Origin of the sequence: Vibrio sp. 1180_3 (assembly GCF_029478545.1) — a bacterium.
Taxonomy (GTDB): Bacteria; Pseudomonadota; Gammaproteobacteria; order Enterobacterales; family Vibrionaceae; genus Vibrio; species Vibrio aestuarianus.
This window is the reverse complement of sequence record NZ_SJFM01000009.1, coordinates 57,672-115,342: the sequence shown is the minus strand read 5'-3', so window position 1 is coordinate 115,342 and position 57,671 is coordinate 57,672. Positions and strand designations below refer to the sequence as shown.

At 42.9% G+C, this 57,671-nt stretch carries 52 protein-coding genes and 1 riboswitch (2 of these 53 cut by a window edge); of the genes, 24 read left to right on the top strand and 28 right to left on the bottom strand.

All coding sequences use genetic code 11. The features are described 5' to 3' along the window. The 6 genes from EYW48_RS08020 to pspA all read right to left on the bottom strand — a co-directional run. Window positions 1–1,139, bottom strand: partial view of an efflux RND transporter permease subunit gene (locus tag EYW48_RS08020; protein ID WP_053309937.1) — the start only. Its footprint begins 1,960 nt before the window's first position; only the first 1,139 of its 3,099 coding nucleotides appear in the window; it begins with the start codon at window positions 1,137–1,139; its stop codon lies off the left edge, out of view. Continuing rightward, complete coding sequence (locus tag EYW48_RS08015) at window positions 1,132–2,217, bottom strand: efflux RND transporter periplasmic adaptor subunit (protein WP_277432216.1); 1,086 nt, start codon at window positions 2,215–2,217, stop codon at window positions 1,132–1,134. Before EYW48_RS08015 ends, EYW48_RS08020 begins: the two co-directional genes overlap by 8 nt. Window position 2,218: 1 nt before the next feature. Further along, entirely contained in the window at window positions 2,219–3,253 is a 1,035-nt protein-coding gene (locus EYW48_RS08010; RefSeq protein WP_277432215.1) for an efflux RND transporter periplasmic adaptor subunit, read from the bottom strand. Between the two features lie 144 nt (window positions 3,254–3,397). Then, window positions 3,398–3,784, bottom strand: a complete 387-nt coding sequence (pspC, locus tag EYW48_RS08005; RefSeq protein ID WP_261917823.1) for an envelope stress response membrane protein PspC — start codon at window positions 3,782–3,784, stop codon at window positions 3,398–3,400. Beyond that, window positions 3,777–4,010 (bottom strand): envelope stress response membrane protein PspB, encoded by a 234-nt coding sequence (gene pspB / locus EYW48_RS08000; RefSeq protein WP_261917824.1) that lies wholly within the window; start codon window positions 4,008–4,010, stop codon window positions 3,777–3,779. Before pspB ends, pspC begins: the two co-directional genes overlap by 8 nt. Window positions 4,011–4,023: 13 nt before the next feature. After that, window positions 4,024–4,692 carry a phage shock protein PspA gene (pspA, locus tag EYW48_RS07995; protein ID WP_274673941.1) on the bottom strand — a complete coding sequence of 223 codons (669 nt, stop codon included), beginning with the start codon at window positions 4,690–4,692 and terminating at the stop codon, window positions 4,024–4,026. A gap of 206 nt (window positions 4,693–4,898) precedes the next feature. Here pspA and pspF point away from each other — a divergent pair, with 206 nt between their 5' ends. The 7 genes from pspF to EYW48_RS07960 all read left to right on the top strand — a co-directional run bounded on the left by pspF (window position 4,899) and on the right by EYW48_RS07960 (window position 12,029). Then, window positions 4,899–5,900: a phage shock protein operon transcriptional activator gene (pspF, locus tag EYW48_RS07990; protein ID WP_053309943.1), complete on the top strand. Its 1,002-nt coding sequence runs from the start codon at window positions 4,899–4,901 to the stop codon at window positions 5,898–5,900. Between the two features lie 96 nt (window positions 5,901–5,996). Next, complete coding sequence (sapA, locus tag EYW48_RS07985) at window positions 5,997–7,616, top strand: ABC transporter substrate-binding protein SapA (RefSeq protein ID WP_053310440.1); 1,620 nt, start codon at window positions 5,997–5,999, stop codon at window positions 7,614–7,616. Continuing rightward, window positions 7,616–8,578, top strand: a complete 963-nt coding sequence (locus tag EYW48_RS07980; RefSeq protein ID WP_261917826.1) for an ABC transporter permease subunit — start codon at window positions 7,616–7,618, stop codon at window positions 8,576–8,578. Before sapA ends, EYW48_RS07980 begins: the two co-directional genes overlap by 1 nt. Next, a complete protein-coding gene (locus EYW48_RS07975) occupies window positions 8,565–9,452 on the top strand; it encodes an ABC transporter permease subunit (RefSeq protein ID WP_053309945.1) in 888 nt (295 codons plus the stop codon). Before EYW48_RS07980 ends, EYW48_RS07975 begins: the two co-directional genes overlap by 14 nt. Beyond that, a complete protein-coding gene (locus EYW48_RS07970) occupies window positions 9,452–10,447 on the top strand; it encodes an oligopeptide/dipeptide ABC transporter ATP-binding protein (RefSeq protein WP_053309946.1) in 996 nt (331 codons plus the stop codon). Before EYW48_RS07975 ends, EYW48_RS07970 begins: the two co-directional genes overlap by 1 nt. A gap of 2 nt (window positions 10,448–10,449) precedes the next feature. Then, entirely contained in the window at window positions 10,450–11,238 is a 789-nt protein-coding gene (locus tag EYW48_RS07965) for an ABC transporter ATP-binding protein (protein ID WP_053310441.1), read from the top strand. Between the two features lie 8 nt (window positions 11,239–11,246). Continuing rightward, on the top strand, window positions 11,247–12,029 hold the full coding sequence (locus EYW48_RS07960) for a DUF2927 domain-containing protein (RefSeq protein ID WP_053309947.1): 783 nt from the start codon (window positions 11,247–11,249) through the stop codon (window positions 12,027–12,029). Between the two features lie 69 nt (window positions 12,030–12,098). Here the strand turns inward: EYW48_RS07960 and EYW48_RS07955 are convergent, their stop codons facing one another. Together EYW48_RS07955 and EYW48_RS07950 are read right to left on the bottom strand one after the other, a co-directional pair. Continuing rightward, window positions 12,099–12,491: a DUF2750 domain-containing protein gene (locus EYW48_RS07955; RefSeq protein WP_053310442.1), complete on the bottom strand. Its 393-nt coding sequence runs from the start codon at window positions 12,489–12,491 to the stop codon at window positions 12,099–12,101. Window positions 12,492–12,577: 86 nt separating this feature from the next. Continuing rightward, window positions 12,578–13,483, bottom strand: coding sequence for a manganese-dependent inorganic pyrophosphatase (locus EYW48_RS07950; protein WP_053309948.1), 906 nt, complete (start codon window positions 13,481–13,483; stop codon window positions 12,578–12,580). Between the two features lie 227 nt (window positions 13,484–13,710). Here EYW48_RS07950 and EYW48_RS07945 point away from each other — a divergent pair, with 227 nt between their 5' ends. Continuing rightward, a complete protein-coding gene (locus EYW48_RS07945; protein ID WP_176245641.1) occupies window positions 13,711–14,904 on the top strand; it encodes a putative manganese transporter in 1,194 nt (397 codons plus the stop codon). 100 nt (window positions 14,905–15,004) lie between these two features. Here EYW48_RS07945 and EYW48_RS07940 read toward each other — a convergent pair whose 3' ends face one another. From EYW48_RS07940 to focA, 5 genes are all read right to left on the bottom strand, one after another. Next, window positions 15,005–16,741 carry an alpha-galactosidase gene (locus EYW48_RS07940; protein WP_277432214.1) on the bottom strand — a complete coding sequence of 579 codons (1,737 nt, stop codon included), beginning with the start codon at window positions 16,739–16,741 and terminating at the stop codon, window positions 15,005–15,007. Between the two features lie 185 nt (window positions 16,742–16,926). Then, window positions 16,927–19,389 carry a trimethylamine-N-oxide reductase TorA gene (torA, locus tag EYW48_RS07935; protein WP_053309951.1) on the bottom strand — a complete coding sequence of 821 codons (2,463 nt, stop codon included), beginning with the start codon at window positions 19,387–19,389 and terminating at the stop codon, window positions 16,927–16,929. Between the two features lie 24 nt (window positions 19,390–19,413). Further along, window positions 19,414–20,598, bottom strand: coding sequence for a pentaheme c-type cytochrome TorC (gene torC / locus EYW48_RS07930; protein ID WP_053309952.1), 1,185 nt, complete (start codon window positions 20,596–20,598; stop codon window positions 19,414–19,416). 51 nt (window positions 20,599–20,649) lie between these two features. Next, a complete protein-coding gene (gene torE, locus EYW48_RS07925; RefSeq protein ID WP_053309953.1) occupies window positions 20,650–20,826 on the bottom strand; it encodes a trimethylamine N-oxide reductase system protein TorE in 177 nt (58 codons plus the stop codon). 839 nt (window positions 20,827–21,665) lie between these two features. Continuing rightward, a complete protein-coding gene (focA, locus tag EYW48_RS07920) occupies window positions 21,666–22,517 on the bottom strand; it encodes a formate transporter FocA (RefSeq protein ID WP_053309954.1) in 852 nt (283 codons plus the stop codon). A 406-nt stretch (window positions 22,518–22,923) separates the two neighbouring features. Here focA and EYW48_RS07915 point away from each other — a divergent pair, with 406 nt between their 5' ends. Then, complete coding sequence (locus EYW48_RS07915; protein ID WP_168522400.1) at window positions 22,924–23,157, top strand: TIGR02647 family protein; 234 nt, start codon at window positions 22,924–22,926, stop codon at window positions 23,155–23,157. A 10-nt stretch (window positions 23,158–23,167) separates the two neighbouring features. Here EYW48_RS07915 and EYW48_RS07910 read toward each other — a convergent pair whose 3' ends face one another. Both EYW48_RS07910 and EYW48_RS07905 read right to left on the bottom strand, forming a co-directional pair. Further along, window positions 23,168–23,896: a transporter substrate-binding domain-containing protein gene (locus tag EYW48_RS07910; protein WP_277432213.1), complete on the bottom strand. Its 729-nt coding sequence runs from the start codon at window positions 23,894–23,896 to the stop codon at window positions 23,168–23,170. A gap of 33 nt (window positions 23,897–23,929) precedes the next feature. Beyond that, a complete protein-coding gene (locus EYW48_RS07905; RefSeq protein WP_277432212.1) occupies window positions 23,930–24,376 on the bottom strand; it encodes a PACE efflux transporter in 447 nt (148 codons plus the stop codon). Between the two features lie 96 nt (window positions 24,377–24,472). On the opposite strand from EYW48_RS07905, the gene EYW48_RS07900 reads away from it, so the two are divergent. The 3 genes from EYW48_RS07900 (at window position 24,473) to EYW48_RS07890 (ending at window position 26,893) form a co-directional block, all read left to right on the top strand. Beyond that, a complete protein-coding gene (locus EYW48_RS07900; RefSeq protein WP_053309958.1) occupies window positions 24,473–25,363 on the top strand; it encodes a LysR family transcriptional regulator in 891 nt (296 codons plus the stop codon). 71 nt (window positions 25,364–25,434) lie between these two features. After that, entirely contained in the window at window positions 25,435–26,268 is an 834-nt protein-coding gene (locus EYW48_RS07895; RefSeq protein WP_053309959.1) for an NAD(P)H-binding protein, read from the top strand. Further along, window positions 26,261–26,893: a YdcF family protein gene (locus EYW48_RS07890; protein ID WP_277432211.1), complete on the top strand. Its 633-nt coding sequence runs from the start codon at window positions 26,261–26,263 to the stop codon at window positions 26,891–26,893. Before EYW48_RS07895 ends, EYW48_RS07890 begins: the two co-directional genes overlap by 8 nt. A gap of 86 nt (window positions 26,894–26,979) precedes the next feature. Here EYW48_RS07890 and EYW48_RS07885 read toward each other — a convergent pair whose 3' ends face one another. Both EYW48_RS07885 and aspS read right to left on the bottom strand, forming a co-directional pair. Next, window positions 26,980–27,558 carry a thymidine kinase gene (locus EYW48_RS07885; RefSeq protein WP_053310443.1) on the bottom strand — a complete coding sequence of 193 codons (579 nt, stop codon included), beginning with the start codon at window positions 27,556–27,558 and terminating at the stop codon, window positions 26,980–26,982. Between the two features lie 119 nt (window positions 27,559–27,677). Beyond that, the gene (gene aspS, locus EYW48_RS07880) at window positions 27,678–29,453 is read right to left on the bottom strand and encodes an aspartate--tRNA ligase (RefSeq protein ID WP_053309961.1); all 1,776 of its coding nucleotides are present in this window, start codon (window positions 29,451–29,453) and stop codon (window positions 27,678–27,680) included. A 275-nt stretch (window positions 29,454–29,728) separates the two neighbouring features. On the opposite strand from aspS, the gene EYW48_RS07875 reads away from it, so the two are divergent. From EYW48_RS07875 to EYW48_RS07850, 6 genes are all read left to right on the top strand, one after another. Next, entirely contained in the window at window positions 29,729–30,595 is an 867-nt protein-coding gene (locus EYW48_RS07875; RefSeq protein ID WP_274699481.1) for a DUF72 domain-containing protein, read from the top strand. 111 nt (window positions 30,596–30,706) lie between these two features. Then, the gene (gene cmoA, locus EYW48_RS07870; RefSeq protein WP_274671478.1) at window positions 30,707–31,435 is read left to right on the top strand and encodes a carboxy-S-adenosyl-L-methionine synthase CmoA; all 729 of its coding nucleotides are present in this window, start codon (window positions 30,707–30,709) and stop codon (window positions 31,433–31,435) included. Window positions 31,436–31,527: 92 nt separating this feature from the next. Further along, complete coding sequence (gene cmoB, locus EYW48_RS07865) at window positions 31,528–32,499, top strand: tRNA 5-methoxyuridine(34)/uridine 5-oxyacetic acid(34) synthase CmoB (RefSeq protein WP_261917839.1); 972 nt, start codon at window positions 31,528–31,530, stop codon at window positions 32,497–32,499. Window positions 32,500–32,627: 128 nt separating this feature from the next. Continuing rightward, a complete protein-coding gene (locus tag EYW48_RS07860; RefSeq protein ID WP_277432210.1) occupies window positions 32,628–33,377 on the top strand; it encodes an ATP-dependent zinc protease in 750 nt (249 codons plus the stop codon). A gap of 14 nt (window positions 33,378–33,391) precedes the next feature. Then, on the top strand, window positions 33,392–34,900 hold the full coding sequence (locus tag EYW48_RS07855) for an inactive transglutaminase family protein (protein ID WP_277432209.1): 1,509 nt from the start codon (window positions 33,392–33,394) through the stop codon (window positions 34,898–34,900). A 3-nt stretch (window positions 34,901–34,903) separates the two neighbouring features. Next, entirely contained in the window at window positions 34,904–35,881 is a 978-nt protein-coding gene (locus EYW48_RS07850; RefSeq protein WP_053309967.1) for an alpha-L-glutamate ligase-like protein, read from the top strand. Between the two features lie 136 nt (window positions 35,882–36,017). On the opposite strand, the gene EYW48_RS07845 is transcribed toward EYW48_RS07850, so the two are convergent. From EYW48_RS07845 to cmoM, 5 genes are all read right to left on the bottom strand, one after another. Then, a complete protein-coding gene (locus EYW48_RS07845) occupies window positions 36,018–37,424 on the bottom strand; it encodes an amidohydrolase (protein WP_277432208.1) in 1,407 nt (468 codons plus the stop codon). 225 nt (window positions 37,425–37,649) lie between these two features. Next, complete coding sequence (gene mukB / locus EYW48_RS07840) at window positions 37,650–42,107, bottom strand: chromosome partition protein MukB (RefSeq protein WP_277432207.1); 4,458 nt, start codon at window positions 42,105–42,107, stop codon at window positions 37,650–37,652. Continuing rightward, entirely contained in the window at window positions 42,104–42,835 is a 732-nt protein-coding gene (gene mukE, locus EYW48_RS07835) for a chromosome partition protein MukE (protein WP_171980030.1), read from the bottom strand. The genes mukB and mukE overlap by 4 nt, the downstream gene beginning before the upstream one ends. Continuing rightward, window positions 42,816–44,153 (bottom strand): chromosome partition protein MukF, encoded by a 1,338-nt coding sequence (mukF, locus tag EYW48_RS07830; RefSeq protein WP_053309971.1) that lies wholly within the window; start codon window positions 44,151–44,153, stop codon window positions 42,816–42,818. Before mukF ends, mukE begins: the two co-directional genes overlap by 20 nt. 2 nt (window positions 44,154–44,155) lie before the next feature. Then, on the bottom strand, window positions 44,156–44,947 hold the full coding sequence (gene cmoM / locus EYW48_RS07825) for a tRNA uridine 5-oxyacetic acid(34) methyltransferase CmoM (RefSeq protein WP_171980029.1): 792 nt from the start codon (window positions 44,945–44,947) through the stop codon (window positions 44,156–44,158). 115 nt (window positions 44,948–45,062) lie between these two features. On the opposite strand from cmoM, the gene elyC reads away from it, so the two are divergent. Continuing rightward, window positions 45,063–45,875: an envelope biogenesis factor ElyC gene (elyC, locus tag EYW48_RS07820; RefSeq protein WP_053310444.1), complete on the top strand. Its 813-nt coding sequence runs from the start codon at window positions 45,063–45,065 to the stop codon at window positions 45,873–45,875. 93 nt (window positions 45,876–45,968) lie between these two features. Here elyC and torR read toward each other — a convergent pair whose 3' ends face one another. Continuing rightward, window positions 45,969–46,679 (bottom strand): two-component system response regulator TorR, encoded by a 711-nt coding sequence (gene torR, locus EYW48_RS07815; protein ID WP_168522432.1) that lies wholly within the window; start codon window positions 46,677–46,679, stop codon window positions 45,969–45,971. 257 nt (window positions 46,680–46,936) lie between these two features. Here torR and torD point away from each other — a divergent pair, with 257 nt between their 5' ends. The 5 genes from torD to EYW48_RS07790 all read left to right on the top strand — a co-directional run bounded on the left by torD (window position 46,937) and on the right by EYW48_RS07790 (window position 50,944). Then, on the top strand, window positions 46,937–47,584 hold the full coding sequence (gene torD, locus EYW48_RS07810) for a molecular chaperone TorD (protein WP_053309974.1): 648 nt from the start codon (window positions 46,937–46,939) through the stop codon (window positions 47,582–47,584). A 268-nt stretch (window positions 47,585–47,852) separates the two neighbouring features. Further along, window positions 47,853–48,860: an HTH-type transcriptional repressor PurR gene (purR, locus tag EYW48_RS07805; protein WP_053309975.1), complete on the top strand. Its 1,008-nt coding sequence runs from the start codon at window positions 47,853–47,855 to the stop codon at window positions 48,858–48,860. 164 nt (window positions 48,861–49,024) lie between these two features. Continuing rightward, window positions 49,025–49,110: riboswitch (cyclic di-GMP riboswitch) on the top strand. Between the two features lie 114 nt (window positions 49,111–49,224). Then, a complete protein-coding gene (locus tag EYW48_RS07800) occupies window positions 49,225–49,812 on the top strand; it encodes a TfoX/Sxy family DNA transformation protein (RefSeq protein WP_053309976.1) in 588 nt (195 codons plus the stop codon). Between the two features lie 119 nt (window positions 49,813–49,931). Further along, on the top strand, window positions 49,932–50,624 hold the full coding sequence (locus tag EYW48_RS07795; protein ID WP_241772853.1) for a TVP38/TMEM64 family protein: 693 nt from the start codon (window positions 49,932–49,934) through the stop codon (window positions 50,622–50,624). An 11-nt stretch (window positions 50,625–50,635) separates the two neighbouring features. Then, window positions 50,636–50,944, top strand: coding sequence for a DUF2007 domain-containing protein (locus EYW48_RS07790; protein WP_274682979.1), 309 nt, complete (start codon window positions 50,636–50,638; stop codon window positions 50,942–50,944). Window positions 50,945–50,973: 29 nt separating this feature from the next. On the opposite strand, the gene EYW48_RS07785 is transcribed toward EYW48_RS07790, so the two are convergent. From EYW48_RS07785 to topA, 5 genes are all read right to left on the bottom strand, one after another. Then, window positions 50,974–51,774 carry an alpha/beta hydrolase gene (locus EYW48_RS07785; RefSeq protein WP_053309979.1) on the bottom strand — a complete coding sequence of 267 codons (801 nt, stop codon included), beginning with the start codon at window positions 51,772–51,774 and terminating at the stop codon, window positions 50,974–50,976. A 141-nt stretch (window positions 51,775–51,915) separates the two neighbouring features. Beyond that, window positions 51,916–53,382: a glycogen synthase GlgA gene (glgA, locus tag EYW48_RS07780; RefSeq protein WP_241772854.1), complete on the bottom strand. Its 1,467-nt coding sequence runs from the start codon at window positions 53,380–53,382 to the stop codon at window positions 51,916–51,918. Further along, the gene (gene glgC, locus EYW48_RS07775; RefSeq protein WP_080996319.1) at window positions 53,372–54,631 is read right to left on the bottom strand and encodes a glucose-1-phosphate adenylyltransferase; all 1,260 of its coding nucleotides are present in this window, start codon (window positions 54,629–54,631) and stop codon (window positions 53,372–53,374) included. Before glgC ends, glgA begins: the two co-directional genes overlap by 11 nt. 413 nt (window positions 54,632–55,044) lie before the next feature. Then, window positions 55,045–56,742, bottom strand: a complete 1,698-nt coding sequence (locus EYW48_RS07770; RefSeq protein WP_171980022.1) for a GGDEF domain-containing protein — start codon at window positions 56,740–56,742, stop codon at window positions 55,045–55,047. A 178-nt stretch (window positions 56,743–56,920) separates the two neighbouring features. Further along, window positions 56,921–57,671: the final stretch of a type I DNA topoisomerase gene (topA, locus tag EYW48_RS07765; protein WP_171980021.1), read on the bottom strand. It continues 1,877 nt past the right edge of the window; the window shows 751 of its 2,628 coding nt (coding positions 1,878–2,628); its start codon lies off the right edge, out of view — the gene reads right to left on this strand; the stop codon is at window positions 56,921–56,923.

Genomic DNA, 57,671 nt, shown 5'->3' with positions numbered 1-57,671 from the left:
ATCAAACCGATTAATAGGCCTGAGCGCAGCCCCATGAAAAACAGTAGAACAATAATCACAATAGCAACGGCTTGGCCTAAACTCACCACAAAACCGCTAACGGATTTATCTACTTCTTTGGGTTGACTATAAATTTCCGAAATATCGATGCCAACTGGCTGCTGGTATTTTAGTTCCGCAAGTCGACGGTCGAATCGCTTGCCAACTTCAACCACGTTGACACCTTGAGAAAATGAAACGCCAACATTCAAGGCTAATTGACCATTAAAATTGATGATGTTACTTGGAACTTCAACATAACCACGTTTCACTTCAGCCACATCGCGTAAGTAAATCAGCCCTTTTGTACCGCTTTCGGTAAGTATTAAGTCTCCTAATTTATCAACATCATTAAACTCACCCGTCGGTTGGATACGAATGTACTCCTCACCAATGCGAATAGCACCAGCATCAGAGACCGCATTCTGTGTCGAAAGCAGGTTGAACACCGTTTGTGGAGAAAGCCCTAGCGAACTGATGCGCTTCATCGATATTTCAATAAACACTTTTTCTTGCTGCTGACCAGACACAGAAACCTTACTGATACCATCAACCAGTTCCAGTTCACGTCGCAAGTAATCCACATAATCGAGCAATTCTTTGTAGCTATATCCGTCACCAGTAATGGCGAGCAAGATACCGTATACATCACCGAAATCATCAATCACTTGCGGGTCATTAACACCAGGAGGTAATTGACCTTTAAGATCATTCACTTTACGGCGCAACTCATCCCATATTTGTGGAAGATCATCAGGACCATAGTTATTTTTCATGGTGACCGTGATTTGTGACAATCCACGACTTGAAATCGAGTTAACTTCGTCAACATAAGTTAATTGTTGAATCGCTTTCTCTATCGGATACGTTACTTCTTCTTCCACTTGTTGCGGCGTTGCACCAGGATAAGCTGTCACCACCATGGCATCTTTGATAGTGAAAGCAGGGTCTTCTAAGCGCCCTAATCCAAAGAATGCAGATACACCGCCAATCAGGAATATAAGCGACAGCATCCAACTGATGACACGGTTTCTGATAAAGTATGCTGCGACACCTTTTACATCGTCATCACTTTGAGGCGTATGTTGTTGATTACTCATTACCTGCCTCCTGCTTAACCACTTCCACTACCGTTCCTTCACGCAGTCTAGATAGACCAGCCGTCACGACCGTATCTGAAGCACTAAGTCCATCAAGTACTTGTACACTCGCCATTGAAGCCTTCCCCAGCATCACATGCTTTTTACTCACAGTATTATCATCATTTAATATCCAAACGAATTTGTTATCTCGTTCTAAACCATCACCATCGGCATTAAATACCGCTTCAATTGGCACACTTACGCCTGCATTTAGCTGTAATCCAGCCTGACCACCTTGAGTGGTGACTTCCACTGCCATACCGTCCAAAATATATTCTTGATCAGGCATCGGTAAGGAAAGCGTCACAGAGAAGGTACCAGTAGCGGGGTTAGGTTCTGTCGTAAATTCCTTGACCATAGCAGTATAAGTATTCCCGCTAGGGACTCGTACAAGCGCCTCCATTCTTTCTAGTCCAACGGATTTAGGTTGGCTGATATAAAGACGATCAGGCAACTGAATTAACACTTCAACGGAATCAATGCTGTGAATATTGACTATCTGTTGCCCTACTTGCACATTCTCAAATTGATCCGCATTGACTCGCGAAATAATACCGTCAACGGGAGCCTTAAGCTGGGTGAAAGACAAGCGTAACTTTGCAAGGTCTAACTCGGCTTTAGCAATTTGGCGTTGAGCGGCGATTTCGTCAAACTGTGACTTAGCAAGCAAGCCTTTTTCGACCAAAGGACTTGAACGTGTATATTGACTATCAATAACCGTAAAGCGTGCCTTAGCGTTATCAACATCCAATTGGTAATCGGTTGGATCTAATGTAGCAAGCACATCTCCTTGCTTAACTCTATCCCCTTCTTTTATCGTCAGTTGGTTTATTTCTCCCGCCACACGAAAGCTCAGATGAGAGCGATCGGCAGCATTAGCAACCGCAGGGAAATACAGGCTATCACTGAGTTTTTCACTACCCAACTCAACAACTTTCACCCGTGTCACCATGTCTCGCTCTGAGGTATCTGCCTTTTCACATCCAGTGACTAACACTGAAGATGAAAGCACACACAACATTATCCATTGCTTCATCTTACAGTCCTCGCTCTTTAATCCATTCACGCACTTTAATGCCTTGCGAAATACCACTGACGCCAGAAATAACAATTCGGTCACCATCATTTAGGCCTGAGAGCACTTGGTTTTCAGCGTTCAATTCAACCAACGCTTTTTCAACGACACCTTCTTCGGTGACTCGCCAAACGCATTGTTGTCCATTCTCATCAAAAAGTGCTGAAGTTGGAATACGTGTTGCACTGGCTTTCGCTGCAACTATTCGAACAGTACCGACCATCCCGGGCAATATGCCTATGTCTGTCGGACGTTCCATCACCATCGTGACTTTATAAGAACCTGTTTTTGAATCAGCCTCAGTATCCACTTCTTGAAACTGCAATTGGAATTCTCGTTCAGGGAAAGAATCAAACCTCACTGTTGCTACGGAATCGGCCCCATTAGCAAAACGGTTTAGCAAGTGGTCTGGTAGTTGGAAAATCACTTTTAAGATTTGATTGGTTTGAATGTTCATTACACCTTGCTTAGCCGCAAGGAATTCATGATTTTCAGCAGGGATAAGCGAGATAGTGCCAGCATAAGGCGCAACTAACTGGGTATAACGCAAGTTGGCTTTAGCCTGCTCCCACATCGCTTTTGCCGAATTATGGTTTGCCTGCGCTTGGTCAAAATCTTGCTCTGAAACAACTTTATCTTTTCTAAGTTTTTTATATCGCTCGTACTGCACATCCGCTAACTTAAAATTAGCTTGAGCTTGTTGCTCTAACAGTGAATATTCATCTGGGTTTAACTTGGCAAGGACATCACCTTGCGCTACTTGTTGACCGGCGGTCACATCAATTGATTCAAGTAATCCAGGAACGCGAAATGCTAAAACAGCCTTATCTCCGGCTTCTGTTGTAGCTGGAAAAGTTCTTTCAAATTGGGTATTGCCAACAGAGACAGAGAAGAATTTGGCTGGGCGTGAATCTGGCTCAGGCACGGGGGGTAATTCCTTACCACACCCTGACAGTATTGCCAGAGTCGCCAGCAATAAAACAGGAGGTTTGTACATGCTATATCATCCATTTTTACAGTTTATCTAAAAATAGATGAATCCTATCGAGATAGCGAGAAAGATTCCGTTAATTTCTATAAAAATTAACCATTTGAGAACTAAAATAGGTCTAGTTCTCAAACGGGAAGTTAACACCGTAATCTAAAGCTTACTAAACTCTCGGTTTACTTTGAATGCTTCAGAGGTAACGTACGCCTCCATTTGGCGAACTGTCCCCTCTACTTGACGTAAGTCTTGATCTAACGTGTCCAATAATGCTTCTGCGGTTTGTCCTTGTTCCCAAGGCTTGTTCTTTAATTTGTGTTCACGTTGACTTTTGAGTGTTTCTAAATATTGAACGGGCTGTTTCTCTAGCATTAACGTTAATGCTAGGTAAGCTAATGCCACTAAGAAAAAACCACCCAATAGCGAAGCAGAAATCACCAAAATACGAACCAGCCAAACTTCAAGCCCGAGGTAGTTTGCAAGCCCTGCGCAAACACCAGTAATTTTTCCATTCACGGTATCACGGTACAGTTCTCTAGCCATTATTTCGTCTCCAATTCGGGGACTCAGCGTCCAGTATACGCTCTAAGGTTTCAACACGACTCTGTAAGCCTTCTGCTTTTTGCGACAGCACTTTCAAGCGTTCAAAATCTTCCTGAGAAAGTGCATTACCTGAATTTTTCTTACTGCGATAATGAAGAAATAACCACAATGGCGCGACAAAGATGAGGAAAACAATCAATGGCCCTGCGATGAAAAATGATGACATATGTCACTCCTCGTTATTTATTTTGATCCATTTGCTGTTTAAGTTTTGCTAGCTCGTGTTCAATTTCGTCTTGTGCTTGCAGTTCAGCAAATTCTTGATCCAAAGTCTTTGCATTACCCGATTTTGCGTATAAATCCGCTTCCGCTTCCAGTTCATCCACTTTGCGTGAATATTGTTCAAACTTCGCCATCGCTTCGTCAGTGCGGCTAGTATGTAGATGACGTTGAACATCACGACGGTTATGAGCGGTTTGGCTACGAATGGCCAATGCTTGTTGCTTGGCTCTGGTTTCGGAGATTTTCGTTTCTAATTTACCGATTTCACCGGTTAGTTTGTCAATCGTTTCTTCCACCAGCGTCTGTTCAGTATGCAAGCCTTTGATTATTTCTTGCAATTTTTTCTTTTCAATCAACGCCGCTCGCGCTAATTCTTCACGCTGCTTACTAAGCGCTAGCGTCGCTTTTTGTTGCCAATCTACTATTTGCGCATCCATCGCATCAACTTTACGCGCCAATTCTTTTTTATCCGCAATGGCTTTGGCTGAATTGGTTCGCACTTCCACCAATGTATCTTCCATTTCTTGAATGATAAGGCGGATCATTTTTTCTGGATCTTCCGCTTTATCTAATAATGCGCTGATGTTTGAATTTACGATATCTGCAAAACGAGAAAAAATACCCATGATGAATCTCCTTACTGGTAATACACTTTGAACACATCAAAGCTTTATGATGTAAATGTATAAACAACATTCATGCCAGCATTTAATTCATTATTAATCAAATGGTTAAGTAATTTATTAATGATAATCACATTGTGCTATGATAAAAAAAACCAACTATTGGTAAATTTAACCTGACCATTTTCAAATGTTTGGAGAGATAAAGTATGCAACAAAACTTAATTGGAGAATCCCCAAGCTTTCTCTCGGTATTGGATAAGGTCTCAAAGCTGGCTCGTATTGATCGACCCGTTTTAATCGTTGGTGAACGCGGTACAGGTAAAGAGTTGATCGCTCAACGGCTGCACTATTTGTCTAAGCGCTGGGACCAACCACTTATTTCACTCAACTGCTCAACACTCAGTGAAGGGTTAATCGACTCCGAATTGTTTGGTCATGAATCAGGCGCTTTCACTGGCTCAAAAGGACGCCACCAAGGGCGCTTTGAACGCGCAGAAGGAGGAACTTTGTTTCTCGATGAACTCGCCACAGCCCCATTTTCAGTGCAAGAAAAATTGCTCAGAGTAATTGAATATGGGCAATACGAACGCGTCGGGGGTAGTCACTTATTGAATGCCAATGTACGCGTCGTTTGTGCCACTAACGCTGATCTTCCTCAATTAGCGAAACAAGGTAAGTTTCGTGCAGATTTACTCGACAGGTTAGCGTTCGATGTGATCCAACTGCCACCACTGAGGGAAAGAAAAGAAGACATCACTCTACTCGCCGAGTACTACGCCATAAAAATGTGCCGAGAACTCAATCTAAGTTTATTCGTTGGGTTTGGCTTTGATGCAATACAGCAACTTCAGCACTATGCTTGGCCCGGTAACGTGCGAGAACTAAAAAACGTTGTAGAACGCGCTGTCTATCAACACGGTGATACTGAACAACCTATTGATAACTTGATATTTGACCCATTCACCAGTCAATGGCATCTACAAGATGATGGCAATAATAACGCAATCAACCATACTAGTGATAGCCACTTTGATTTTCCTATGGATTACAAAAAATGGCAGGAAGAGCAGGACAAAATACTGCTGACCCAAGCTCTCGAAAAGAGCAAATTTAACCAAAGACAAGCGGCAGAATTGTTGGGGTTGAGCTACCACCAATTACGAGGCATGGTAAGAAAATACCAACTCGTAGGAATGAATAGTGATTAACCCTGTGTTTAGTACAACAAAAAATGGTAGATTATCAGGATTTTGAGGCATAATGATTAGCTTTGTTTGCCTTACTTCTCACAGTTATTTTTCATTATGAAAACATTATTACGATTCACGCTAGCAATATGCAGCTTTAGCCTACTCGCAGGCTGTGGCGATCAAATTGACCATAGTAAAATTCGCCAAAGCGGATTCGTATATTGTGGTCACGGCAGCCCTACAACGTTTAACCCTCAGCTAGTTGATAATGGCATCACATCAGAAGCGCTGAGCCCACAACTGTATGACACTCTATTGCAGCTAGACGCTGATACCTTGCAACCGCTACCCAATTTAGCAACCAGTTGGAGCGTGAATAAAGCCGGCACTGAATATACATTTAATCTTAGATCTGGTGTTTACTTTCAAACCACCGCTTGGTTTAGCCCTACGCGTGAGCTGAACGCCGATGACGTGACATTCAGCTTTCGTCGCATCATCGATTCAACCAATCCCTTCCATTACGTAAATGGTGGCACTTATCCATGGTTTGCTGGTATTGATTTCAAAAATCTGTTGATTGATGTTCAAGCCATTGACGATCTAACGGTCAAATTTATCCTTAGTCGCCCTGACAACTCATTTTTATCCAACATATCAACAAGCCATGCGGTCATTCTATCTTACGAATATGCAAACCAATTGATTATTGATGATGAAAAAGCCTTGATAGATAGCTTGCCTGTCGGCACGGGGCCGTTTTATCTTGATGAATTTAAAGTCAATGATCTCATTCGTCTACGTCGCAATGGTCGTTACTGGAATGGCCCTGCAAAAATGGAACAGGTGGTATTTGATATTTCAAATAGAGGTACTGGTACATTGGCAAAATTACTGCGACACGAATGTGATGTGCTAAGTTCTCCAATCTCAAGTCAGATACCTATTGTTGAGCAACAACCTGAGCTCACACTTCAAGCGAAGCCAGCAATGAATGTTGCATTTATTGCGGTTAATACCTCACACCCTGCACTGCATAATGCCAGTGTGCGTAAAGCGCTGAATTTCGCTATCAACCGCCAAAATATCTTAGACTCGGTCTACTACGGCACTGGCAGTATTGCTTATAATCTTCTGCCGCCATCATCTTGGGCCTATCAAAAAGATAGTATTCAAATTCGTTATGACCGCAACTATGCTATCGCGTTGCTTAAAGAAGCAGGATATTACGGCAACTTGGAGCTCACCATGTCTGTACCAACGGAGCCAAGAGCGTACAATCCAAGCCCACGCAAAACAGCAGAGTTAATTCAAGCAAACTTCGCCGACATAGGAATAAAACTAAACTTGCTGACTGAAGACCGCCTAAATCGGTCTGATATGGTACAAAACGAAAATGTTGACCTATTTTTGACGGGCTGGATTGGCGATACCGGAGATCCTGATAACTTTTTAAGACCACTGCTCTCTTGTAACTCAAACCGTGCAGGTCTTAATGTCGCCATGTGGTGCAATAACGATTTTGATTTCCTATTAGATTTAGCCTTAGAAGTCGATAAAACACGCTACCGACTGAATTTATACAAACAGGCACAGAATATTTTGAACGAAGAATTCCCCGTGATCCCTCTGGCACACGGAATGCAATTCAAAGCCTATAACAGTAACTTAACTGGCTTTAAGTTGAGTCCATTCAATGTTCAACCATTCAACCGTGTTGAGAGGGTGAAATAGTGTTTTTATATACCGTTCGTAGGCTCAATTTATTTATCATCACGTTGCTGATTTTAACACTGGTCGGGTTTCATCTACTACGATTAGACCCTACATCACCGTGGGCAATACAAGGTTTTTGGTCCGGCTGGTCGACTTACTTAAGTGAGCTTATGCAGCTAAATTTTGGGGTCAACCACAATGGTGTTGCCATTGTCGATGAGCTGGCCGTCGTCTTTCCTGCTACATTAGAACTGTGTTTAATCGCATTCACACTGTCGCTATTAATTGGTATTCCACTCGGTACATTGGCCGGCATGAAACAGGGCAAATGGATCGATACCGTCATTTCATTTACGTCCATGTCAGGGTATTCCGCGCCGCTTTTTTGGGTTGCCCTACTGATGATTATGGTGTTCTCACTACACTATGAAATGTTCCCCGTTGCTGGACGATATGATCTTCTCTACCAAGTCGAACATGTCACCGGTTTTGCTTTGATTGATGCTTTTTTTGCTGAAGGAGTTTACCGCGCCCATGCATTGCAAAGCGTTATTGAACATATGGCTTTACCTTGCTTCGTTCTCGCTTTAGCTCCCACGACGCAAGTCGTGCGTTTAATGAGAGCCTCCGTTGCGGATGTGATGTCGCAAAATTATATTCGTGCAGCAAGGATTAAAGGTCTAAGCAATCATGAAATTGTTACCCAACATGTGCTTAGAAATGCGATCCCTCCGATTATTCCTAAATTTGGCGTGCAATTATCGGGCATGCTTACTCTGGCTATTATTACCGAGTCTATTTTCAACTGGCCTGGAATTGGGCGTTGGCTGCTAGATGCCCTATCAAATCAAGATTACGCATCGATTCAAGCCGGCGTGATTGTGGTAGGCGTATTAGTACTGGCTGCTAACACCCTATCTGATTTGATTGGCGCCATGATCAACCCGCTAGTAAGGAAGGAATGGTATGCTAACAAATAACGTATATCAGGAAGAGCATATCCCAACGCAGTTTGAGCGTTTTTGGCGCAGCTATCGTGCCAACAGTTTGGCGATGTTTGGGCTATGGTGCTTAGTACTTATTGTTTTAATTACGGTAACGTCACCTTGGATAACGCCTCATGATCCGCAACTCCAAAGCGGAGAGTTACTCATTCCTCCTTCGTGGGATCCAGCCGGAACTGTTGAATATTTCCTTGGTACTGATGATTTAGGGCGAGATATTATCTCTCGCTTAATTGATGGCTCTCAGTTCACCTTTGGTGCTGCCGTTATCATTACATTAATTGCTGCATTGATAGGCTGCTTTATCGGTATCATGGCAGGTATGACCAAGGGGCTTCTATCAAGTACATTGAATCACTTACTTGATACGGTGATGTCTATCCCCTCTCTGCTTTTAGCCATTATCTTCGTTGCTTTACTCGGATTTGGTGAGTTCAATATATTACTCGCCATTGGTTTAGCTCTCATTCCACGTTTTATACGCTCAGTCTATATTGCGGTCCATAACGAAGTTGAGAAAGATTATATCCTCGCCGCACGATTAGATGGTGCCAATGATTTTTATTTATTGTGGAACTCCATTTTACCCAACGTGCTTGCTGTCATTGCAAGCGAAATGACACTTGCTCTGTCGGTTGCTATTTTAGATATTTCAGCGCTTGGGTTTCTTGGGCTTGGCGCGCAGGCACCAAGTACTGAATGGGGAGCAATATTGGGTGATTCCGTAGAGCTGATTTACTTAGCACCTTGGACCGTTACCCTACCCGGGCTGGCCATTATGTTTACGGTTATCACCATTAACCTAGTCGGTGAAGGCGTACGCCAAGCTTTAAATGCAGGGGTTGAATAATGCCGTTATTAGATATTCGCCACCTCACCATTGAAATCGATACACCGCAAGGCTTAGTTAAAGCGGTTGACCGCATGAGTTTGACCATGAATGAAGGTGAAATTCGCGGCCTAGTGGGTGAGTCAGGTTCAGGAAAAAGTCTCGTAGCAAAAGCTATTGTTGGTATCTGCAAAGATAACTGGACGGTCACCGCAGACCGAATGCGTCTGGGCAATATTGATTTGTTGCAACTGACTGCACGAGAACGCAGACGCGTCATTGCCCGCGATATTGCTATGATCTTTCAAGAACCATCAACCTGTTTGGACCCATCAGAAGAAGTCGGCAAGCAGTTGATAGAGTCCATTCCATCTCGTACCTTTGAAGGCAAGTGGTGGCAACGTTTCAAATGGCGTAAAAAACAAGCCAAGGCTTTACTACATAAGGTCGGCATTAAAGATCATACTCGCGTCATGAACAGCTACCCTTATGAACTGACCGATGGGGAATGCCAAAAAGTCATGATTGCAATGGCGATTGCAACCAAACCAAAATTGTTGATCGCCGATGAACCGACCAACGATTTAGACCCGATCACTCAATCGCAAATTTTGCGTTTGTTGAGCCGCATGAATCAAGTCAATAACACCACTATTTTGCTAATTGGCCACGACTTAACGACCATCACACAATGGGCGACCCGCATTACGGTCATGTATTGCGGGCAATCTGTTGAATCAGCCGATACCCCAAAAATTTTGAGTGAGCCCAAGCACCCCTATACTGTCGCATTGCTTAAAGCGATGCCTGACTTTAGTGACTGGATTCCCCATAAAGAAAAACTACAGTCTTTGCCCGGTTCTATTCCACCACTACAACATTTACCAATTGGTTGTCGCTTGGGGCCTCGTTGCCCATATGCTCAACGTCAATGCGTTGAAATACCTTATCCGCAACGGATAAAAAACCATAAGTTTTCTTGTCACTTTCCGTTAAATATGGAGCAATCATCATGAGCATGACCACTTCACTGCTAGAAGTTAACGGATTATCCAAAGATTTCGTCACTCGATCTGGACTGTTTCGCAAGAAAATACAGCACGCGGTGAAACCGGTCAGCTTTACCCTCGATGCAGGACAAACGATCGGCTTTATTGGTCAAAATGGTTCAGGTAAATCGACGCTAGCACGGATGATCTCCGGTATGGTTGAACCTACTTCTGGAGAAATCCGAGTAAATGGTGAGCTTCTTGAGCACAAAGATTACTCAACGCGTTGTAAACTCATTCGCATGATTTTCCAAGACCCGAATACATCATTAAACCCGCGTATTCAGATCGGACGCATTCTTGAAGGGCCACTCAAACGAAATACTAATATGCCCGTCGAGGCTCGCATGAAGCGCGTAAAAGAGACGCTTTTACGGGTTGGTTTATTGCCAGAACATGCTTATTTCTATCCGCAGATGTTAGCGACAGGACAAAAGCAACGTGTCTGCTTAGCTCGCGCCCTTATTCTGCAACCGTCGATCATCGTCGCGGATGAAGCACTCAATGGCTTAGATATGGCAATGCGTTCACAGATCATCAATCTGTTTCTAGAGCTACAAGAAGAAATGGGCGTTTCATTTGTCTATGTTTCTCAACACATTGGTATTGTGAAGCACATTACCGACAAAATTATGGTGATGCATGAGGGCGAAGTCGTCGAATCTGGCGATACTCAAACGGTATTAGCCAATCCAGAACACCCGATCACTCAGCGTATGATTGAAAGCCATTTCAATAAAGCGCCTTACTTCAAATAGGAAAAACTTTGCTAGGGAAAGTGAGATTAGCGGCCTGTTTATTGCTCGTTTTTAGCGCTTCCGCTTGGGCCTATAGCGAAACATGGAAGGACAAAAGCTTTATCAGTAAGGCGTTCGTCCAAGTTGCATTGCGTAACGAATATAACGCAGGCAAATACCCCTTAGTCAAATGGGCACAACCGGTAAAAATATGGGTACAGCATGATGTGCCCGATAAAGCCTTGCACGACGAGCTAGTTGACTTACATATTCAACACTTGGCATTGGTGACACATCACCCTATTTATCGAGTCTCTAACCGTGATGAAGCCAACGTAACGTGGATTTTTACCAAAGAAGCCAAATGGGAAAATGAAGTAGCAACACATATTGGCAAAAGCAGCTTGGGGGTTTTAAATAATTCAATCTGTATCGCCAACTACACAACCGATATTGACACTCATGAGATCATAAAAGCGGTAATCATTATTCCTGTCGATAAAGCCCATGAGCGCGGTAAACTGCTCGCTTGTATTGTTGAAGAAATAACGCAAGTACTTGGCCTACCTAATGATTCACAACAAGCCTACCCTTCAATATTTAATGATGAAACACCGGAAGAACTATTGTCTCCACTTGACGTTATCTTATTGAGTATGCTTTATGACAAACGACTAAAAACGGGGATGCAAGAAAAGGAAGTTAAAAGCGTTATTCAGTCGATACTTAAAGAGTATGAACAACAGGGTGTACTGAATAATGCTGTCACCCTGTCAAAATCCGCACCTCTTTATCAGCTCATAGGCTATTGAGCCACCGATAAAAATCAACCACCAAACTCATCGACTGCTAATAAATTGAGCGCTCTGATAGGTTGTGGATTAACGCTGCTTTGCTTGCTGCTTCTTCAATTCAAAATCGAACTCATCAGGAAACAGTACCACGCCTTCTTCACGTTCGTTAGGAAATACAACCACAGAAAGTTCATCATCTTCTAGGCCTGTGGTCCAGCGACTGTGCCACTTATTGAGAGAGATTGATTCAGGTTGGCATGCTTCCCATTCACCGGTAGCCCACGCTGCTGCGAACTCTTGATTTGGCCATACTGGCACACAATCATCATCTTCCGTGTTCAGCATCACACAACCGTGTTCGTCTTTTAGAATCCAAACTTCACGATTCACTACTATTTCTTTAACACAATATTTAAAGCGATCTTCTTCATTGTAGCGATTGATGGTTTCGATCTGTTCTGCGCTAAGTGCTTTCGCCATAATCATTCTCCGGTTGTCTCATAGAAAACGCCCACAGTGTAACACTGCGGGCGTTTTATTTATCGTAAATTTAAGGGATGAGCTTACTATACTAATTCAGCTTGAAGCCAAGGCCAGCCTTGCTTCTTACGGCTTAGCGTATTTTCCATCATCAACATGCCATCTTTCTGGTGCTTGGCTAGTTTCTCAGCCCACTCACCAGTGTAAAGCAAACGGGTTTGCGCAGTAGTGATGTCGGTTAGCATCACAGCGGCAAAAGCAAGATTGTCTTCTTCACAGCGACGAACAAGATCCGCTTCAATTGCTTCAATCATGCCATCAACCTGCTCAAGCGTTGCTAGTTCCACTTGGCCTACCACAACATCACGGCCGTTAAATGGATAGCCTTTTAGATCTTTTTCTACCAATTCAGCAGCAGACAAGCCTTCAATATCTGTTTTCGCAATAAGAAGATCTTTAATGAATGCGTCAACGTCTTGTACATCAGCAATTTCAGCCAGTTCTGCAACTGCATCTTTGTCTTTTTGCGTACACGTTGGTGAAGCAAAACCGACCGTGTCAGACAAAATTGCAGACATCATTAGTTTAGCAACCTGTTGAGAAATCGTGTGACCTTCAATCTTGAACATGTTGAACAGAACAGTGTTAGTACAACCAACAGGCCAGATCCAAGCTTCCATTGGGTTTACTGTCATCACGTCACCTAGACGGTGGTGATCAACAATACCTAAGATTTCAGCTTCAGCGACATCGTCAGGTGCTTGTGCTAGATCTGAGTAATCTACTAACCAAATTTTTTCACCAGCAACAGAAGTGCGTAATTCTGGAGACTCTGCGCCAGCGACTTCTAGGATGTGCTGAGTTTCGCGATTGATTTCACCTTGACGGATCGGCATAGCCTCTTGACCACGAGCTTTTAGCAGCTCAGTTGCCACAAGTGCACTACAAATACTATCGCTATCTGGGTTCTTATGACCGACAACTAGAATCATCTTTCTTCCTATTTATTGCTATTTGATTTGATGGCCTATCTATGTTGATAGGCGAAATTGCTCATAAAGGCCGTTACTTTACCTTATTTTCAGAATTTGTCATGAGTTGCTACTAAGAAATTCTTTTCAAAAATTAACAACTCTCAATTGCGAATAATTCTCAATAGCATATAATGATAACGATTCTCATTTCACCAACATGAGCAATGAATTTTATAAGGTGTGCTATGAACTCAATCAAATGGTCTAACTCAGCTTTTGCTCCCTCACAATTTAACTGTGGTTACCAACGGTTAGCTCTGCCATTGTTATTGATCATATTGCTGTTTAATGAGCATACTCGCTCGCTCTCATTAGGCGCTCTTTCTGATGCATTCTGGGCCGTATCAACTTATGTCGCGTTGACCTTGACCTGCTATCACTACTTATCTCGTTATATGAGCTCTGCTCACTGGCTGGTTTTGGCGTACCAACAATCAAGGCACATCCAAGTTATTATTGCTTCTTTACTGGGTGCGCTGCCCGGATGTGGTGGAGCCATTGTCGTTACAACGCAATTTGTTAGCGGACGCGTTGGTTTTGGGGCATTGGTTGCGGTATTAACCTCTACCATGGGGGACGCAGCATTTTTACTATTGGCAAGTAAACCACTCACCGGATTGGGCGTTATTAGTATCGGAATTATTACTGGTTGTCTGACTGGATTTGTGATCAATTATTTTCATGATGACGCCTTCTTACGCCCACAGAAAAGTCCGCTTCAGCTATCACCACCAACAAACTCTCCATCACAGCATGTACAATCAACAGCGCTGAATTTGCAAGGGCTGTTTTGGAAACTATTGTTGATCCCCACTTCTTTTGTTGCGATCGCTGGATCGTTCCAAATTGATCTTAATGTATTTTTCAATTTAAAGGCTCAAACCATGCAATGGATAGGAGCAATACTTGCCATTATTAGCATGCTACTTTGGTCTCTCACCACAGAACTCGACAGTTATCAATCCACCGTCTCTGAAGATAAAAAAGCGCAAAGTGCCCACCCTATTCAAAAAGCTGCACAAGATACTCACTTTGTCAGTGCGTGGGTCATCATTGCTTTTCTATCATTTGAATTGATTCGTCATTTTTCTGGCTGGGAGCCGATTAAAGATTTAGCTGAATGGGCTGAATGGATGCCTTTACTAGGCGTCGTTGTGGGTTTATTACCAGGTTGTGGGCCTCAAATATTAATCACTAGCTTATACCTTTCTGGTGTAGTGCCATTCTCAACCCAAATTTCAAATGCGATCTCTAACGATGGTGACGCGCTTTTTCCAGCCATTGCATTAGCACCCAAAGCAGCGATACTCGCCACAGTGTACACCTCAATACCAGCTTTAATCGTAGGATATGGATGCTACTGGTGGTTTGAAATGTAATACCAAACACAGATTGCCGTTTGGTTACATTTCTATTAAACACTGTACCTAAATGACTTGAAGTAGGAGAGGTATACAAAGTGTAAAGCACTACCAAATCCTAACCTGAAGTAATAACAGCACGACTGGTTAAACCGCTCGCCAGTGGCACTTCCAGCACCTGAACCGGCTCTACTGATAATTTTTCTCCAGACCAATAATCATACCAATCCACCGCATAATTGGCCGTTAAGGTGTAATCTTGAGCTTTACCACCATAGTTAAACAAACAGTGCAAATCATTACGATCGGTGAGTTTCAAGAAAGCATGATTAAGCGCCAACGACGTTAATTTTGCCGATTCCTGATTATGTTTGTGCCTAATCATTAGTTTAATTAAGCTCTGTTTCGCAAAACTGGTTAGATCCGGAAGTGGGTCACCTGAAAGCAGTAAGCCGCCACAGGCGAGCAGTACATTACGGTGGAATTCGTAGTTTGCGCGCTCGGTCGATTGATTCGGTAAAGAAGTGAACGTGGCACAATCAGGATCAATTTGCCATAACTTACGATGCTGCCAACTTCGGTAGAAAGCCTCTTTCGCTATTTGCTCAAAACGATGTGCGCAGCGCTCGACATCATCCGATACCCGCATCGCATCCACCAAACCTAATGATGGCCACATCGGCGCATTACAGCCCAATAACCAGGCATCTCCCGCCCCCTCGGCAATGGCTTGCATTCCAAGTCGATACGCTTCAACCCCCGTAACTCCTGTTTGGTAGCGACGGCCTTTGAGTGCCCCCCAATAATTAGCGTCTAGTTTGAATAACTCGACGCCCCACTCTTCTCGCATGGTTTTAACAACATAAGTTAAGTGCTCCTGCACTTCGGGATTGGAAGTATCTAAAATATACCAAGGTGTACAACGCCAGCCTCCATAGGTAACTTCGTCTGCTTTCATTGGCTGGCGATTTGCACCTTGTACGAACCAATCGGGGTGTTCTTTAAATACCTGAGATTCTGCTTGAGCGATAAATGGAGCCAGCCAGATCGCCGGTTTTTTCCCCGCTTGCTTGATATCTTCAATGACGGATTTTACACCACGAGTAAATTTATCCGACGGGGTTAGCCAATCTCCCATAAATGCTTGATAACCGTCATCAAGTAATACCCATTCGAGCTCCGCCAGCTCCCCTTGCATACAAGCTACATTTGATATGACGTGCTGCTCTGTTACGTCTGCATAATAAGCATACCAAGAACACCAGCCGATAGGTGCTTGCTGGGTAACCCCTGAACGAGGCTGATGATGCACCATAATATGTTGAGCATACTCGTGATAAAGCGTAGATAACGACTCCCCTCTTAAGATAACCACCGATTCTAATTGATTTTCGGCCCAATCTTGTGGATGCGTATTTTCCCCATCAATAGCAGCAACGAGGTAAGAATGTCCTCTCTCTTCAATCATCTCAAAGTATCCGGCAAAACGATGACATGAAGTAAAACCGAACAGTTGATAGCCTGTAGATTCTTCAACCACCAAATAGTTGTAGTACCGTTTTGTATCTTGGGGGGAATAGATACGATAGCTTAAGCTGTTATCTGGACAGCGACCTACATCTTGCGGGTAATGTGGCTGGCCTGCCGTTTGCGCTAACATTTGGAAACCATCGCCGATCACTTTCGCGTCAGATTCTACGTCGAATAAGAGACGAAATAATGCATAGCGATCAGAAATCGGGGAATTGTGAATTCCCGCATAGGAAAAATGAAGTTCACAACCTTGCAGCTCAGCATTCAAATCCGATTGGAGTAGTTCCACTTCTCGATGGCACGGTAGCAGTATTGTTGTCATGGTAACCTCAGCAAAAATGACTGTTATTAACAGTGTCTAATGAATTAATAACTCAGTTAGTTAATTGGGTCACGTTTTATCTTGGTTAACTACTTATCAACCGATTTGTTCAATAATAAGAAAGAATAATGCCAGCTCAAAGGCTGGCATTGCAATATCACTTAAGATGTAAGTCTCTGCTAGGGTTAGACGACTTCTAGTGGTCCACCGAACGACGTTACTGGCGGCACTTTACCGGTAAACTTCTCGAAGTCGACAATACACGTATTGGCTGAAGTCGCCTGCGCTAGCTCAGATGACCCCACATCTAACGTTAAGGTATTTGGATCACCATAAGTACAGATAGCACCATCTTTCTCGCTGAGCGGCCCATACCATGCGCCTTCTTCGATACGAATGATACCACGAGGGTAGCTATCTGATAGCACAGCCCCAGCAAGTAACTGACCACGATCGTTATATACTCGAACCAAATCGCCGTCTTTAATGCCTTTTTCCTTAGCATCAATCGGGTTGATATAGACAGGTTCACGACCTTGCACCGCGTAAGTTGCACGATACTCTTCAGATTCACACATTTGTGAATGCAGGCGTTTATCAGGGTGACAAGACTGTAACCAGTACGGGTGTTTTTCCGAACCTGGACCGCCATGAGAACGTTCGGTTTTCTCAAACCACATTGGGTGATCTTGGCAATGTTCATAACCATAACGCCCGATTTTACGTGACGTAATTTCAATGAAACCTGATGGCGTACCTAGCGCGTTGATCTCTGGATCTTTACGGAAATCCGCATGACGAACCCAAGGTTTACCTTCGCCAAAATCAAGCACGCTTTGCTCCCAGAATGCATCAAATTCAGGTAGTTCAAATTTACCAGCATTGGCTTTCTTACAATCTTCATACAGTGAGCGTACCCACTCCATTTCATCCATTCCACGAGTAAATTCCTCATGGCGGCCAAAACGGCGAGTCAGTTCAGTGAAAATCTCAAAGTCAGTACGAGATTGGAACAACGGATCAACCAAACGATGCATTGCAATCAAACCCTTACCTGAGTACGAGCCGTAAACGTCGATATCATTGCGCTCGAACTGTGTACAAGCTGGCAGTACGATATCAGAGAAACGACATGTTGCAGTCCAAGCAAAATCAACTGTCACTACGGTTTGAAGCTTGCGGAATGCTTTCTTCATGCGGTTACGGTCTTGATGATGGTGCCACGGATTATTACCCGAGATAACCATCATCTTATAATCCGGCAATTTTACTTTTGAACCGTTATAACGGATCTCTTTACCGGGTTCTAACAAACAGTCAACCCAACGCGCAACAGGGATGGTTTTACTGTAGCCGTTGTAATTCTCGTTATCCCATTTCGGTTTAGAACCGGTATCCAAGTTACGAGGAAAACCACCTGGCGCAGCAAAACCGGTTGATGACACACCAATACCTGAATAATGGTGTCCATAAGAAATACCACCACCAGGTAGGCCAATTTGACCAACCATAGCCGCAATAACCGCGCCCGCCCAGTATGGCTGTTCACCATGCTCTTGACGTTGGATACACCAACCAAACAGCAACTGCGTGCGGCCATTAACTAACATGCGAGCGAATTCGCGGATTTTCTCAGCGTTTACACCACAGATCTCAGCCGCCCACTCTGGGGTTTTAACGACTTTATCTTTCGTTTCACCTTGCACATACTGAATGAAGGTATCAAAACCTAGACAGTATGTTTTAATGAACTCTTTGTCGTAAAGATCTTCGTTATAAAGCACATGCGCCACCGCTAACATAAACGCCACATCAGTCTGTGGGTTAATGTATAAGTGGTCGTTTTCTAGGAAACGTTGTGTTTTGTTCTTGACTGGATCGACCGACAGTACGTTTATCTCCCCTTTTGCTACCTTTTCTTTTAACTGCTCAAGGTAAGGGAAGGATTGGTGAGTTTCACAGTTCCAACCAACTTGGAGGTTTTTGACAGGGTCGGTTGCCCACAGCACAATATTGTCTGAATTTTCTAAGATTTCAGACCACGATGTACCTTGAGCATACACTTCGGTTGAACCCAATACGTAAGGCAAAATCGTTTGACCTGCCCCTGTCGAGTAGTCACCGACTTTGCTGATGAAGTTACCGTGCATACCTACGCCACGTTGCATCATCGCCGTACAGTTGTGGAAAGAACCAGTCTGGTTCCAACCCGTTTGACCTGCGTGTAATGCCCATGGGCCATAATCTTTCTGAACACGTTCTAGTTCACGATAAAATAGGTCCAACGCTTCATCCCAAGTCACTCGGATGAAACGATTATTACCACGCGTTTCTGCGCTGTACTTATGCTTCTTCAACCAGTCAAGGCGAACCATTGGGTAACGCACACGCGAAGGGCTATAAATAATGCCCTTAATGCCGTTAAGCATATCGGTTGGGTGAGTATCAGACTCTAACGGTTTGATCTCTTGAACTTTACCCGCGTAGATATGGGCGCGAAATGCGCCCCAGTGAGAACCGGATACTTTCCACGTTCCTGTTGTTTCTGCGGCATTAGCTGCTGTCGAGGCCAGTAAACTAGGGCCAATAACCGACGCCGCGCTGGTGGTTGCTACACCTTTAAGAAAACTTCTTCGTGTAATAGCCATTTTAAAAACTCCGTGTGACGTTGATTAATGGTGACCTTCAGCAAAATCTGAAGAGTGTTTTTGCAAATACTTCAATACTAAGGCTTCACTGTCAGTATCAAAGTTAACGAACGCCATCATACCGTTGAACATACCTGGCCAAGTATTCGCATCAAAGTGCGCTTCATCTGGTTGAGTGTGACAAACAGAGCAGTTGGTTTTGTAAGCTTCACTGGCTTTTTCCCAGATAGGGGCAACATCGCTTAGCATCGCTTCTTTCTTCATCCAGACTTTCGCACTGACTTTCTCCCATGGAAGGCCTGTCAGATCATCCACTTTTTTCTCACCAACAGCCACGATAGAATCACTTTGGGCCGCTTCTTTCATCAGCGAACCTACCGCGATATTCATACCGAAGTCTTCTTGAATCACACGACCAAAGCCTTTGGCTTTTCTCCAACCATCAATTTCGACCTGTACCATCTCACCTTTCTCATCAAGAACGGTTACGGTAGAGGCTGGGTTGAGTAAACCGGCTTCAACTTTAGCTTGTGCATCTTCATAAACCGGTAAGAAACGAACGCTGACAATCTGTTTGCCGACAGAGTAATCGGTACGAGATGCCATACCTTCAAGCTCACCAATTAGGCCACCTGAACTGTCCATATTTTTCGGCAAGTTATGCGCAATGCCTTTATGGCAATCAACACAACTTTGATCTTTCTCTGCCGCCTGTTTCATTTGAATTCGCGCGGTTGGAGACATTTGCTCGAAATCCATAGATTCGTAGTTATGGCAATTTTTACACTCTAAGGACTTGTTAGCAGAAAAACGATCCCATTCATGTTTTGCCAATTCAATACGACGTTCTTCAAACTTTTCAGGTGTACCTAAGTCACCAAAAATTTGTGCAAACACTTCTTTAGAAGCTTGCATTTTACGCGCAATTTTTGCCGTCCATTCATGTGGAACATGGCAATCAGGACATGTAGCGCGAACACCTGAGTGATTTTTCCAGTGAACCGTTTCTTGTAATTCAACGTACACATTGTCACGCATGGTGTGACAACTGATGCAGAATTCTTCAGTATTGGTTGCTTCCAGTGCGGTATTGAAACCACCCCAGAAAATGACACCAGCGATAAAGCCCCCCATGGTTAACACACCAAGGCTGATGTGAACCGCTGGGCGGGTCATGGTTCGCCAGATTTTGACTAACAATGATTTCATGATTAGCTCTCTTAAAATTTCGATCAAAAGTGGAAGTTATAAGCTACGGAACTAACCGTGCACACCTGGGGGACCTAAGAAGAATACTTGTAGCATCCAAACAATAAATCCATAGCCACCAACAAAGGCGATACTTAAGATCGGAAAGAGAACTACGGTAATTAAGAGGAAAGATTTCCATTCAAGAGAACGCTTCTCACCACTCTCCATTTTATTAACATCACTCATACATTTACCTATTTTGTAATGAAGTAATTTTGAGTAGCTCGGCCTAACAAGCCAAACTTTTACAATTTCTAATGTAAAATGTTAGACCATACTCTTAGTAAGGTTCAATAAATTAACACCTCACCAGGCCTTTAATAACACACTTTTTTGAGCTCATACCGAGTTGTGTTTTATTAAAAAACCATGTGTAAATATATGAATAAATGTGTCATTTTAATTTTGTTTTAAATATGTTAAACGGGAAACAAAATGAATACATCCATCAAGTGCAATAAAAATGTATGACTGAAAAACCTCCCCCAAAATGGATAAAAAAAACGCGACAGTGTAAAGAAAATGTTGCTAGAAAATGCAAGGGAAACATGATTTTCTCCCTGTAAAATTAGACCTAAACAAGGCGTAATTAGGGAAACTAAAGACGAATTCGAGGAGAGAAAGTAATGAAAGTTAATCTATACCCAAACAACTTGAAATTGTAGGTAAGCGGCAAGTGAGTTCATCCCCATGAGCATAGATAAACCATGCGATTAAAGTGAACTAACGTAGCCATCACCGCTGCAACTTCAAATAGGAAGAGGATAAGATAGGAAAGTCAACGATGCGTGACAGGCAATAAGGGAAATACTTGCCCTAATAGAGTGCATTAGTACACAAAAGCTATCCGATTTTCGTGCTAAAAATCATCAAGTTAATCTTACACACGATCTTTAAAACAGCTTATCCACAGAAATTGTGGATAAGCTAGCTATCCCCTGAAAAAACCTTTAGCGGTGAGTTTATTCTAGGGTTTAAAAAAGCGACGTTAAACGTCGCTTTAAAGTAATTGATAAACCCCACTATCAGTGTGATTCATCCCGCAGGTAAATAAGCCAATACCACATACCAACAAACACACCGCCACCAATAATATTACCAATGGTCACTGGTAGTAGGTTATTCATTAAAAAACCCATCAAATTCAAGTCAGCATAATCGGCAATATTGGCTCCTGTCATTTGCCAAAATTCAGCTGGAGCAAAATATTTAATACCAATCGCCATAGGAACTTGGAACATGTTGGCAATACAGTGCTCAAAACCAGCTGCGACAAACATTGCAACAGGTAAAATCATCACCATAATTTTATCGGTTAAAGTACGACCGCTAAAAGTCATCCAAACCGCAATACAGACCAATACATTACACATAATGCCAAGCGCAATGGCTTGTAAAAACTCATGATGCAGTTTGTGCTGAGAGATAGCCATGGCGTTTAGTCCAACTTGACCGCCATCAAACATATACTGCTTAGACACCAGCATGCAGGCAACCAACAACAGCGCCCCGGCTAAATTGCCAAAATAAACAATGACCCAGTTTTTGATCAACATTCCCCATGAAATTTTACCACTGGCTCGAGCCACTAGAGTTAATACCGAGCTAGTAAAAAGTTCACCACCAGTCACCACCACCAAGATCAGCCCCAAACTGAAAGCAAGGCCACCAATAAAGCGACTTAAACCCCAAGCCATGTCACCAGTGCCAGTCGTTACTGTGGTATAAAAAACGAAAGCAATACCGATGTGTAAACCTGCTGAAATAGCAAGTAAGAACGACTTGACTGGGTCTTTGGTTGCTTTTCCAACACCAGTTTCCGCAGCGCGTTCAGCCATTTGTGGTGGCATTAAGGAATCAAATTGGTTTAAGTTCATGGTGAAACATTTTGAAACAAGTAATAGAGGACGCGGATAATCGCTCCATTTCCCGATCAATTCAAGGGCTATTTTTGATGTTTACTGAAAATGTTTTTACCGTGACATGATGCATGGAATTTAATCATGCAAACAGATGTCAATTCAGAATAATTGTCGATTTATTGCACATTGATGATTTTATCTCTTCAGTTCGATTAATGCCGACATTCTCAATATGCACACTCAATGCAAGTTAGACAGTTATCAGCGCTGCAATGAGAATCGGGGGTTTCTGACTCAATGGATAATACTGTGTGAAATATCCCCAATTTGGTTGCAGCTAACACTTCTTACAACAACTGATTGCAGCAACATCAAGAGCAATTTATGGTGAGAAAAAATCATTCACTATATAGGTGCCGAGATGAAATTTACTCAACAACATATCGCCGAGCTAAATCTGCTGCTTCAATTTGACTTAAGCAGTGCTGCGACAGGCATTAAAGTGCACAATGATGCATCTGAAGAGATACAATCTGCAGTGAAAAGCTTGTTTAATAAAAATCTATGTACTCTGCCTGACGGTGGCTACTTGACCGATGAAGGCATTGAAGTGGCTGAACATGCGGAGCGAGTCTTACGAGTGCTATGCTCTTAACCAATAGCGTTTATTTGTGATTCAGACGTTGGGCTATAGCATCAATATCCACTTGCTTTAGCCCTTCATTAAACACTCCTCTCCATCTCCTACCTTGTTCTGTATTCTTAAATGCAACAAACAATTCAGCATCCAACAATAACCTTTCATTCATTTTGACTCGTGATTTAAGGATATCTGCTCTTGCGTCTGTAGCAACTAAATATTCAAACACGTTGACATCAATCACCGCAAGATCAAGCCTCCCTTTGGCCACTTTGTAAATATTATGTCTGTCATCAATTTCAGCCTCCCAATCAACCTCACCTTTTTCAATTAGCTCATCCAACTCAGCAGTATTTTTATAGCCTTGCACAACACCAAGACGGTAATCGGTCAAGTCCTGTAAAGACTGCCATAAAATTGGTTTTGCTATCGCCTCAACAAAACCAAGAGGCCCTGTCCCTATTGGCTCAGAAAATACAAAACTGTCCGTTTCGAAAAAATATTCAGGGAAGTAACCAATATAGAGATCTTTCTTAGCGACCGATGCAACCGTGCGTGACCATGGATTAAAATCGACCTCGAGCTCATAACCCATGATATCGAATGCGGCTCGTGCAACTGCCACAGAAAAACCATTTTCTATCAAACTAACGCCAGAATAAGGCGGCCACTCCAATGAAGTGAGGTAAACCGTCTGCCGTTCAGCATTCACATTAAAGGCAACTAGTAATATGAGTAATATTCTCAACTTCACGCCCTGAAATCTCCTCACTACTCAGTTACTTAACTATTTTAGCTCATCACTCTTTTGAGCCTCTGCTCTTAAAGACAAAAGTTTATACGGTTGCCATTTATCATAGCACCAGTTAAAGACCATCGTATAAATAAAGAAAAACACTAGGAATCCAATATCCAATATCAGTGCTTGCCAAAGCGTGATCTCTAAAATCCAAGCAATAGCAGGGATAGACACAAAAACCAGCCCACCTTCAAAACCAGTGGTATGTAAGAGCCGTATTTTCGCGCTTCGACCAGATCTATCACTGCCAAATAATCGATCAAATAGAATGTTGTATTGATAGTTCCAAACTACGGCAAGTAAGCTTAATCCTGCCCCCACCATAGCCAAGTCACCACTACCCTGCCCTGTAATCAAGGCTGAAAGAGGAATTAAAATTGCAAGTGCGGTAAGTTCAAAAACAACAGCATGGAAAATTCGTTCTTTGACCGACATAGAATCTCTCTTATTTTTGATTGAGATATTTTTGATGCCGTCATTTTCATCTATATTATAGATACTTAAAAATTAGATAGTATCGGTTAAATAGATATGTTGAGCATTGAACAATTAGAAGCTTATGTTGCAACGATCACTTCAGGGTCGTTTTCAGGTGCTGCTCGGCAACTCGGCAAGGCACAATCGGTGATTAGCCAACACATAATGAACCTTGAGATTGATTGTGGCGTCACTTTATTTAACCGTTCCGGTCGATACCCACAGCTCACGACCGAAGGTAAGAAGCTGTTACCTTATGCTGAAGCGACCTTGCAACAACATCGACGCCTAACCCACCATGCCAAGTTGCTCGCTTCTACACCGAATCAACAATTTTCATTGGCCATGGACGAAGGTATTCCGCTGCAAGGTATTCCGCGTCTATTTAGCGAGTTATCTTTGCAGTTTCCGATGATTGAAATAGAGTGTCTGAGCGCTTCAAGTTCTGACGTCATCGAGATGGTGGAACAAGGAAGAGCCACCTGTGGGATCGTATTTAGTGAATTTGTGTTACCCAGCAATTTAGATTTCGAAAGTGTTGGCTCGATAAAATTTGATGTCTACGTCGCTGCTGGACATGAACTGGCTCGTAACAAGGCGGCACATATTGATATGCTTAGGCTTCATCGACAATTAATTATTCGCTCACGTAACCATAAGTTCAGTAGCGTCAATCAAGCACTCAGCCCCGACATTTGGTATGCCGATAATTATTATTTATTGCTGGAGATGGCAATTGATGGTCTTGGTTGGTGCTTACTGCCAACTCACCTCGCGGAAAGTGAACATGCCCGTGGTAAACTGGTTCGCGTTCCGGTGGAGTTTGAACAATTAGCTTGGTTTACGAATATCGACGTGATTCAACATCAAAAATTGAGTTCTGACCCTATTCACAAAGCCGCGCGGCAACTTCTTCGGACACTTCGTCCATTGGCATTTTCTTAAGAAAACGACCACTCGTTGGTCAAGGTAGAACCTCTATTTAATGATGTAACAACTTAGGGAGAACTTGTTTCATGAGTACAATAACGATTATCGGTACAGGCTGGCTAGGTCTTCCCTTAGCGCAAACTCTGTCTACGAAAGCGCACAATGTTTATGCTAGCCGAACCACCCTTTCTGGTGTTGACGAGCTGACAGACAAAAGGTTACACGCTTTTCGCTGCGATCTAACTCAGCGCGATCACAGTTTATCCCAACACCTTATTCAGCAACACAGTGACATTGTTATTGGCTGTTTTCCGCCGGGCTTACGAAAAGGAAAAGGGCAAGACTACCCCATGCAGTGGCAATATTTGGTTGAGCAAGCCAAACTCGCCAATGTGAAAAAAATAATTATGGTCAGTTCTACATCGGTGTACCCTAACGTAGCAAAGGAAATGTTAGAACAAGATGCCTCATTATTGTTGGCACAACAAAATGAAGCCTTCAGTGATGGTGCACGAATTATGCTCCAAGCCGAACAATATGTGATCGATTCTGATCTTAATTACGTTATCGTGCGCTGTAGTGGGTTAATTGGCCCGAATCGTCATCCCTCGCGCTTTGCGGCGCGCCTGCCGCAAGTCAGTCGATTGGCACCGGCAAATATGTTGCATCTGGAGGATGCTGTCGGAGTGGTGACTTTTGCTGCGGAAAAATTGTCGAATCAAATTGTGAATGCCACGACACCACAAACTGTCAGTAAAGCCGAGTTTTATCAAGCAGCGCTGAATGCCGCACAATTAAACTCTCCTCTCCCTCCCATTGTCGACATTGCAGATAAACGCATAATGAGTAACAAAATCGAACAATTAGGTTATCAATTCCACTATGGCAACACGTTAGAGGCACTCGCGATCCATGAGTAAACATCTATACCAACATATCGAAACGCTCTGGCAATACATGCAAATGGGGCAACAACTCAGCCAGGCTGACGTTATCCTTGTTTTTTGCAGCAATGATATTCGTGTTGCTGAATATGCAGCCTCTCTATACCATCAAAAAATGGCACCTTACCTACTGTTTTCAGGTGGTCAGGGCCGTTTTACTGAAGGACTTTTTGACAAAAGCGAAGCGGAAACATTTGCCACCATTGCTAAAGATGCAGGCGTACCGAGTGAACATATTCTACTCGAAACTCACGCCACAAATTCAGGAGAGAACGTGCTATTAACTCACGAGCTACTTCAGCAAAAATCGATACAAACACAGCGTATTATTTTGGTTCAAAAACCATTTATGGAACGCCGAGCCTTTGCGACTTTCGAAAAACAATGGCCTGAGCATTATCAATCACTGGTTGTGACCTCGACTGGCGAATCGTTTTTCGATTACCTCAACGAGGAATTCACTTTAGATGTGGCATTGACTGCCCTACTTGAGGATTTTTCGAGGATAAAAACCTACCCCGAGCAAGGCTTTCAAACGAAGCAAATTATTTCAGATGAGGTCGAGCAAGCGTATCACGCTTTATTGAGATTAAACCTTTGACCAAAATATACAAAGGGAGGCTAACCTCCCTTTGTATAAGACTGCGGTTGGGGTCAACGGATATACTACAGCTTCAAGGAGGAGGGCTATTTGCCTAACGCTTCTTTATAGTGCTCGCGGCAAACTGAAACATATTTATCGTTACCGCCAATAGCCACTTGATCACCTTCTGCGATCGCGACACCATGTTCGTCCGTTCGGATCACCATATTGGCTTTACGGCCACAATGACAAATCGTTTTCAATTCCACCAGCTTATCGGCCCAAGAAAGCAAATACTTGCTGCCTTCAAACAACTCACCAAGGAAATCCGTGCGTAAGCCGTAGCAAAGTACGGGAATGTGTAGTTTATCGACCACTTCAGTTAATTGATACACCTGCTCTTTGGATAAGAATTGGCACTCATCGACCAAGATACAGTGGCGCTTTTGCTGTTTATTCAATGCTTCAATTTCTTGATAAAGATTACTTTCAGCATGAAATAATTGAGCATCAGATTCTAAACCAATACGTGAGCTTACTTTTCCAACACCAAAACGATCGTCGATCGCCGCCGTGAAAATGACCGGCGTCATGCCACGTTCTTGATAATTAAATGAAGATTGCAGAAGTGTTGTGGATTTCCCTGCATTCATCGCAGAGTAGTAGAAATACATTTGAGCCAAAAGAAAGGTTCCTGTCACTAAGTCAATTGGCGAGAGAGACATGCTCACTCAAATTACGAGGTTGCTTTATAACCAACCAAAAATAAAGAGGGTGACTTTCGCCACCCTACTCACTATTTTTATTCAGCTTTTTCTTTGGCTGCGGTAACAGCGATAGCCAACTCTTGCAGCGAAGCTGGGTTCGCTAGGCTTGGAGCATCTGTTAGCAGACACGCTGCAGCGGTCGTTTTAGGGAAGGCGATCACATCACGAATATTCTCGGTCCCACACAACAACATCACAAGACGGTCAAGGCCAAAGGCAAGACCTGCATGCGGTGGCGTACCGAATTTCAGTGCGTCTAGAAGGAAACCAAATTTCAGTTTTTGCTCAGCTTCATCGATACCAAGGATATCGAAAACGGTTGATTGCATTTCTGCATTGTGAATACGTACCGAACCGCCGCCAACTTCATAACCGTTTAGAACCATGTCATAAGCATTAGAGTTAGCAACCGCAGGGTTAGCTTTCAGCTCTTCAGCCGTTAAATTCAATGGCGATGTGAACGGGTGGTGCATAGCATGTAGGTTGCCTTCGTCATCTTCCTCAAACATTGGGAAATCAACAACCCATAACGGTGCCCATGCTTTGTCATTGGTGATCTCTAGGTCTTTACCCAACTTCAAACGTAGTGCACCCAATGCTTCAGAAACAACGTTTGCCTTGTCCGCGCCAAATAGAATGATGTCGCCAGACTCTGCTTGTGTGCGATCTAAAATACCGTTTACCACATCCTCAGAAAGGAATTTCGCGACTGGAGATTGAACACCTTCCATACCTGCAGCGCGGTCGTTGACCTTCATCCATGCCAAACCTTTCGCACCATAAATACCAACAAACTCAGCATAGCTATCAATTTGCTTACGAGTCAATGCAGCGCCACCAGGAACACGGATAACCGCTACGCGGCCTTTTTCATCGTTTGCAGGGCCTGAGAATACTTTAAAATCAACATCTTTAACTAGGTCTGCAACATCGACAAGCTCTAATGGGTTACGTAGATCCGGTTTGTCGCTACCAAAACGACGCATCGCTTCGCTATACGGCATCACAGGGAAATCACCTAAGTCTACATTTAGTAGCTCAAGCCACATGTTACGAACCATTTTTTCCGTCACTTCACGCACTTGATCGGCGCTCATAAATGACGTTTCAATATCGATTTGAGTAAATTCTGGTTGGCGATCAGCACGTAAATCTTCGTCACGGAAGCATTTTACGATTTGGTAGTAACGGTCAAAACCAGACATCATCAGCAATTGCTTAAACAACTGAGGAGATTGTGGCAATGCATAGAAGCTGCCTTTGTGAACACGACTTGGCACTAAGTAATCACGCGCACCTTCTGGTGTCGCTTTGGTAAGCACAGGTGTTTCAATATCAAGGAAGCCATTTTCATCTAAGAAACGACGAACGAAGCTTGATGCTTTAGCACGCAGTTTAATGCGATCACTCATTTCTGGACGACGTAGGTCAAGATAGCGATATTTTAAACGCTGCTCTTCAGAGTTCTTTTGGTTGAAATCGAGAGGCAGTACATCTGAACGGTTAATGATTTCAAGACCCGTTGCTAGAATTTCAACTTCACCCGTTGCCATATCTTTATTGATTTGGCTTTCAGGACGAGCGCGAACCTCACCAGTCAACTTAATGCAGAACTCATTACGCAGTTGGTTGGCAACTTCAAATACATCGGCCATATCCGGATCAACCACCACCTGAACGATGCCTTCACGATCTCGCATATCAACAAAAATAAGACCGCCTAAATCACGACGGCGATTAACCCAGCCGCACAACTCTACAGTTTGTCCTGCGAGGGACTTGTTCAGGTGACCACAATAATGGCTACGCATAATGAATTTCCCAATCTCTAATTAGTTATCAATTCTAAGCTACTGAGCTTCAATGTCTCGGCAGCGCAAAGTTCCATTTATACGCTGAAAGATGCGCAAAATCGACCTTCCAGAATACAATTTGTTGTGTTTTATCAAGCGTTGCTGCTTTTTAGGCCAATAATCAACCAAAATAGTCATACAACCGAAAAATTGGAGCTGATTATAGCGTTAAAATATCCAAATCATCAAAACTCTCGTAGAGTAATTCTTTTAAAAGTGAATAAAAGGTAGTTATGGCAGATTTACCACTACGACTGGGGCTCACTCTTTGGTCACACCCTAGATGGCAAAGCGGATTCTATGGTTCTGGCACCCAAGCAGCACAACGGCTAGAAAAGTATGCCAGCGTATTTCATACCGTCGAAGGCAATACCACCTTCTATGCATCTCCCTCTGCCAATACGGTGCAAAACTGGAAAGCAGCAACCAGTGATCACTTTCGTTTTACTTTTAAATTGCCAAAGGCCATTACTCACCAATACATGCTGAATGGTTGTCAGGATCAACTCAAAACGTTCATGACATTAATGGAGCCATTACATCATCGCGTCGGCCTTTGGACTATTCAATTACCCGCAGCTTTCGGCCCGCAACATATCGCTAGTTTAAAAAGGTTCTGCACCTATTTCCCTGCCAATTTCCCTTTGGGCATTGAAGTACGACACCTTGAATTTTTTGCCAAAGGGGAAGCTGAGAAACAATTGAATCAATGGTTATTGGAAACCAACGCCAATCGGATCATTATGGATAGTCGCCCTGTTTTTGCGGCAAAACCGACGACAGAAGCCATTATTGATGCCCACAAAAAGAAACCAAAAGTACCGGTCCATGCGATTAGCACTGCGGATAAACCAATGGTTCGCTTTATTGGCCACCCTGAATTAGAGGCTAACCTGCCCTTTTTTACCCCTTGGATGGCTAAGTTGCCACAATGGATTGCACAAGGTAAGCAGCCTTACTTAATGATACATACGCCAGATAATGTCGAAGCTCCGCAGCTTGCCTTAAAGCTCTACCAACAACTTCAACAGCAGATTACGCTGCCCAAACTGGCTTCATTTCCTGCACAGAAAAATAACCACCAAATCACCATGTTTTAAAGTTACTGCTTGAGATTAATGACAGACGCATGGTTTTCTCATAAAATACGCGCCTTTTTTGGGGTATTAGAATAACCATTGCCCTTTTGCTAGCCGCCGTGAGGTAAACCCATGAGCCATAAAGACATCATCTTTTCTGCTCCGATCGATAAAATTGGTGATTTCACGTTTGATGAACGTGTTGCTGAAGTATTCCCAGACATGATCCAACGCTCTGTGCCGGGGTACAGCAACATAATCTCTGCCATTGGGATGCTAGCTGAACGTTTTGTAAAACCTCATTCGACGATCTACGATCTGGGTTGTTCGTTAGGTGCAGCAACACTCTCAATGCGTCGCCATATCAAGCAAGAAGGTTGCAAAATTATTGCGGTTGATAATTCTCCTGCAATGGTTGAACGCTGCAAACTGCACATCAACGCCTACCGTTCCGACACGCCAGTGGAGGTAATCGAAGCCGATATTCGAGAAATTGAAATCAGCGATGCCTCTGTTGTTGTGCTCAATTTCACTCTGCAATTTTTGTCGCCTGAAGATCGTTTGGTGCTGCTTGAAAAGATCTACGCGGGCCTTCGCCCCGGAGGCATACTGATTTTATCTGAGAAATATGTGTTTGAAGACGAAGCGGCTCATGAACTTTTGATAGATTTACACCATGATTTTAAGCGTGCTAATGGTTATAGCGAACTTGAAATCAGTCAAAAACGCAGTGCGATTGAAAATGTGATGCGTCCTGACTCTATCACCGCTCACAAAGCACGCTTTGAGCAAATTGGTTTTTCAAGCTTCGAAGTCTGGTTTCAGTGCTTCAATTTTGGCTCAATGTTCGCTATTAAATAGCTTAATGTTTACCCCATTCTCTCTAACGGTGTGAGTATCCATCTCTACGCCGTCTTTAGGGCTTTTACCCAACGCTAGGAATACCTTGTACAATGTTTAACTTTGCCAATTTTTATCAACTGATCGCCCAAGATACTCGTCTTCAACCTTGGCTGAACATTTTGCCACAGCAATTGACGGACTGGCAAAACGCTGAACATGGTGACTTTGACCGCTGGGTACGAGCGCTCAACAAGATCCCTGCGGGAATACCCGATAATATTGATCTGAAAAACTCAGTCACTCTATCAAATAGTTCACCCCTTGAAATTGGTGAGCAAAAAAAACTGGAAAGCTTACTTAAGACTTTTCACCCATGGCGTAAAGGACCATACACTCTGCATGATATCCATATTGATACAGAGTGGCGCTCTGATTGGAAGTGGGATCGCGTATTGCCGCACATTTCACCACTTAATAATCGCTCCGTTTTGGATGTCGGCTGTGGCAACGGTTATCACATGTGGCGCATGCTAGGAGAAGGAGCTCGCTTATGCGTGGGTATTGATCCATCTCACCTTTTCCTAGTGCAATTTGAGGCAGTGCGAAAATTACTAGGTGACGATCAACGAGCACACTTACTGCCGTTAGGGATAGAGCAATTGCCTGAGCTCAATGCGTTCGATACGGTATTTAGCATGGGCGTGCTTTACCATCGACGTTCACCATTAGATCATCTTATTCAATTAAAAAACCAATTGGTCTCTGGCGGAGAGTTGATCCTTGAAACCTTGGTTATTGAAGGTGACGAAAATGCGGTTTTAGTTCCCGTTGACCGCTATGCACAGATGCGTAACGTCTACTTCTTCCCTTCCGCTAAAGCGCTTAAAATGTGGCTAGAAAAATGTGGATTTGAAGATGTTCGTATCGTCGATGAAAATGTCACCTCGGTGGGTGAGCAGCGAACCACGCAGTGGATGACACATAATTCACTGCCGGATTATCTTGACCCTAACGATCCAACAAAAACGGTTGAAGGTTACCCTGCGCCAAGACGTGCCATTCTTGTCGCTAAAAAGCCATAATTGACACAGTTTTAACGCTTTGTGGTATGTATAACACTAACCTTGCCTAAGGGTGCTTCACGCATCCTTTTTTATGGGCTAAACTTGGGTTTACAAGCACTTATCCACCAAACAAAATAAGGTCGCAAATGTTTAAGCGAATAGCACCCGTTGCTGCGATTGCTTTACTGTCAGGCTGCGCACTGACCAATGGCGAACAATACCATCAAGCTACCCTAGCAGCGATTCAAACGTCTGAATCTAACCTCAACAATACGATGGGCAATCTGGAACTTCAGTTAAGTAACCAGAACGATTATATCGAGAACCTCGAGGAACAAATCTCGAAACTCGACCAAAAAATCGCGAAGATAAAAACGCTCAGCGCGTCAACTCAGCAAAACGATTCAGTATCCGTCTCACAAAAATCAGCACCGAATCTCAAAACTCAATCAATTCAAAAGTCTCGCTTTGACGTGGTACTGGGTGAGGTTGAAAAAGTCACCATAGACTCGATAAAACAATCTTTCGATGCTCGTGTCGATACGGGAGCAGCAACTTCATCACTCAATGCTATTGATATTGAAGAATTTGAACGTAATGGCAAAAACTGGGTTCGTTTTCACCTTTCAGACGGTATCAAACCCACTGATGATAGTAATTGGATCGAGTCCCCTATTATTCGTTTCGTGAAAATTCGTCAGTCAACTAATAGTGAAACTGAGCGTCGTGCGGTGGTGGAGCTATGGGTAAAACTAGGCAGCATTCACGAAAAGGCACAATTCACTTTAGCTGATCGCTCTCAAATGAGTCATCCTATCTTGCTAGGTCGTGAATTTATTCGAGATATCGCGTTAGTCGATGTCAGTCGCCAATACATCCACTCGGAAACTAAATAAAACTAGGGTAACTTATGACATCACGAGTTCCATTTTACCTATCAGTATTCTTATTGATAGCGGCAGGCATCACACTCAGTGTATTTCGCCATCAGACCTATGGGGTGCCATGGACACCCGGAGAAACTCGCCAAGTTTGGGATATTGAAGCTAGAGTCGAATTTACCGCCATGGATAAAGAGGCGAAAGTTTCGTTAGCTGTACCTCATACACAGGACGGCTACACCTTAATTAATGAGTCCTCATCATCCCCGGGTTACGGCGTATCCTACATTACAACTGACACAGGCCGACGCGCAGAATGGTCGATTCGTAAAGCTGAAGGTCCACAAACTATTTATTACAAAGCTCAATTTTTGGTGGATCCACAAGCTGATAGCGACTCAATTCCTCCTACGGATGAAGCGGTGGTTAAACCGACCTTTAATGGTCCAGAAGAAGCCGCAGCGCTAGCCTTAATTGAGCAAGCAAACCGACGTTCGGCAGACGATATCACTTTCACCAGAGAATTAATCAAAGCACTCAACGATACTGATAGCCAAAACTCATCATTGCTTTTGAATACAATGACCAAAGTTGAGGCGACGGAAAAATTGCTTTCTTATGCACAGGTGCCAAACAAAGTCGTTGGTGTTATTACTTTGGAGGATGGTCGTCGACGCCAAATGATTCAGCACATGAATCAAATATGGAATGGCAAACAGTGGCTATTGTTTAACCCTGAAACAGGGACTCAGCCTACCCATCCAAACCTATTGGTTTGGGACGAGTCGAACGTATCTCTACTTGATGTCATCGGCGGTCAAAATAGCAAAGTTCACTTCACAATGCTCTCGCAAGAAGTGTCATCACAAACGGCAACCAATAACAAAATTGAAGCCGACAAGCTTTTAAACTTCTCCATTCACAGCTTGCCCCTTGAAGAGCAAGCGATGTTTAAAACTATCATGCTGATCCCCATTGGTGCGCTTATTGTTGTCTTTTTACGCGTAATCATTGGTTTGAAAACATCTGGTACCTTTATGCCAGTATTGATCGCCGTTTCTTTTGTCCAAACTCAGCTATTAACCGGTATCGTCGGTTTCTTGTTGATTGTCGGAACTGGTTTAATCATTCGCAGCTATTTATCGAAATTGAACTTGCTGTTAGTGGCCAGGATTTCAGCCGTAATCATTACGGTTATTATGATCATTTCCGTCTTTACGGTAGTGGCCTTTAAGATCGGTTTAACTGAGGGTTTATCCATTACCTTCTTCCCGATGATCATTCTTTCTTGGACAATCGAACGTATGTCGATTCTATGGGAAGAAGAAGGAGCAAAAGAGGTTCTTTTACAAGGCGGAGGCTCCCTTTTCACTTCGGTATTAATCTACCTCGGTATGACTAACTCATACGTGCAGCATTTAACATTTAACTTTATCGGATTACAACTTATCGTGTTGGCCGCTATTTTGTTACTAGGGACTTACACAGGATACCGCTTAAGTGAACTTCGTCGCTTTAAACCACTAGCCGAGGACTAAAGGATGTTTTCACTATCAGAATACACCTCACCACTTAAGTTACGCCGTAAAGGCATTATGGGTATGAATAAACGTAACCACAGCTATATTGGTCGATACAATGATCGCTCAAAATATCCACTGGTTGACGATAAACTGCAAACCAAATTGATTGCTGAACGAGCGGGATGTACCGTACCTAAGTTGATTGGTGTGATCAGCAATCAAGCCGATGTAAAACGTATCCATAATATGGTCAAAGGCTGGCCGGGTTTTGTTATAAAACCGGCACGAGGCAGTGGCGGCAAAGGGATTTTAGTAATCACCTCACACAAAGATGGCGTTTATACCAAACCATCGGGTACAAGTATCAATGAAGAAGATGTTGAGCGTCATATTAGTAATGCCTTAGCTGGTCTGTTTTCTTTGGGTGGCAAGAACGATGTAGCGGTTGTCGAAAACTTGATTAAGTTTGATGACTGCTTTGATGGCTTTAGCTACGAAGGTGTTCCTGATGTTCGCATCATCGTATTTAAAGGCTATCCCGTAATGGCAATGATGCGCCTATCAACTTCGGCTTCAGATGGTAAAGCAAACTTGCACCAAGGTGCTGTTGGGGTTGGTATCGATATCGCCTCTGGCAAAGCTGTGCGCGCAGTACAATTTAACTTACCTATTACTGAACATCCCGATACCGGAAAAGAGCTAGCAACATTGCAAGTACCTCATTGGAGAAAGCTACTCACACTTGCATCCAGTGCATGGGAAATGACAGGCCTTGGCTATATGGGTACAGATATGGTGTTGGATAAAGAAGAAGGGCCTATGGTTCTAGAGCTCAATGCACGCCCAGGTCTTGCGATACAAATTGCAAATGGTGCCGGCCTACTTCCACGCTTACAACATATTGAAGGTTTGGGCTCACCTCTTATTTACCCAAGTGCCGAAGAACGTGTGATTTATGCAGCTAAACATTTTGGTACTGGAGAGTTGGTCGACTAATGCTCAAGCACTTCGTGCATGATGGCATTTACATAAGCACTCATGGATTGATTGTTTAACTGAAAAATTATGGGTGGTAATGTGCATCTTTCACATTACCACCCATTTTCATAAATAAGCCCACAGTAGTGGAGTGTTATTGAACCACATTGCCACTTTCGATGACTGTTTTACGCACCTTATCGGCAAACGTTAACGCTTCCTGACGAATCTCGTTTTCGTTAACCGTCAATACTTCTCTATCTTTCATCAATAGCTTACCATCAACAATGGAGTGCTTAACATTGGTCGCGTACGCAGAATAAACTAAGGCAGAATAAGGGTTATATACAGGCACCATGTTCGGCGCTTTAGTATCAATGACGATAATATCGGCCTGCTTACCAACTTCAAGCGAACCAATTTTATCTTCCATGTGTAGAGCTCGCGCCGCACCAATTGTTGCCATCTCAACCACTTTAATTGGCGGCATTGCTGCGCGATCTTTATTCGCTAGTTTATGCACTTTCGCCACTTGGTTCAGTTCATCCATTGTACTTAATGTGTTGCCTGACATTGGTCCATCGGTCCCTAGCCCGATACGTAATCCATCATCAAACATTTTTAGTGCAGGTGATACCCCTTTCGCAGATTTGATATTGGCACTCATGTTGTGAGCAATACCTACATCATGTTTCTTCAGCAGTTCAATATCATTGTCTGAGACATTAATAACATGCGCCCCCACTAAGTTAGGGGTTAATGCTCCAATATCAGCCATATAGGCCACAGGGCTTTTGCCACCACTACGCTCAGCAATCACTTGGTCTTCGCGATCAGACTCAGCAAGATGAATCAGAACGGGCACTTGATGTTTGAGCGATAACTGAGTGATTTTCTGTAAGATTTCAGTGGTATTGGTATACGGTGCATGCGGAGCAAAGGCTGGCGTAATTCGTGGGTGATCTTTATATTGTTCAATAAAGTTAAGTGCATATTGAATGCCCTCTTCGGCATTACGCGCATCAGCTACGGGGAATTGGATGACCGTCTGACCTAACACCGCTCGCATACCAATTTTATCGACCGTCTTGGCCACTTCATCTTCAAAGTAATACATATCAGCATAAGTAGTCACACCACCTTTGAGCATTTCTACATTGCCGAGCTGAGCGCCAATACGCACCATATCCGGTGATACCAGTTTTTCTTCGAGTGGGAATATATATCGATGCAAACGATCCGGCACATCGTCTGCAAGAGAGCGGAACACCGTCATCGAGACATGAGTATGGGTATTGATTAGACCGGGCATTACGATATCACCCTCCGCATCAATGGTTTGCAGCGCTTTGTATTGGTCAATATCGCGACCATCACTCACCGCAACGATTTGATTTTCTTTAACAGTAACCAACCCGTTTGGATAAACTTTCTTATCGTTATCCATCGTCAATACCGTTGCATTGGTAATGAGTAAATCCACATTTTCTGCCGCTATAGCGAAAGAGCTAATAAAAGAAGTCGCCGCTATCGACGTCACTAATAAGGTTTTCTTAAACATTACAACCACCCGATGTATCAAAAATTGCGTCGATCATACGTGAAGAAATGAGTGAATTGATTAGCTTTATTGCCTAAGATTGAAAAGCGTGACATCGATTCACAATAAATCATGTTGTCATGATCTCTCACAAATCTTACCAAACCAGACATAAGCCCCCAATAAAAAACCCAATGCATAGACATACATTGGGTTTTGATGATTAGCAATTTCTACCGCTGTAAGTTACAGCATTTCAGCCATCTGCTGCGCTTCTGACTTAGGCTTTTCCGTTTGTCCAAAACCACGTAAGCCAACTACATGTACGTGCTCGTGATCTTTAAACACTTTACGTACTAATTTGTAGGTTGTGCCTTTTTCTGGGCTGATATTTTCTGGCGCAGCTATCAACAATTGCATGTCTAAGCGGTCACACAGTTCAAACAAGGTCGAAATAGACTTCGTGTCCAAACGGGCAGCTTCATCCAAGAACAATAGACGACAAGGCACAATGTCTTTACTGCGCAAACGCCGTGATTCTTCTTCCCAACTTTGAACAACCATCAGCAAAATCGACTGGCCAGTACCTATCGCTTCACCGGTTGAAAGTGCGCCTGATTCGGCTTGCAACCAACCGTCAGATCCACGGTTAACTTCGACACTAAGCTCTAAGTAATTACGATAATCTAACAGTTCTTCACCCAATACTTGCGGTGAACGTTGCCCCATATCAATATGTGGATTAACACGTTGAAACAATTTAGCCATCGCTTCAGAGAAGGTATAACGCGCACTCTCAAATAGATCTTTGTGCTGATGCTGCTGCTCGGCTAAACCTGCTAGTAAAATTTCATGACTCTCACGCACTTTTACGTTGAGGCGAACTCCATTCACTTGACCAAAGTTAATGTTCGATAAACCTTGGTTCAACATGCGAATACGGTTTTGTTCACGTTGGATAGTTTTCTTAATAATGCTCGCCACGGATTCAGAGCTGATTGCCAATCGGTTTTCACGCTGAGTCAGCTCTTCCGTTAAGCGGGCAAGCTCCACTTCCATCTCTTCAATCGCTTCGACAGGATCATCCGTTCGAATGATATCTTGGCGGATACGTTCACGTAGATGTTGGTAGACCGCAATATAGAATAAGACTTTACGCTCTGGGTGCGCGTTATCTTCAGACAAGCGAAGGGCATCACGTAAATCTTCATTGTTCGCCACAGCTAAACGCAATGCACCTAATGATTTATCAGACATAGAACGCAGATCGTCGGCTGATAAATAGGCTAGCTCGCGCTTATGTAAGCGACGCTCTACATCATTTTCACGCGCTAAACGCAGTACACTGCACCACCCTGCTTTTGCATTGACCACAAAAGTACGTAGGTCTTGGTACTCTTTTTGTACTTTCTTTAAACGCTTAACTAACGCTTTCATCTCAAGATCGGTTGAGGTAATAGTGCGTTCGTATTCGCTCTTACGTGAACGAGAACTATGCAAACGTTCTTGTAATTCATCGCGGCGACGTTGTGCGCGCTCTTGCGCACCTTCATCAGCATGTACACCGAACTCTTGCAGCTCTTGTTTGAACTCTTGAACCGTTTCAAGTTTTGCTTGATGTGAACTTTTTAACGCAGCCAATACTTGATTATATTGGTTCATTTGACTTTGCGATTGCTTCAGTTCATCACGAGTTCGAGTTCGGGCATTTTCAGCATCAACCAGCTTAGCTTTAAGCTGCTCACTCAATTCACTGCTCTTGCTGAGAAGGTCAACAGAATCGGAGTAACTAAAGTAATGGCGACGCTCAACCACATCTGACAATGCAAAAATCTGCACTTTTAACGTTTGCAGCGCTTGGTCCGCTTGTTGATATTGAACGGTCAGTTCTTCAAACTGTTCAGGATCCGTATCTAAAGCAGAAGCAATGTTTTCTAGCTCAGCTATCGTTTTGCGGTGAGCACTTAAAAATGCTTTGGCGGCAGACAAATGGCTGATCTTTTCTTCCAATTCATCAAAACGCGCTTGCAGGGCGTCATCTTCAATCAGCAACATACTTGGAGCAAGTTTATCAAGCAGAGTTAACGCTTGTTTACTATGCTGCAGTTGGCTACGTTGCTGCTGCTCTTTTGCTTCTAAGTCAGCCAAAACACGGGCTACTTGATTTCGTTCTTCACGCGCGATTTGTAGTGCTTGCTCAGGGTCGGCATTGAAGGCTACCTGAATATGTTTCGCCACAAAGTCATTAAAGCTTTGGTAAAGACGTTGCAGTTTTTGTGAATCAAACGCTGCTTTTGCATGCGCTTCTAGTACATCTTCGCGCTCGTTACGCAGCAATTCCAAACGCTGATCTCGCGCTGCTCGACCAAATAATGGGATTTCAGGGAAGCGAGAATAACGCATCTGGCGATCATTTAGCTGAACACAAACCGCACCTTCCAATTCATCGGCATTAAATGAGCTGTCATCAAATGCATCGATATCACCTTCTATGATGTAAAGATCTTCTGGGCAATCATCTAACTCAATCAGCTTCTCTTTGATGCCAGAAAGATCAGACACAACAATCGCGTGCCGAGCCGGGCCATACATTGCACTGAAATACGGCGCATCACTGAGGGTGATGTCATCATAAATTTCTGAAAGTAAGACCCCACCTAAAGTATCAGCCAACCCTTTTAAACGCGGGTCGTTTGAACCACCTGGTGATGCTAACCTTTCAATTTCACTATCCAGTTGAGCTCGACGCTCGGCCAGTTTATCTTTGGCGATGGACTGCGCTTTTTCGAGCTCAAGCACTTGCTGCATGTGTGCCATAACCGACTGACTATCTTGTAGCTCGGCACCGCTTTGTTCACACAATGTTTCAAGTGCATCGTTTGCTGCAATCCACGTTGGTGCAATCGACTCTAAACGTTGAATTTCAGCCTGCTTATCTTGCTCTAAACGGCGCTGTTCACTACGCTGTTCACGAAGTTCTTCTTGAGCATATTCTAATGACTCGATCAACGCAGCGTGGCGTTCGTGCTCTTGTTCCAGCATTTGCTCATCAAGTAATTCAACTTGGTGCTGCTTTTGGTAACCGGCTACGAGCTCACGCGCTGTTTGCTGTTGATTCAAGCGACGCTCTAAGTCTCGTTGCTGCGCATACCATTGCTGTTCATTTTGGCAAATCTGTTCGGCATCACGTGCTTGCTGGATAACCAATTTTGCTTGTGCAGCAGCATCACTACGTGGAATAACACCAACAATACCTTGCACCAATTTCAACGCATGATCAAACTGCTCAACGGCTGCGGAAGACATATCCAACTTATGCTTTAATGCAAGCAAGGTCGTGGTATTGCTATCTTGCTGCTGCTTAAGTTCATTCACCAATGCGGATGCGTTGTCTGGCGTTAAATTGTCATCGCCTAAAAGCTGCATAGCTTTATCTAATGCCTGAACAGCTTGCTGGTATTGCAGCGCACGAGTTTGCTGAACATCCAATGCTTGTTGGTAATCAGCAAGCTGGCTTTTCAAGCTATCCACTTCATCTTCAGAAATGGTGGCTTGTTCTTCGGCCATTAAAACGCGCTCCCGCGCTTCCTCTACCACCATCATCTGTTCTTCAAGGCGAATACTGAGCTCTTCTAAATCTTCTTGGTAGCGCTCAATTTTTTCTTGCTGACGCAGTGCATTCTGCACCAGTTGTAGGTGATCAGAAGCCGCTTGGTAGTCTTGCTCTAACGCAGATTCTTGTTCAACCAATAACTCTAACTCTTCCTGTACGCGATTGAGCAGATTGTTTTGTTCAATCAAAGTATGACGCGAACCAAACAGTTCACTGCGTAATGCTAAAGTTTGCTCTAGTTTCTTGTGGCGTTCGTTAGCGTGACGCATATAATCAGCCGCCACGTAATTGGTTGATTCTGTAATTAAATGCTTGAAGAGATCACGATCAGCTTGCGTGGTTTTGATGGCTTCCAACGTCATGCGGTTTTCACGTAAAGCCGATTCCATATCTTGGAATGCTTTTTTAACGCCGCCGTTTTGTGGCAATAGGTAGTCACGCAATGAACGCGTAATTGCACTCGAAATACCACCGTATAATGACGCTTCAATCAAACGATAGAATTTTGAACGGTCGCTACTGTTACGCAGTTTTTTCGGCACAACACCGAATTCAAACATCTGTGCATGGTAGTCAACAATTGAATTAAACGCTTTAAAATGCGCCCCTTCAATTTTTGCCACAATGTCTTTAACTTCGTTAATTTGACGCACGCGCGCATGGTTGTCGGAAACGTTTTCGATTAGCACATCGGTCGGTTTAATATGGCTCGGTAAACCTTGAATAACAAAAGGTTTGATATCAACTTTTTTATCACGACCCGCCACTTGTTGCAGTTTCACCGCAAACAAAAGGCGCTGCTTGCGCGAGTTGACAACATCTAACGCCGCATAACAAGCTCCGGCTTGCAGCTTGCCGTATAAACCTTTGTCACGAGAAGCTTGTGAGCTACCGGCTTCGGTTGTGTTTCTGAAGTGGAGCAAACTTTGGTCTGGAATTAGCGTAGTAATAAAGGCTGCCATGGTAGTCGATTTACCCGCACCGTTACCGCCAGATAATGTGGTAACCAAACCATCAATATCAAAAGTACGAGCAAAGAAGCCGTTCCAATTGATCATGGTTAGTGATTGATACTTACCTCGTTCAATCATTCTTCACCTTCCCACTCTGTTTGCTCGTTAACATCTTGTTCTTCTATTTCTTGTTCATTATCTAATAAGCTGCGTTGGTTTGGTTCCTGGCTGTGCACCACAGCTTCACCATCACGAATCAAACGCAATTGTGCTTCACGCATGTCATCACCAACGCGCACGTCAGCACCAAAGCGAAATACCGCTTCGCTGATACGGAATTTATTGGTATCACCTAAATTGATGATCATGCCTAAACGTCGCAAGCGACGCAGAGATGTACGCACTTTTTCAAACAGCTTTTCTTTGTCTAAGTCAGAGCCGCTTGCTCGGTTGGTCACGAGCTTCATTAGCTTTTTCTCATCAGCAAGTGATAGCAGCTCTTCATACAATTCTTGATTGGTGAATATGCCTTCATGCGCTAAACGCTCTGGGCTCAAATAAAGGAAGCACAGTACTTTTCCGACGAGCATATCTAACTCAGATAACACACTTCGGTTAATCAATGCCGTTGAACGAGGACGCAAATAAAAGAAACCTTCGGGCGCTTTTACTAATTCAGTATTATAACGTTGATAAAACAACGCTAAATCAGGCTCAAAGTCCGATAGAAATGCGTGATTATCTAAATCGTCACTAGAAACATGGCGACCGGCACGAAGCTGGCTATCTAATGCGGGGAAAAGGGGATTCGTAATTGCTTTTGCCAAGTTTTCTGGCATGTATTCATTAATATCTGTTGATAACATTTGCTTGTACCTTTGCGCCAAAATCGTTGATCGCTTGCCAGTCGGGTTGAATCGCTCGGTAATCATGTTCGGAATAACCGAGTCGTACCGCTTGGTCGACAACAATTCTTGCTAAATCAAAATGATGAGTATGAGGATGAGCGGCTAGGTAATCTCTCAACACCAATCCTAGGTCTATCGGCATGCCTTGATCTTTATGACCTTTTAGCATCTGTCCGATACGCTCTGAAAGCTGATCATTGACCTGTTTGAATTCTTCATATTCCACTTCAAGCGGCACTTGCCCCATCACTTCATCGTCTCTTAAGACCAAAGCTTCATCACGAAGGTCCGTCAAACGTTCAGCATCGGCATAAGTGAGATGCCAAGGCGTATCAAAATAGTCATTCACTGATTGACGTAAGCGCTGGCTGAATGCTCGGTTTTGATCCATATCTATCGCGGTACGGATAAATTTATGCACGTGACGGTCATAACCAATCCACAGGTCAATAGCTTGTTGACCCCAACTTGTAATGCGATCAAGCTTCATCTGTAAACCAAATAAGGTTTCTTCGATAAACTCAAGTTCAGAAGAACCATAAACGATTTCTTGGATATCGAGGATCTGCGTTTGAAGCTCGTCTCCCGCGGCTTGCAATGTATCTTGCAGTTCACGCAATGTGGAGGAGGTTTCAGAAAGTAATGACTCACAATTGTTGATCGCTTCACGCCAATCTTTGTTCAAGAGCTCGGCTATCTGCTGCTTAACGGACTGCTGCTGCTCATCCATTACTCGTTGGTTAAGGTCGATTCGGTCAAATATTTCACCGACGGAATACTTCAACACCCCGTATACATTCTTTTTCCAGTGTCCAGGTGTGCCGCCTTTTTGCGCCGCCTCTATGGCTTTTGCCATTTCATCCGCCACCATGGAGAGCTGGATGGAGAGTTTCAGTTTCGAAAATTCGCGGTGGCGAACATAATAATCGGTGATACCAATCGCCAGTGGCGATAAACGGTAGATGCTGACACCTTCGGTTACTTCACTGGTAAATCGGCTCACCAATCGCTGCTTAACCAGTTCATTGATCGCGTTATTAGCACGAAAAGCCGAAGCTTCACCTGTCTCTTCAAACATACGAGTGACGATGGAGAACGCGTCATGTAACTCCCCCTCACCTAATTCTTCATCAAACCTTTCATTGCTCAGTACTGCGATAGCGATAAGGAACGCAAGCCGCTCTGTCGTCAGGTTCAATGAGAAATCGTGCTGCTTTACCCAGCTAACCAATTCATCGATTGGTTGCTCTGCAGCGCTTTGAGTTATCTCACTCATTGTTATTCCTGCTCTATTTTCTTCTGCGCCCATACATGAATGTATCGACCTAGCGAGAGGTATGGCTCTTGTCTACACAGCTGTTTTTCTAGTGCCAGTACGTCTTCATATTGGTAGTCGCCCATATTTTCTACGTTTCCGATGTAGTCACTGAATGAGCGAATTCCCGATTTACCACAAATTTCAAACCCCGCGTCTTCGATCCATTGATAAACGTCTTCGGGCTTTAAACCTTTTTGTGGTTGGAGTTTAAATCTTTTGCGATGTGGCATCCCATCAAGCACATGAGGAATATTACCGCACACCACATTTTTATATACCAGACCATGATGGTTGTAGAACATCACGGAAGCCATTCCCCCCGGCCTGACTTGTTCTAACAAGTTTTGCAATGCCGCTTGCGGTTCTGCTAACCATTCCATCACAGCGTGAAACATCACCATATCGACAGAAGCAGTTAAATGCTCTTGTATTGACTGTACAGGTGAATGAATCAGCCGATACTGCTCAAGCAAGCCATTTTTTGCAATATCCTGCTCAGCTAACAGCAACATTTCCGAAGATAGATCACATAATGTAATTTGATGCCCTAGCTTGGCCAATTTTTGGGACATTTGTGCCAGTCCACCACCCGCATCCAAAATGTGCAGAGGCTGGGGGTTGGTGTCAAACTTGGCGAGTAATTGCTCGATATCTTCCCAAACAATGACTTGGCGTATCTCACCTTTGTCAGAGCCATATATGTTTTTTGCAAATTTGTGGGCAATATCGTCGAAATTCCGGTCTTCAGTCACAGTCGCTTGGGGTATGATAACGAATCGTGCTGCTATTCTGTCATAGGAATGGCAGGAATAAAGAGGCTTTATGCCTTTTTATATTCAAGTGGTGTTTTTTCGGACTATTTTGTTTATGTTTGAGCTGAAAAAAATTATTTCCTCATTATTAATGCCTCTCCCGGCGATGCTTATCCTCGGTTTTGTAGGTTTAATGCTTATTATGTTCACAGCCAAACGTAAAACTGGCTGTATGATTGTCTTGTTATCTTTGACGACTCTATTCCTGATCTCTTTCCAACCTTTCGCTACTCGCGTTCTGATGCCGTTAGAAAGACAGTATTCTGCATTCCTTCCTAGTGAAGGAGCGATTGATTATGTCATGGTACTTGGTAGTGGGCATGTGGTTGACGATCAAATTCCCCCCACGTCTGAACTCAGCCGAACCGCACTGATGCGTCTTAGTGAAGGCATTCGAGTGATGCGCATGTATCCCGGTTCAAAATTAATCTTGTCTGGTTACTCTGGCGGCTCCGAATTTAGTCACGCTCGCATGTTAGCAACCGTAGCGCTCGCACTCGGAGTGAGTAAATCCGATATTATTTTGCTTGAAACCGCGAAAGATACATGGGAAGAAGCAAGACAAGCAGCTGCCTTTGTTCAACAGCGCAAGTTAGTACTCGTCACTTCAGCGAGCCATATGCAACGCGCATTAAACGAATTTTACTCGGCAGGACTCGCCCCTATTCCCGCGCCAACCAATTATCTAGCGCAAAACAATATCGCTCAGGCTTGGGAAAAATACACACCTCGAGCTCGCTACTTAGAACAAACGGAGCGCTATTGGTATGAGACCTTGGGGCTATTGTGGCAAAACCTACGTGATTGGGCATCCGGCTACGAGGAAACGGCTTTAGAAAACGCTCCACAACAAGAAAGCAATTTGTAAGATACATAAAAAACCGAAGTCTCTACTTCGGTTTTTTATTTTCTGGCATCTCAAATAACCCAACGAGATACGTGTTTTATCGAAAATAAACGACTAATCTCCGGCAAACATATACCCTTCCCCATGCACCGTCACAAAAATTTGTGGGTTTTTAGGGTCAAATTCCATCTTCGCTCTCATCCGTCTAATCAAGACATCAATCGTACGATCATTAGGCGCATCAACACGATGGCTGATCATATTCAAAATACGTTCTCGGCTCAGTACTTGGTTAGGATAAGAAGATAATGCAACCAACAACTCATACTCAGCTTTTGTCAATTTTACCGGTTCACCACTTCGACTAAGTGCACGGCGTTGAATATCAAATGACCATTCACCAAATCGAACGAGATTACCATTTTGAGAAGTATCGCCAACAGTCGATTGATTATTGGCTGTCGATATCCGCCATAAAAGATTTTTTACACGGACTAACAGTTCACGTAATTCAAATGGTTTGGTGACATAGTCATCAGCCCCCATTTCGAGACCAACAATTTTATCGATGCTATCCGTGCGACCTGTAACCAGGATGATTCCAATATCAGATTGACTACGTAGTTCACGCGTTAACATCAAACCATCCTCTCCCGGAAGGTTGATATCTAACATAATCAAATCAATAACGTTGTTCTGAAGCGCCTCTCGCATTTGAGTACCGTTCTCCGCCTCTGTAACGGTATAACCTTCATTTTGAAAGTACCCGGCCAGTTTACTGCGAGTTACTGCGTCATCTTCAACAACTAATACGTGATAGCTCATGTACACCACTTATTTATATGGAAATGCCTAAGTCTCAGTATGAGACTATGTACAAATTTATTCTATTCATAAATCGTCATAATTCTATCAATCGCAGGCTAAAAATAGAGAAAAATGCTGGTTTATTGATTCAAAACAACCTTCCAAGACGGTATTAATTAAATAACAATTTCTGTCATATTTTTTCATTTATATAGTGATAGCTATTCATTTTTATTCGCTAAACTTAGCAGAGTAATTATTTTTGGAGCAAGACGATGCAAGAAACTAAAGCCTTTAATGAAAAGCGTGCCGAGATTTACTGGTGGCTTTCGAGCTTATTTGTCAAAGAGCTAACTGAGCAGGAGCTAGAACAATACCATACTCAGGCCATTCGCTCGTTTCTTACTGGCTTAGGTGACAACCAAACCCTTAAACCTGCAATTGACAAACTAGTCGATGCATTAAATCGACTCATGGATAGGGAAGATGCTCAACTAGAGCTTGCCGCTGATTTCTGTGATGTTTTTCTAAAATCAAATAAAGATTCTGCTCTGCCATATGCCTCTATTTATATTGGTCAATCAGGTCTTCTCAATGCTGAACCAGCAAAAGCGATGACCGAATTAATGGCATCACATAACATTGCGGTAAGCACATCGCTGAATGAGCCAGCTGATCACATTGCTATTGAATTAGATTTTCTGGGGAATTTGATCATTCGATCCAATGAGCTAGAACAGGAACAACATTTAGATCAAGCCTTTGTCGAACAGTATGAGTTTATCCAACAGCATATCCTCTCATGGGTGCCTCAGTTTAGCCTTCGATGCCAACAAATTGATCAGTTCGGGTTCTATAGCGCATTAACCGAACTGCTAGTGGCATTTCTTCAATTGGACTGCAAGTATTTGTCTAACGATTAGTGCGTCTTTACATAGATACACAATAAATCAGTCAACTGTGACAATTGACTGATTTATTAAGCAGATTTTTCATTGCCTGATTGACGTTTGCAGACTAAAATCTTGACTGAAAACGATAAAAAATTATTTTTAAGATGCAAACCGCTGTTTCCGGCGGTTTTTGTGTTTTTATTACTTTTAGGCTTCAATCTTAACAAGGTAATAAGCCTAACTCTGCTGAATGGTAAGCTGATTCAACCGTTCTGCAATTATCGACAGGAACGAATTTATGGCTACGATTAAAGACGTTGCTCGCCTCGCTGGCGTATCAACCACCACGGTATCGCACGTGATTAACAAAACTCGCTTTGTTGCTGAAGCTACACAAGAAAAAGTGATGGAAGCAGTAGCGGAACTCAACTATGCGCCAAGTGCTGTGGCTCGTAGCTTGAAATGTAATACCACCCGTACGATCGGTATGTTAGTTACCCAATCCACTAACTTGTTTTTCTCCGAAGTTATTGATGGCGTGGAAAGCTACTGCTATCGCCAAGGCTATACGCTCATTTTGTGTAACACGGGCGGTATCTATGAGAAACAACGTGATTATATTCGCATGCTAGCGGAAAAACGCGTTGATGGTATGTTAGTCATGTGTTCAGACCTCACTGAAGAGCTTCTGGAAATGCTCGATCGCCATGCCGATATCCCTAAAGTGATAATGGACTGGGGTCCAGAAAGCTCTCAAGCTGATAAAATCATCGATAATTCTGAAGAAGGTGGTTATCTAGCGACCAAATATCTTATCGATCATGGTCACACTGAAATTGCATGTCTAAGTGGTCACTTCGAAAAGGCAGCCTGCCAAGAGCGAATTCAAGGCTTCAAACGCGCACTTGCAGAAGCGAACCTAACTGTGAATGAAAACTGGATACTGGAAGGTAACTTCGAGTGTGACACTGCCGTATTAGCCGCAGATAAAATCGCAGCAATGGATAAACGTCCAACGGCTGTATTCTGTTTTAACGATACTATGGCTTTAGGTTTAATGAGCCGCCTACAACAAAAAGGTATCCGTGTCCCTGATGACATGTCAGTGATTGGCTATGACAACATTGAGCTCGCTGAATACTTTTCACCACCGCTAACCACCATTCACCAACCTAAGCGCCGTGTGGGAAAAAATGCATTTGAAATTTTGTTAGAACGCATTAAAGACAAAGAGCATGAAAGACGTATTTTTGAAATGCACCCAGAGATTGTTGAGCGTAAAACAGTTAAAAATATAAAAAAATAAATCAAATTTTTGCTCGTTAATCGTTCGAAAGTCAAAACTGCCCATATTCTTAAAATTAGGATTACATTTGACTTTCAATCACGAAACTTTTGAGATGGGCATCACATATAAGAGATACAAATGTGATGTTTGTCCAATTTTTTATTTATTCTAATTCTTAGAAGTCACGCACAGGGCAAACCATTTGAAAGAATGGGACGCAAAGCCTCCGGCCTAAACCAAAACATTGGTAGGTAGCGGGGTTGCCGATGGCAATGATACTAGCATTAAGTTTACTCCTTACTGACACACTTTCTGCATAGAGTTGCTAACCTCTCGGACCTGATTTTGGTGGCGTATTACCTATACACCGAGAATTTACAACATGGATAAACCAGTACTTAAAGATTCAATGCGACTATTCGAACAGTTTGGACAAGTAAAATCTCGTTCAATGTTTGGCGGTTTCGGTATTTTCGTCGATGACACTATGTTTGCTTTGGTCGTAAACGATAAACTTCACATTCGCGCTGATGATGTGTCTACAAAACGCTTTGTACAGCAGGGCTATGAGCCTTATGTATATAAAAAGCGCGGCTTTCCTGTCGTCACTAAATATTTTGCATTACCTGATAATTGCTGGAACAACCCGCAACAAATCTTGAGAGACGCATCTGTCGCACTTGAAATTGCCAAGCAAGAACGTGAAGTTCAAGCTCAGGCAAAGCCAGATCGCTTGAAAGATCTGCCCAATTTGCGTCTTGCAACGGAAAGAATGCTCAAAAAAGCAGGTATTGAATCGGTTAATGATTTACAAGCGAAAGGTGCTTTAGAAGCGTACAAAGCCATTCAGCAAACCCACTCTTCGACTGTCAGTTTAGAATTGCTTTGGGCTTTAGAAGGCGCGATTGAAGGAAAACACTGGTCTGTTATTTCGCAATCTCGTCGTGATGAACTCGCCAATAATCTATAAACGTTAACCACAACCTTTCAAAAAGCGCTCGCACTTCATTGCGGGCGCTTTTTTATTCCATTTTGAAATAAAAGTTCGACTTTCCATGTCCTATTCACTATATCTAGTGTAAAAACGCGGTGAGAAAAAGCATGAATAAAAAAATTGTCTTGGGTCTAATCCTATTAATTACCATCATTCTACTAGCGATGAATTTTGGCCAGTATCTAACCTTAGAAAACGCCAAAGCACAGCAATTACTGCTCAATGAGCATATTGAACAAAACTTTGTGAGCGCAGCTGCACTCTATTTCTCGCTCTATATTTTAGTCACGGCATTTTCGATACCTGGGGCGGCAGTGGTCACATTATTAGGCGCGGCGCTATTCGGCTTTTGGACTAGCCTACTTTTAGTCTCCTTTGCCAGTACTATCGGGGCAACCCTAGCTTTTTTAAGCAGCCGCTTTTTACTGCGTGAATGGGTGCAAGACAAATTTGGCTCAAAACTGAAAGCGATAAACCAAGGTGTGGAAAGTGATGGCGCTTTCTATCTATTTTCTCTGCGCTTGATACCTGTCTTTCCATTTTTCTTGATCAACTTGTTAATGGGCTTAACACCACTTTCCACTGTTCGCTTTTATTTAGTTAGCCAGTTGGGGATGTTGCCAGGCACTGCTGTCTATTTGAATGCAGGCACACAGTTATCTGAAATAGATAGTCTATCTGGTATTATTTCACCGTCCGTCTTGCTTTCATTTGCACTGCTTGGATTGTTTCCCATGATAGCGAAATGGGGTCTATCTAAATTCAACAATATGACCAAAACGACTTAGAGCCAATCAACATGAAGATATTCGTCTCGAACTTATTATTAGAAGCACATATCGTCAGTCATCTCTTGCAGCAAGAAAAAATTCAGTGTGAAGTCAGGGGAGAAGGCCTGTTTAGTTTACAAGGTGAATTGCCTTTTGGAGAAGAAACTAACCCTTATGTATGGCTACTCGATGCTCATAAAGAACGTGAAGCTCTTGCAGTTATAGAAACTTACCGTGATAACCATGAACAAAATGTGTCCAACTGGTACTGCCAAAAATGCGGAGAAGAGAACGAACCGCAGTTTTCTGCCTGCTGGCATTGCAGTTCAGTTCAGTAGCTCCCATTGACCGTCTACTCGTATCGAAATTAGCGAGACATATTCTGTTGAATGAATTCAATAGAGTGTCGATTAAACATCTCCGGCTGTTCAACATTACAAACATGTCCACAATTGGGTATTTCTAACAGAATACTCTTTTTGTGGTGTGCCACCATGTCCTTGACGGGTTTAATGAACATATAGTCTCTCTCGCCCATCAGATAAAGAGTCGGGATTGGTAGTTCTTTCTCTTTAAAGTACTTCATTAAAGGGTTAACTTCCGAAGTCAGCATAAACCAGCGTTTAAACTCTTTTTGGCACAGTTTTCTTGCTTCTCGTATGAACAGATGTCGAGACTCTTTTTGAGTACGTTGTGGCATAACAATATAAGCGAACAATCGATATAGCCACATATAAGGAATGATATGCTTACTTAAATTGCCTACCTTAACTAGCACCTGCGAACGAACGTCAAAACGCGTCACCGCACCACCTAACACCATCGTTCTAACACGACTAGACGCTAATTCAGCAAGGTTTCTGACAATAATTGTTCCTAGTGACATACCAACAAAATGGGCAGATTGGATTTTCAGATGATCCAACACTTTGAGAATATCTTGTGTAACTGATTTAAAAGTATAGCGATTGGCCATTAATTCTTTAAGTAACTGATTGGATTTGCCGTGACCACGGAGGTCAATTAACAATAAATTAAAATGTTCTCTGTATGCTTTTATCTGCTTAAACCAGATAGATGAGCTTCCCCCTGCCCCATGGACAAAGACAACCCATTCATCACTGGTCGGATGATGGTAAGTTTTATGGAAAAGTAAACTCTGAGACATATTGAGATATTTGTTCGCAATCAATGAGTATTAAGACTACCACAAAATACCAATACTATTGGTAGCAGGATGTAAAATTATGTTTGGTTTATCGGCTCTATAGCATGAGACAAAGGCGCCGAAGCGCCTTTTCATTTGTTATTAACTAAATACCGCGTCTTGATACATTTTGATGTATTCTTTCGCTGAATCTTGCCAACTAAAATCTTGGCGCATAGCGCGTTGCTGTACTTCTAACATTTTATCTGGATGCTGAAGATAAAATAGCATCGCCCGTTGCATAGTAATCAGCAAAGCCTCAGCAGACGGTTCATGGAAACCAAAACCCGTTGCTTCATCAGGGTACTTATCGTAATCACGAACCGTATCTTTCAGGCCACCGACTTCACGCACAATAGGCAATGTGCCGTAAGCCATGCTATAGATCTGGTTCAAGCCACACGCCTCAAATTCTGACGGCATAAGAAAGAAATCTGAACCGGCTTCAACCAAGTGCGCGAAACGATTGCTATAAGCTTCAACAAAGGCAAATTTATGTGGATACAACGAAGCGATTTTCTGCAAACGAGTGGCAACTTCAGGTTCACCCGTCCCAACAATAATCACTTGAACATCATTACGTAAAAACTGCTCGAGGATGGGTAGAATGTAATGAAACCCTTTTTGGTGAGTTAAACGACAAACCATACCAAACAGTGGTAATGAACGTTTAGGTAATTGCAGCTCTTCTTGCAGTATCTGTTTGCTTGCTAATTTACCCGCATGCAGCGATTCCGCCTCATCTGAATAGCCAAGAGGAAGATATTCATCCTGTTGTGGATTCCATTCACTGTAATCACAGCCATTGACAATGCCGTGAAGATCCCTTGCTCTGTGTACAAAATCATCAACCAGTCCATGAGAGCCCAAAGGCGTCAGCAATTCAGATGCATAATTAGGACTGACTGCATTAATTTTATCGGCAAAGGCAATACCTGCACGCAGCATGCTAACGTGATCATGCCCATATTGCAGAAACTCCATACCAGATAAATTTAATTCAGGAATAATTTCTAATTGATGATAAGAGAAGATCCCCTTGAAGATAGCATTATGCACCGTCAAGACACTCTTCATCTCAGAAAAGTATGGGTCGTGTTGATAACGAGTTCTTAGCAAGAAAGGCACTAATCCTGTATGCCAATCATTAGCGTGAATAACTTGCGGTTTTTTGCCTAATTTCGGCAACACATCCAGACTCGCTGCTGAAAAAAAGCCAAAACGTTCACCGTTATCTGAATAGGCTTGGTTATTCTCACCATACATTTCTGGACGGTCAAAATAATGTGGGCAGTCGATCAAATAGACTGGTACACCATCAAGCTGCATTTCACGCACTCGATATTGGGTGTGAGGCCAATGAGTAAGCTCAGTCTCTAACACAACTGGAGCTTCATTTAGCCCCGGTATAGAGCGATAAGCAGGTAGCACAATGGCTACCTGATGATCTAACTCTTGAAGTGCTTTCGGTAGCGCCTTGGCGACATCCGCCAAACCACCACTTTTAATCAATCCCTGTGCTTCTGAAACGGTAAACCAAACCTCGATTTTTTCCCTTTTAGAATCCAACTTTCGTTCCTTTTGCAATAACAACGATCCCCTCATCTGACACGTGGAAGCGTTGTCTATCAAGCTCTAGATCTTCACCAATGATGGTACCTGGTGCAATCTCAACATTTTTATCAATAATTGTGCGTTTAATACTACAGCCTTCACCGATTTTGACATCACCTAAAATCACTGACTCACTAATTAAAGTATTTGCGGCAATATTACTGCGATAGCCTAGCACTGATTTGTATATCTTTGCACCTTGAATATAGCTACCACCAGAGATCAAGCTATCTGTAATTTGTACTTTACGATCATGTGAATCCACAAAGGTTGCTGGCGGTAATGGCGGATAATAAGTGTGTAATGGCCAACTACGGTTATAGAGTGAGAAATCGGCATCGTGCTCAAGTAAGTCCATATGAGCAGACCAGTAGGCATCAATCGTACCCACATCACGCCAATAAGTGGCTTCTTTTTCACCCTTGATGACATTCGTAGAAAAATCATAGACATAAACCCCACCTTCAGGGAAGAGTTTAGGAATGATATCTTTACCGAAATCATGACTAGATTCTTTATTCTCAGCGTCTAAGCGTAACTCTTCGCACAATGTGTTTGCGTCAAAAATATAGTTACCCATAGAAACAAGAGCAAGATCAGGGTGTCCAGGGATAGACTTAGGATTACTAGGCTTTTCTTCAAAGCCGATCATCTTGCCATGCTCATCAACTTCAATAACACCAAATTGAGAAGCCTCAGAAAGTGGCATTCTTAAAGCCGATACAGTCAATTTCGCATCAACGCGCTTGTGGAAGTCAAGCATCTGACGTATATCCATTTTATAAATATGGTCAGAACCGAAGATACACACTTGATCAGGTGCTGATAGCTCGATAAAACTAATATTTTGGTAGATAGCATCTGCCGTCCCCTCGTACCAACGCTTACCATCACGCATCTGTGCTGGAATCGAGTCAATAAAGCGGTCCGTGATACTCGTCAAATTCCATCCTTTCTTCATATGTAGATAAAGGGACTGTGATTTGAACTGTGTCAATACATAAATACGCATAAGATCTGCGTTAACAAAGTTGTTAAGTGCAAAATCGATTAAGCGATAGCTACCACCAAATGGAACCGCAGGTTTACTACGAGATGCAGTCAAGGGCATCAAGCGAGAGCCCTCACCACCAGCAAGGATCATACCTAAAACACCAGCCATAATAATTCTCCATATTTTTTCATTTTTATATTCGCATTCCATACTTATTAGCATTGAGGGGGAGTATGGATGCTTTTCCTTTATATAACGCTCTTGTAAAATCCGAGATTTTGTAAAATACCTTTCACTCAAAAACGGATGCCTATACGTTATCGAATTGCTAGAAGAATACAATTTTAAATACGCTGTTCTGTCGACTATTAATCCGTTAGATTGCCAACACCTAACCTAGCTCACATTTCAATGCCTCATAAAATATAAATACAACAATGCATTAACCAAACGTTAATATCCGTTTTTTGTATCGTTTTTTCATCTCATATACACGCTATGAAAATCAATAATAAAACACATTTATGACATCCAGTTAAAACCTCTAGACACCTGATACAACGAAGTCAGTTTAAGGTTTTTTTAGGTTAAATTTCGTTCGATACAAATCCCAATATGTCTAGCTAAGCCACATGACTTCCTTCTTGCCAGATATAGGCTTGGCATTCTTTAGACTGCTTTGCCATATAAAGTGCGGTGTCAGCTTTAGCCAGAGCCTCTGTGATAGAAAACCCTCCGTTTATCAGTGCCCCACCAATCGATAAGTCAATTGATGTTGAATTTTCTGCGCCCACGCTGTTTGATGAAAGCTCAGTTAAACGTTTCGATAGTGCTAACAGACTGTTATAGCTATCACTTCTGACTACGATAAGAAATTCATTATCGGCCCAGCGGCCAGCAGAATCATATTCTCTTATTGCCAAATTTATGTTGTCGGTAACCTGTATGAGTTGTGAGTCAGTGATGACACACTTATCATTCTGAGCAGTCGTGCCATATTTTCCAATATCTATCCAAAGTAATCCAAAATGACTATTTTCTCGTTTTACTCTGGCTAATTCACTTTTAATCTCAGCTTCCATCCCTTTTTTATTGAGTAGTTGAGTCAAAGGATCAATGGTAGAGAGATGATCGAGAGCAGAGGTTCTTATTGCCACTAATCGGTCAATATTAGCTTGTCCATGAAGGATTCCCTTGGTTAGTTTTTCGATAAAGCGCATCACATCCCCGATTTCAGAATGTGGTTTATAAGTAAATTGAATGGGGTAGTCTTGAGTGCGGTACTGCTGTGCTGCCTTAACAAGGCGAGCGAAAGGACGTAGAAAGGTTAGCTCAATGACCAGCCAAATGGTGAGCAAAAATCCAACAAGCGTTAAGAGTAAAACACAACAAAGTAACGTGACATTCGTCGATGCCAACAAGCTATCCATATTAATAAAGGTAACCTCAAACCAATTCAGTGGCTTAATGTAGTTGATTGAAACCAAGGAATTACTGTCATTGTAGTCAACCAGTAGTGCGTTTGGCTCTGCTCCATTTTTTTGGGCTTTGATAGCCTGCACAACGTGAACATAATCATTAGGATCTTGGATAAAAGCCGACAGTGGTTTACCTTGAACTTTGCTTTTGAAATCGTCAGAAAATTGAATATTTGCATCTCTGATGAGCTGTACATTTAGTAACTCATCCACAAACAATGTATCAACCCCAATCGCATTCTCACGGAAGAGCCCGTCCATAAATGGTTCTAATGACAAACCGGTTCCGACAATGCCGAGAAACTGACCATTTTTAATGATTGACTGGTTGATCCATAATTTAGTTATGCCTAAATGATGGTCGTGATTGATGTTGACACCAAATGGTGCTGCTCGCTGTTTATGCTTAAAATACCACTGATCTTCAGCTTGCTCTGGATTCAAATGATAACGCAGCAAACTCGCTGACTCGCGTATATTCTCCGTTGAATTAAAGTAGTAAGCTAAATTTGAATCCAGAGCAACGAAAAAATTTTTGCTGAGCAACTGCCAGCGAAACTGTTCTAATGTATCTGTAGCTACGTCAATATAGACTGAATCTTCGGCATTTTCCGCCCATGTAATGATATTGGGATGCAAAGAAACCTGACGAACCAGTTCGACCTCTCTAATGATAGGGTCTAGCGTGTTGTTTGAACGGTAATGATTAACGACTTGGGAGTATTGATGCAGTAGGCCAATTGAAAACGCTTGCAAATGTGTTTTAACCAAACTCCACCCTACTACAATAAGTAGTAATGCAATCAAAGAAAAAACCACTAAGAACTTTCTTCTAATAATCATTTCTGGCCAATCTGATTAATTTTCAACCTATCAATAACCATTTGGCATCAGAATGTCAAAAAAATGACTACATTTTTTAATTAATATTTTTAATAATTGAAACAGATCAAATAATCAAGGCAAATAAATAAGGCAGCTCGAAAGCTGCCTTATTTTGGTAACGGTTGACACCATCACTCTATTTCTTTGAGTTTTTTCTCTTATCTGTCACTTCCCACTGTCCATTTTCATACAATGCAGTCCAACCCGATGGCTTACCATCAGTCTCAGTACGTACATAGTGCTCTTTAGACTTACGACTAAAGCGTACAACGGCTGGAAGACCATCCGGGTCATGGGTTGGAGCTGTGGTCAGATATTGATACTTATCGGTTATGCGATCTTTAAATCGAACTAACTCTTCAACTAATGGCGCACGAGTTTCGCGAGATTTAGGGAAATTACTGGCAGCAAAGAACAAACCCGCAGCACCATCACGTAATACAAAATAAGCATCTGAATTTTCACAAGCAAGCTCAGGGAAATGAACTGGATCTTCTTTCGGTGGTGCCACTTCACCGCTTTTTAAGATCTTGCGCGTATTCTTACAGTCTTCGCTAGTACAATCCATATACTTACCGAAACGACCATTTTTGAGCACCATGTCAGAACCACACTTGTCACACTCAACTACGGGGCCATCATAACCTTTTACTTTGAATTCACCATACTCAACGATATAGCCTTCACAATTCGGGTTATTACCACAAACATGCATTTTCCGCTTATCGTCAATTAAGTACGCGTCCATCGCCGTTTCACAGATTGGGCAGCGTTTCTTAGCGCGTAGCGCTGCTGTTTCAACGTCTTCTTCCAGAACGTTGATAACACCATCTTCGTCACCAAGGTTAATGGTTGTCTTACAGCGCTCTTTTGGTGGTAATGCATAA

What these genes read in the sequence shown, in the direction of transcription:
- torC (WP_053309952.1), bottom strand. Translation starts at nt 20,598, where the DNA reads ATGAAATCATTGTTAGTCAAAATCTGGCGAACCATGACCCGCCCAGCG.
- EYW48_RS07790 (WP_274682979.1), top strand. Translation starts at nt 50,636, where the DNA reads ATGAAGATATTCGTCTCGAACTTATTATTAGAAGCACATATCGTCAGT.
- EYW48_RS07905 (WP_277432212.1), bottom strand. Translation starts at nt 24,376, where the DNA reads ATGTCGGTCAAAGAACGAATTTTCCATGCTGTTGTTTTTGAACTTACC.
- EYW48_RS07845 (WP_277432208.1), bottom strand. Translation starts at nt 37,424, where the DNA reads ATGTTTAAGAAAACCTTATTAGTGACGTCGATAGCGGCGACTTCTTTT.
- torA (WP_053309951.1), bottom strand. Translation starts at nt 19,389, where the DNA reads ATGGCTATTACACGAAGAAGTTTTCTTAAAGGTGTAGCAACCACCAGC.
- EYW48_RS07970 (WP_053309946.1), top strand. Translation starts at nt 9,452, where the DNA reads ATGCCGTTATTAGATATTCGCCACCTCACCATTGAAATCGATACACCG.
- mukB (WP_277432207.1), bottom strand. Translation starts at nt 42,107, where the DNA reads ATGATTGAACGAGGTAAGTATCAATCACTAACCATGATCAATTGGAAC.
- focA (WP_053309954.1), bottom strand. Translation starts at nt 22,517, where the DNA reads ATGAACTTAAACCAATTTGATTCCTTAATGCCACCACAAATGGCTGAA.
- torD (WP_053309974.1), top strand. Translation starts at nt 46,937, where the DNA reads ATGCAAGAAACTAAAGCCTTTAATGAAAAGCGTGCCGAGATTTACTGG.
- pspA (WP_274673941.1), bottom strand. Translation starts at nt 4,692, where the DNA reads ATGGGTATTTTTTCTCGTTTTGCAGATATCGTAAATTCAAACATCAGC.
- EYW48_RS07855 (WP_277432209.1), top strand. Translation starts at nt 33,392, where the DNA reads ATGACATCACGAGTTCCATTTTACCTATCAGTATTCTTATTGATAGCG.
- torR (WP_168522432.1), bottom strand. Translation starts at nt 46,679, where the DNA reads ATGAGCTATCACGTATTAGTTGTTGAAGATGACGCAGTAACTCGCAGT.
- EYW48_RS07875 (WP_274699481.1), top strand. Translation starts at nt 29,729, where the DNA reads ATGGCAGATTTACCACTACGACTGGGGCTCACTCTTTGGTCACACCCT.
- EYW48_RS07785 (WP_053309979.1), bottom strand. Translation starts at nt 51,774, where the DNA reads ATGTCTCAGAGTTTACTTTTCCATAAAACTTACCATCATCCGACCAGT.
- aspS (WP_053309961.1), bottom strand. Translation starts at nt 29,453, where the DNA reads ATGCGTAGCCATTATTGTGGTCACCTGAACAAGTCCCTCGCAGGACAA.
- mukF (WP_053309971.1), bottom strand. Translation starts at nt 44,153, where the DNA reads ATGAGTGAGATAACTCAAAGCGCTGCAGAGCAACCAATCGATGAATTG.
- EYW48_RS07900 (WP_053309958.1), top strand. Translation starts at nt 24,473, where the DNA reads ATGTTGAGCATTGAACAATTAGAAGCTTATGTTGCAACGATCACTTCA.
- EYW48_RS07940 (WP_277432214.1), bottom strand. Translation starts at nt 16,741, where the DNA reads ATGACAACAATACTGCTACCGTGCCATCGAGAAGTGGAACTACTCCAA.
- cmoA (WP_274671478.1), top strand. Translation starts at nt 30,707, where the DNA reads ATGAGCCATAAAGACATCATCTTTTCTGCTCCGATCGATAAAATTGGT.
- EYW48_RS07950 (WP_053309948.1), bottom strand. Translation starts at nt 13,483, where the DNA reads ATGATTCTAGTTGTCGGTCATAAGAACCCAGATAGCGATAGTATTTGT.
- mukE (WP_171980030.1), bottom strand. Translation starts at nt 42,835, where the DNA reads ATGTTATCAACAGATATTAATGAATACATGCCAGAAAACTTGGCAAAA.
- pspF (WP_053309943.1), top strand. Translation starts at nt 4,899, where the DNA reads ATGCAACAAAACTTAATTGGAGAATCCCCAAGCTTTCTCTCGGTATTG.
- EYW48_RS07955 (WP_053310442.1), bottom strand. Translation starts at nt 12,491, where the DNA reads ATGGCGAAAGCACTTAGCGCAGAACAGATCGAAACCATCAATCGCTAC.
- EYW48_RS07800 (WP_053309976.1), top strand. Translation starts at nt 49,225, where the DNA reads ATGGATAAACCAGTACTTAAAGATTCAATGCGACTATTCGAACAGTTT.
- pspB (WP_261917824.1), bottom strand. Translation starts at nt 4,010, where the DNA reads ATGTCATCATTTTTCATCGCAGGGCCATTGATTGTTTTCCTCATCTTT.
- EYW48_RS07770 (WP_171980022.1), bottom strand. Translation starts at nt 56,742, where the DNA reads ATGATTATTAGAAGAAAGTTCTTAGTGGTTTTTTCTTTGATTGCATTA.
- EYW48_RS07915 (WP_168522400.1), top strand. Translation starts at nt 22,924, where the DNA reads ATGAAATTTACTCAACAACATATCGCCGAGCTAAATCTGCTGCTTCAA.
- purR (WP_053309975.1), top strand. Translation starts at nt 47,853, where the DNA reads ATGGCTACGATTAAAGACGTTGCTCGCCTCGCTGGCGTATCAACCACC.
- cmoB (WP_261917839.1), top strand. Translation starts at nt 31,528, where the DNA reads ATGTTTAACTTTGCCAATTTTTATCAACTGATCGCCCAAGATACTCGT.
- glgC (WP_080996319.1), bottom strand. Translation starts at nt 54,631, where the DNA reads ATGGAATGCGAATATAAAAATGAAAAAATATGGAGAATTATTATGGCT.
- EYW48_RS07850 (WP_053309967.1), top strand. Translation starts at nt 34,904, where the DNA reads ATGTTTTCACTATCAGAATACACCTCACCACTTAAGTTACGCCGTAAA.
- torE (WP_053309953.1), bottom strand. Translation starts at nt 20,826, where the DNA reads ATGAGTGATGTTAATAAAATGGAGAGTGGTGAGAAGCGTTCTCTTGAA.
- EYW48_RS07860 (WP_277432210.1), top strand. Translation starts at nt 32,628, where the DNA reads ATGTTTAAGCGAATAGCACCCGTTGCTGCGATTGCTTTACTGTCAGGC.
- EYW48_RS07965 (WP_053310441.1), top strand. Translation starts at nt 10,450, where the DNA reads ATGACCACTTCACTGCTAGAAGTTAACGGATTATCCAAAGATTTCGTC.
- EYW48_RS07895 (WP_053309959.1), top strand. Translation starts at nt 25,435, where the DNA reads ATGAGTACAATAACGATTATCGGTACAGGCTGGCTAGGTCTTCCCTTA.
- EYW48_RS07890 (WP_277432211.1), top strand. Translation starts at nt 26,261, where the DNA reads ATGAGTAAACATCTATACCAACATATCGAAACGCTCTGGCAATACATG.
- pspC (WP_261917823.1), bottom strand. Translation starts at nt 3,784, where the DNA reads ATGGCTAGAGAACTGTACCGTGATACCGTGAATGGAAAAATTACTGGT.
- EYW48_RS07945 (WP_176245641.1), top strand. Translation starts at nt 13,711, where the DNA reads ATGAACTCAATCAAATGGTCTAACTCAGCTTTTGCTCCCTCACAATTT.
- elyC (WP_053310444.1), top strand. Translation starts at nt 45,063, where the DNA reads ATGTTTGAGCTGAAAAAAATTATTTCCTCATTATTAATGCCTCTCCCG.
- EYW48_RS08010 (WP_277432215.1), bottom strand. Translation starts at nt 3,253, where the DNA reads ATGTACAAACCTCCTGTTTTATTGCTGGCGACTCTGGCAATACTGTCA.
- EYW48_RS07975 (WP_053309945.1), top strand. Translation starts at nt 8,565, where the DNA reads ATGCTAACAAATAACGTATATCAGGAAGAGCATATCCCAACGCAGTTT.
- sapA (WP_053310440.1), top strand. Translation starts at nt 5,997, where the DNA reads ATGAAAACATTATTACGATTCACGCTAGCAATATGCAGCTTTAGCCTA.
- EYW48_RS08015 (WP_277432216.1), bottom strand. Translation starts at nt 2,217, where the DNA reads ATGAAGCAATGGATAATGTTGTGTGTGCTTTCATCTTCAGTGTTAGTC.